At 45.6% G+C, this 56639-nt stretch carries 55 protein-coding genes and 2 pseudogenes; 29 read left to right on the top strand and 28 right to left on the bottom strand.

What is annotated here, in order from left to right; all coding sequences use genetic code 11:
- On the bottom strand, positions 1-299 hold a 299-nt coding region (locus tag QZW47_RS26900; RefSeq protein WP_293134315.1), incomplete at its 3' end, for a hypothetical protein.
- Between the two features lie 2 nt (positions 300-301).
- The gene (gene rbsK / locus QZW47_RS26895; protein ID WP_293134313.1) at positions 302-1222 is read right to left on the bottom strand and encodes a ribokinase; all 921 of its coding nucleotides are present in this window, start codon (positions 1220-1222) and stop codon (positions 302-304) included.
- A gap of 358 nt (positions 1223-1580) precedes the next feature.
- Here rbsK and nblR point away from each other — a divergent pair, with 358 nt between their 5' ends.
- On the top strand, positions 1581-2276 hold the full coding sequence (nblR, locus tag QZW47_RS26890) for a response regulator transcription factor NblR (protein WP_293134318.1): 696 nt from the start codon (positions 1581-1583) through the stop codon (positions 2274-2276).
- 286 nt (positions 2277-2562) lie between these two features.
- Positions 2563-3081 (top strand): DUF192 domain-containing protein, encoded by a 519-nt coding sequence (locus QZW47_RS26885; protein ID WP_293134311.1) that lies wholly within the window; start codon positions 2563-2565, stop codon positions 3079-3081.
- A 635-nt stretch (positions 3082-3716) separates the two neighbouring features.
- Here the strand turns inward: QZW47_RS26885 and QZW47_RS26880 are convergent.
- The gene (locus QZW47_RS26880; protein WP_293134308.1) at positions 3717-3839 is read right to left on the bottom strand and encodes a hypothetical protein; all 123 of its coding nucleotides are present in this window, start codon (positions 3837-3839) and stop codon (positions 3717-3719) included.
- A 122-nt stretch (positions 3840-3961) separates the two neighbouring features.
- On the opposite strand from QZW47_RS26880, the gene QZW47_RS26875 reads away from it, so the two are divergent.
- Positions 3962-4177 carry a DUF2949 domain-containing protein gene (locus QZW47_RS26875; protein WP_293134305.1) on the top strand — a complete coding sequence of 72 codons (216 nt, stop codon included), beginning with the start codon at positions 3962-3964 and terminating at the stop codon, positions 4175-4177.
- A 55-nt stretch (positions 4178-4232) separates the two neighbouring features.
- Here the strand turns inward: QZW47_RS26875 and QZW47_RS26870 are convergent, their stop codons facing one another.
- The 3 genes from QZW47_RS26870 to trpC all read right to left on the bottom strand — a co-directional run bounded on the left by QZW47_RS26870 (position 4233) and on the right by trpC (position 6960).
- Positions 4233-5390: an alanine--glyoxylate aminotransferase family protein gene (locus tag QZW47_RS26870; RefSeq protein ID WP_293134302.1), complete on the bottom strand. Its 1158-nt coding sequence runs from the start codon at positions 5388-5390 to the stop codon at positions 4233-4235.
- 73 nt (positions 5391-5463) lie between these two features.
- Positions 5464-5709, bottom strand: a complete 246-nt coding sequence (locus QZW47_RS26865; protein ID WP_194061760.1) for a DUF5340 domain-containing protein — start codon at positions 5707-5709, stop codon at positions 5464-5466.
- Between the two features lie 333 nt (positions 5710-6042).
- Complete coding sequence (gene trpC / locus QZW47_RS26860) at positions 6043-6960, bottom strand: indole-3-glycerol phosphate synthase TrpC (RefSeq protein ID WP_293134295.1); 918 nt, start codon at positions 6958-6960, stop codon at positions 6043-6045.
- Positions 6961-7046: 86 nt separating this feature from the next.
- Between trpC and QZW47_RS26855 the strand changes: the two genes are divergently transcribed.
- The gene (locus QZW47_RS26855; protein WP_293134292.1) at positions 7047-7466 is read left to right on the top strand and encodes an element excision factor XisH family protein; all 420 of its coding nucleotides are present in this window, start codon (positions 7047-7049) and stop codon (positions 7464-7466) included.
- Positions 7451-7855 carry a XisI protein gene (locus QZW47_RS26850; protein WP_293134289.1) on the top strand — a complete coding sequence of 135 codons (405 nt, stop codon included), beginning with the start codon at positions 7451-7453 and terminating at the stop codon, positions 7853-7855. Before QZW47_RS26855 ends, QZW47_RS26850 begins: the two co-directional genes overlap by 16 nt.
- Here the strand turns inward: QZW47_RS26850 and QZW47_RS26845 are convergent.
- Positions 7845-8129 (bottom strand): type II toxin-antitoxin system Phd/YefM family antitoxin, encoded by a 285-nt coding sequence (locus tag QZW47_RS26845; RefSeq protein WP_293134286.1) that lies wholly within the window; start codon positions 8127-8129, stop codon positions 7845-7847. The genes QZW47_RS26850 and QZW47_RS26845 overlap by 11 nt on opposite strands.
- A 345-nt stretch (positions 8130-8474) precedes the next feature.
- Here QZW47_RS26845 and QZW47_RS26840 point away from each other — a divergent pair, with 345 nt between their 5' ends.
- The 5 genes from QZW47_RS26840 to QZW47_RS26820 are packed head-to-tail and all read left to right on the top strand — an operon-like array spanning position 8475 to position 13425.
- Positions 8475-9353: a hypothetical protein gene (locus QZW47_RS26840; RefSeq protein ID WP_293134283.1), complete on the top strand. Its 879-nt coding sequence runs from the start codon at positions 8475-8477 to the stop codon at positions 9351-9353.
- Positions 9354-9362: 9 nt separating this feature from the next.
- Positions 9363-9992: a DUF1822 family protein gene (locus QZW47_RS26835; RefSeq protein WP_293134280.1), complete on the top strand. Its 630-nt coding sequence runs from the start codon at positions 9363-9365 to the stop codon at positions 9990-9992.
- Between the two features lie 20 nt (positions 9993-10012).
- Positions 10013-12679: a CHAT domain-containing protein gene (locus QZW47_RS26830; protein ID WP_293134277.1), complete on the top strand. Its 2667-nt coding sequence runs from the start codon at positions 10013-10015 to the stop codon at positions 12677-12679.
- A gap of 33 nt (positions 12680-12712) precedes the next feature.
- The gene (locus tag QZW47_RS26825) at positions 12713-13039 is read left to right on the top strand and encodes a nucleotidyltransferase domain-containing protein (RefSeq protein WP_293134274.1); all 327 of its coding nucleotides are present in this window, start codon (positions 12713-12715) and stop codon (positions 13037-13039) included.
- Positions 13036-13425, top strand: coding sequence for a HEPN domain-containing protein (locus tag QZW47_RS26820; RefSeq protein WP_293134271.1), 390 nt, complete (start codon positions 13036-13038; stop codon positions 13423-13425). The genes QZW47_RS26825 and QZW47_RS26820 overlap by 4 nt, the downstream gene beginning before the upstream one ends.
- A gap of 32 nt (positions 13426-13457) precedes the next feature.
- Here QZW47_RS26820 and QZW47_RS26815 read toward each other — a convergent pair whose 3' ends face one another.
- From QZW47_RS26815 to lpdA, 3 genes are all read right to left on the bottom strand, one after another.
- Positions 13458-14000, bottom strand: a complete 543-nt coding sequence (locus tag QZW47_RS26815; protein WP_293134268.1) for a hypothetical protein — start codon at positions 13998-14000, stop codon at positions 13458-13460.
- The gene (locus QZW47_RS26810) at positions 13997-14488 is read right to left on the bottom strand and encodes a DUF4365 domain-containing protein (RefSeq protein ID WP_293134265.1); all 492 of its coding nucleotides are present in this window, start codon (positions 14486-14488) and stop codon (positions 13997-13999) included. Before QZW47_RS26810 ends, QZW47_RS26815 begins: the two co-directional genes overlap by 4 nt.
- Before the next feature lie 471 nt (positions 14489-14959).
- Positions 14960-16399: a dihydrolipoyl dehydrogenase gene (gene lpdA / locus QZW47_RS26805; protein ID WP_293134262.1), complete on the bottom strand. Its 1440-nt coding sequence runs from the start codon at positions 16397-16399 to the stop codon at positions 14960-14962.
- A gap of 583 nt (positions 16400-16982) precedes the next feature.
- Here lpdA and QZW47_RS26800 point away from each other — a divergent pair.
- The gene (locus tag QZW47_RS26800) at positions 16983-17273 is read left to right on the top strand and encodes a hypothetical protein (protein ID WP_293134259.1); all 291 of its coding nucleotides are present in this window, start codon (positions 16983-16985) and stop codon (positions 17271-17273) included.
- A 32-nt stretch (positions 17274-17305) separates the two neighbouring features.
- Complete coding sequence (locus QZW47_RS26795) at positions 17306-17509, top strand: hypothetical protein (protein ID WP_293134257.1); 204 nt, start codon at positions 17306-17308, stop codon at positions 17507-17509.
- Between the two features lie 210 nt (positions 17510-17719).
- On the opposite strand, the gene QZW47_RS26790 is transcribed toward QZW47_RS26795, so the two are convergent.
- From QZW47_RS26790 to QZW47_RS26770, 5 genes are all read right to left on the bottom strand, one after another.
- Complete coding sequence (locus QZW47_RS26790; protein WP_293134254.1) at positions 17720-19957, bottom strand: polysaccharide biosynthesis tyrosine autokinase; 2238 nt, start codon at positions 19955-19957, stop codon at positions 17720-17722.
- A gap of 436 nt (positions 19958-20393) precedes the next feature.
- Positions 20394-21995, bottom strand: coding sequence for a polysaccharide biosynthesis/export family protein (locus QZW47_RS26785; protein WP_293134251.1), 1602 nt, complete (start codon positions 21993-21995; stop codon positions 20394-20396).
- A gap of 254 nt (positions 21996-22249) precedes the next feature.
- Entirely contained in the window at positions 22250-22966 is a 717-nt protein-coding gene (locus QZW47_RS26780) for a cyanoexosortase B system-associated protein (protein WP_293134248.1), read from the bottom strand.
- Entirely contained in the window at positions 22966-23841 is an 876-nt protein-coding gene (crtB, locus tag QZW47_RS26775; RefSeq protein WP_293134245.1) for a cyanoexosortase B, read from the bottom strand. Before crtB ends, QZW47_RS26780 begins: the two co-directional genes overlap by 1 nt.
- A gap of 155 nt (positions 23842-23996) precedes the next feature.
- The gene (locus QZW47_RS26770; RefSeq protein WP_293134242.1) at positions 23997-25136 is read right to left on the bottom strand and encodes a DegT/DnrJ/EryC1/StrS aminotransferase family protein; all 1140 of its coding nucleotides are present in this window, start codon (positions 25134-25136) and stop codon (positions 23997-23999) included.
- Positions 25137-25315: 179 nt separating this feature from the next.
- On the opposite strand from QZW47_RS26770, the gene QZW47_RS26765 reads away from it, so the two are divergent.
- The 3 genes from QZW47_RS26765 (at position 25316) to QZW47_RS26755 (ending at position 27404) form a co-directional block, all read left to right on the top strand.
- Positions 25316-26353, top strand: a complete 1038-nt coding sequence (locus tag QZW47_RS26765; RefSeq protein WP_293134239.1) for an NADP(H)-dependent aldo-keto reductase — start codon at positions 25316-25318, stop codon at positions 26351-26353.
- A 90-nt stretch (positions 26354-26443) separates the two neighbouring features.
- Positions 26444-26887: a hypothetical protein gene (locus QZW47_RS26760; RefSeq protein ID WP_293134236.1), complete on the top strand. Its 444-nt coding sequence runs from the start codon at positions 26444-26446 to the stop codon at positions 26885-26887.
- Positions 26880-27404 carry a hypothetical protein gene (locus tag QZW47_RS26755; protein ID WP_293134233.1) on the top strand — a complete coding sequence of 175 codons (525 nt, stop codon included), beginning with the start codon at positions 26880-26882 and terminating at the stop codon, positions 27402-27404. Before QZW47_RS26760 ends, QZW47_RS26755 begins: the two co-directional genes overlap by 8 nt.
- A gap of 197 nt (positions 27405-27601) precedes the next feature.
- Here the strand turns inward: QZW47_RS26755 and QZW47_RS26750 are convergent, their stop codons facing one another.
- On the bottom strand, positions 27602-28087 hold the full coding sequence (locus QZW47_RS26750; RefSeq protein ID WP_293134231.1) for a helix-turn-helix domain-containing protein: 486 nt from the start codon (positions 28085-28087) through the stop codon (positions 27602-27604).
- A gap of 364 nt (positions 28088-28451) precedes the next feature.
- Here QZW47_RS26750 and QZW47_RS26745 point away from each other — a divergent pair, with 364 nt between their 5' ends.
- From QZW47_RS26745 to QZW47_RS26730, 4 genes are all read left to right on the top strand, one after another.
- Entirely contained in the window at positions 28452-28706 is a 255-nt protein-coding gene (locus QZW47_RS26745) for a hypothetical protein (RefSeq protein WP_293134228.1), read from the top strand.
- Positions 28707-28819: 113 nt separating this feature from the next.
- The gene (locus QZW47_RS26740) at positions 28820-29146 is read left to right on the top strand and encodes a hypothetical protein (RefSeq protein WP_293134226.1); all 327 of its coding nucleotides are present in this window, start codon (positions 28820-28822) and stop codon (positions 29144-29146) included.
- 111 nt (positions 29147-29257) lie between these two features.
- Positions 29258-29653: a hypothetical protein gene (locus tag QZW47_RS26735; RefSeq protein ID WP_293134223.1), complete on the top strand. Its 396-nt coding sequence runs from the start codon at positions 29258-29260 to the stop codon at positions 29651-29653.
- A gap of 9 nt (positions 29654-29662) precedes the next feature.
- On the top strand, positions 29663-30046 hold the full coding sequence (locus tag QZW47_RS26730; protein ID WP_293134220.1) for a type II toxin-antitoxin system PemK/MazF family toxin: 384 nt from the start codon (positions 29663-29665) through the stop codon (positions 30044-30046).
- 58 nt (positions 30047-30104) lie between these two features.
- Here QZW47_RS26730 and QZW47_RS26725 read toward each other — a convergent pair whose 3' ends face one another.
- Positions 30105-30548, bottom strand: coding sequence for a DUF2281 domain-containing protein (locus tag QZW47_RS26725; protein WP_293134217.1), 444 nt, complete (start codon positions 30546-30548; stop codon positions 30105-30107).
- Positions 30549-30687: 139 nt separating this feature from the next.
- A complete protein-coding gene (gene uvrB / locus QZW47_RS26720) occupies positions 30688-32700 on the bottom strand; it encodes an excinuclease ABC subunit UvrB (protein WP_293134214.1) in 2013 nt (670 codons plus the stop codon).
- A gap of 171 nt (positions 32701-32871) precedes the next feature.
- On the opposite strand from uvrB, the gene QZW47_RS26715 reads away from it, so the two are divergent.
- On the top strand, positions 32872-33345 hold the full coding sequence (locus QZW47_RS26715; protein ID WP_293134211.1) for a hypothetical protein: 474 nt from the start codon (positions 32872-32874) through the stop codon (positions 33343-33345).
- A 339-nt stretch (positions 33346-33684) separates the two neighbouring features.
- On the opposite strand, the gene QZW47_RS26710 is transcribed toward QZW47_RS26715, so the two are convergent.
- From QZW47_RS26710 to urtA, 3 genes and pseudogenes are all read right to left on the bottom strand, one after another.
- Positions 33685-33972, bottom strand: a complete 288-nt coding sequence (locus QZW47_RS26710; RefSeq protein ID WP_293134208.1) for a DUF5615 family PIN-like protein — start codon at positions 33970-33972, stop codon at positions 33685-33687.
- Positions 33969-34203: pseudogene (locus tag QZW47_RS26705) on the bottom strand (DUF433 domain-containing protein). The gene QZW47_RS26710 and the pseudogene QZW47_RS26705 overlap by 4 nt, the downstream one beginning before the upstream one ends.
- Positions 34204-34451: 248 nt before the next feature.
- On the bottom strand, positions 34452-37373 hold the full coding sequence (gene urtA / locus QZW47_RS26700; protein WP_293134205.1) for an urea ABC transporter substrate-binding protein: 2922 nt from the start codon (positions 37371-37373) through the stop codon (positions 34452-34454).
- A 732-nt stretch (positions 37374-38105) separates the two neighbouring features.
- Between urtA and QZW47_RS26695 the strand changes: the two genes are divergently transcribed.
- The 4 genes from QZW47_RS26695 to QZW47_RS26680 all read left to right on the top strand — a co-directional run bounded on the left by QZW47_RS26695 (position 38106) and on the right by QZW47_RS26680 (position 40306).
- Positions 38106-38312: a hypothetical protein gene (locus QZW47_RS26695; protein ID WP_293134202.1), complete on the top strand. Its 207-nt coding sequence runs from the start codon at positions 38106-38108 to the stop codon at positions 38310-38312.
- A gap of 663 nt (positions 38313-38975) precedes the next feature.
- Positions 38976-39158, top strand: a complete 183-nt coding sequence (locus QZW47_RS26690; RefSeq protein WP_293134200.1) for a CsbD family protein — start codon at positions 38976-38978, stop codon at positions 39156-39158.
- A gap of 77 nt (positions 39159-39235) precedes the next feature.
- On the top strand, positions 39236-39679 hold the full coding sequence (locus QZW47_RS26685; RefSeq protein ID WP_293134197.1) for a hypothetical protein: 444 nt from the start codon (positions 39236-39238) through the stop codon (positions 39677-39679).
- A gap of 114 nt (positions 39680-39793) precedes the next feature.
- Positions 39794-40306, top strand: coding sequence for a hypothetical protein (locus QZW47_RS26680; protein ID WP_293134195.1), 513 nt, complete (start codon positions 39794-39796; stop codon positions 40304-40306).
- Here the strand turns inward: QZW47_RS26680 and QZW47_RS26675 are convergent.
- Positions 40290-40475, bottom strand: coding sequence for a hypothetical protein (locus QZW47_RS26675; protein WP_293134192.1), 186 nt, complete (start codon positions 40473-40475; stop codon positions 40290-40292). The two genes, QZW47_RS26680 and QZW47_RS26675, sit on opposite strands and share 17 nt — an antisense overlap.
- Positions 40476-40742: 267 nt before the next feature.
- Here QZW47_RS26675 and QZW47_RS26670 point away from each other — a divergent pair, with 267 nt between their 5' ends.
- Complete coding sequence (locus QZW47_RS26670; RefSeq protein ID WP_293134189.1) at positions 40743-41525, top strand: DsbA family protein; 783 nt, start codon at positions 40743-40745, stop codon at positions 41523-41525.
- Positions 41526-42018: 493 nt separating this feature from the next.
- On the opposite strand, the gene rpe is transcribed toward QZW47_RS26670, so the two are convergent.
- Entirely contained in the window at positions 42019-42720 is a 702-nt protein-coding gene (gene rpe / locus QZW47_RS26665; RefSeq protein WP_293134186.1) for a ribulose-phosphate 3-epimerase, read from the bottom strand.
- A 240-nt stretch (positions 42721-42960) separates the two neighbouring features.
- Here rpe and QZW47_RS26660 point away from each other — a divergent pair, with 240 nt between their 5' ends.
- Positions 42961-43335 carry a hypothetical protein gene (locus QZW47_RS26660; protein ID WP_293134183.1) on the top strand — a complete coding sequence of 125 codons (375 nt, stop codon included), beginning with the start codon at positions 42961-42963 and terminating at the stop codon, positions 43333-43335.
- A gap of 105 nt (positions 43336-43440) precedes the next feature.
- The gene (locus QZW47_RS26655; protein ID WP_293134180.1) at positions 43441-44856 is read left to right on the top strand and encodes an LCP family protein; all 1416 of its coding nucleotides are present in this window, start codon (positions 43441-43443) and stop codon (positions 44854-44856) included.
- 804 nt (positions 44857-45660) lie between these two features.
- On the opposite strand, the gene QZW47_RS26650 is transcribed toward QZW47_RS26655, so the two are convergent.
- The 4 genes and pseudogenes from QZW47_RS26650 to QZW47_RS26630 form a co-directional block, all read right to left on the bottom strand.
- Entirely contained in the window at positions 45661-47985 is a 2325-nt protein-coding gene (locus QZW47_RS26650) for an adenylate/guanylate cyclase domain-containing protein (protein ID WP_293134177.1), read from the bottom strand.
- 40 nt (positions 47986-48025) lie between these two features.
- Positions 48026-48916 (bottom strand): annotated as a pseudogene (locus tag QZW47_RS30240) (alpha/beta hydrolase).
- Between the two features lie 347 nt (positions 48917-49263).
- Entirely contained in the window at positions 49264-51948 is a 2685-nt protein-coding gene (locus tag QZW47_RS26635) for an ABC transporter substrate-binding protein (protein ID WP_293134168.1), read from the bottom strand.
- Positions 51949-52408: 460 nt separating this feature from the next.
- Entirely contained in the window at positions 52409-53308 is a 900-nt protein-coding gene (locus QZW47_RS26630) for an alpha/beta fold hydrolase (protein WP_293134165.1), read from the bottom strand.
- A 238-nt stretch (positions 53309-53546) separates the two neighbouring features.
- On the opposite strand from QZW47_RS26630, the gene speB reads away from it, so the two are divergent.
- Positions 53547-54476 (top strand): agmatinase, encoded by a 930-nt coding sequence (speB, locus tag QZW47_RS26625; protein WP_293134162.1) that lies wholly within the window; start codon positions 53547-53549, stop codon positions 54474-54476.
- A 151-nt stretch (positions 54477-54627) separates the two neighbouring features.
- Positions 54628-55164: a thioredoxin family protein gene (locus QZW47_RS26620; protein WP_293134159.1), complete on the top strand. Its 537-nt coding sequence runs from the start codon at positions 54628-54630 to the stop codon at positions 55162-55164.
- Positions 55165-55383: 219 nt separating this feature from the next.
- Here QZW47_RS26620 and QZW47_RS26615 read toward each other — a convergent pair whose 3' ends face one another.
- Entirely contained in the window at positions 55384-56550 is a 1167-nt protein-coding gene (locus QZW47_RS26615) for an RNA-guided endonuclease TnpB family protein (RefSeq protein WP_293134156.1), read from the bottom strand.
- Between the last annotated feature and the right edge of the window lie 89 nt (positions 56551-56639).

Raw genomic sequence — 56639 nt, 5'->3', positions numbered from 1 at the left:
CCCTTTGTAGTGAGGACTTTAGTCCTTCCTAAAATTAAAGGACTGAAGTCCTCACTACCAACCTGATAACCGTTTGTAGTGAGGACTTTAGTCCTTCCTAAAATTAAAGGACTGAAGTCCTCACTACAAACCTGATAACCGTTTGTAGTGAGGACTTTAGTCCTTCCTAAAATTAAAGGACTGAAGTCCTCACTACCAACCTGATAACCCTTTGTAGTGAGGACTTTAGTCCTTCCTAAAATTAAAGGACTGAAGTCCTCACTACAAACCTGATAACCGCACCCTACAATACCTGACAAATTCAAACTGAATTGTGCAAAAATTCATCAAAGGTTGCCCGATCGCACATAGTAACCTGAGCACCCACCTTAGTTGCACATAGAGCGCCCGCTGCACAGCCCCACACCACCGCCTCTGACAGTGTTAGACCGCCATCTAATGCCGCAGCCAACCCGCCGTTAAAAGCATCGCCAGCAGCCACAGTGTCGATCGCCCTCACAGCAAAAGCAGGCACAAAAAAGCTCTCATCTGGAGTCACAGCAACCGCCCCGCGATCGCCCAATTTGACAATAACATTCTTAACACCGCGTTCCTGCAACTGTTTGCCAGCCAGAATCGCCGTTTCAGTGTCATGCACCCCAAAACCGACTAAATGACCAGCTTCCACTTCGTTCGGCGTGATAATGTCAATTAAAGGGTAAAAGTCGATAGGGAAATCAGCCACAGCAGGTGCTGGATCGAGAATCACTCGCACCCCCGCTTCACGTGCAACTTTCGCCGCCCTCACGACAACTTCCAGCGGAATTTCTAACTGTAACAGCAACGATGTAGCTGACGGTAACAATTTTTTTAGACGTTCGATATCTGCTTCACCGACATTATTGTTCGCGCCCGGAATCACAATAATATTATTTTGACCTATCTCGTCTACGGCAATAATTGCTACGCCTGAATGAGTATTTTTATCTATTAAAACATTGTCTGTATTTAAACCATAAGATTGTAAACTTGTCAATAATTCCTCAGCAAATTTATCGTTACCTACACGGCCGATCAAGTGAGTGCAAGTGCCAAGACGCGCTGCTGCTACGGCTTGATTTGCTCCTTTGCCGCCGCCAGCCGTGAAAAAATTGCTCCCGATTATAGTTTCCCCTGGCTGCGGCAATCGGGGAGTTTTTGCTGCTAAGTCAATGTTGATACTGCCAAATACAATGATACTCATAAATTGTTCAACAGGGTAATTACAAATTAGGTTTGTAGTAAGGACTTCAGTCCTATAATTTTAATATTGAATTTGGTAATCGGTAATCGGTAATCGGTAATCGGTAATCGGTAATTGGTAATCTGTCATTCTCCGAACCTCCCAATCTCTCCCTCTCGCAATCTCCTCATTTCCCATGACAACAGTCAACAGTCAACAGTCACCAGTCAACAGTCACCAGTCAACAGTCAACAGTCAACAGTCAACAGTCAACAGTCAACAGTCAACAGTCAACAGTCAACAGTCAACAGTCAACAGTCAACAGTCAACAGTCCCTAGATACGTGCTAGAACAGTTATGGTCTTCATCGGTCAATTCAATGGCTGCAATTACTCTCGATCGCAATCCCTGTGTCCTGCTAGTAGAAACAGACGAAGTTCTCGCCGGACACTTAAGTCTAGACTTAAAATCCTCCGGCTACGAACCGGTAATAGCTTCTACTATCGCCACAGGCCAACATTTAGCCCATGAATTGCAGCCAGCTTTGATTGTAATCGATCGCATACTTGGCCCTGAATCGGGACTGACGCTGTGTTCTCATCTCCGAAGTAGCGGCAATCGGGCGCCGGTGTTATTATTGATCGGTCGCGATACAGTTGACGATCGCGTGGCTTGTCTGGAAGCTGGGGCTGATGATTATTTTCTCAAACCTTACCGCAGCGAAGATTTTTTGGAGTTAGTGCGCTTGTATTTACAGCCGGAGTGCACCAGCAGCGAACAATTGAGGTTTGGTGATTTAGTTTTGGATTTGGCGTCTAGGCGCGCCCTACGGAACGGACGGGCGATCGACCTGACGATGAAGGAATTTGAACTGCTAAAGTATTTAATGGAACATCCCCGCGATGTTTTGACTCGCGAACAAATTCTAGAAAATGTTTGGGGTTACGACTTTCTCGGCGAGTCGAATGTGATTGAGGTTTACATCCGTTATCTGCGCCTCAAAATAGAAGATGAAGGCGAAAAGCGCTTGATTCAGACTGTGCGCGGTGTTGGTTACGTGATGCGCGAAGCTTAAAGTCAGTTGACAGTTGACAGAAGAGCCCGCCCGCGGAGTCGAGGGGTTGACAGCTTGCGCGCTCGCGACTTGCCCGCCCGCGAAGTCGAGGGGAGTCGAAGAGTTGTCAGTTGACAGTTGTCAGTTGTCAGTTGACAGTTGTCAGTTGTCAGTTGTCAGTTGTCAGTTGACAGTTGACAGTTGACAGTTGACAGTTGTCAGTTGACTGTTGTCAGTTGTCATTAGTTAAAAATTCGCCATTACCAATTCGCGATTACCAATCTAAAATCTAAAATCTAAAATCATTATGAGTTATTTGCTTAATTTCCTGAGTATTGGGGTAATTATATTTTTGCTGGGATGCTCGCCGGCTTTACCTGTGGCGAATTCTTCTGGTGTTAGCGGTACTTTGGCCTCGCAGTCTCCGACTGCTACCACCTCCGGTCAAGTTTTGCAGGTTTCTGCTAGAGCTCGGATTGCCGATCGCCCTATCGAACTTGAAGTCGCTAAAACATCGGAACAACAGGCTATAGGTTTAATGTACAGAACTTCTTTAGCCGATGACAGAGGAATGCTGTTTGATTTTAAACCGGCGCGCTGGGTCAATTTTTGGATGAAAAATTGCAAGATTTCTCTGGATATGATTTTTCTGCGGGATGGAGTCGTGACAGCCATCGCAGCCGAAAGCCCTCCTTGTACCGCCGAACCTTGTCCCACTTACGGGCCAGATACTCCAGTCGATCGAGTAATCGAACTCCGGGGCGGGCGGGCTGCTGAACTTGGTGTCAAAGTGGGCGATCAGATTGAAATCGAGTTTTTCCAGTAACACTTGGGGCATTTTCAGGGCTTACACATGGGGCTAGAAACCCGGTTTCTTCCCAGATTTCTCGTCAATAAACACAAAATTTCGTAGAAACCGGGTTTCTCCAGGTCACTCCCCTCTTCTGAGCCGGCTGAGTTCGGCTTCGCTAAAACCTCAAAAAATTTATAAACTTTACAAAACTTGATAATATCTGTTAAATTATTAATGTAAGATGCAGCACAAAGACAAAAAGATTTGCTACGATGTCAATCTCGCTTAGGCTGGGCTTGAGCTTGTTTGCATAAGCTGTAAATTATTGGTCGCAGGTATGAGAGGAGTCAGCGACTCCTTACCAATCCTGAGAGACGATGCTCGACCTCAAGGGCCGCTGGTACGAAAAGAGATTCTCTGGAACTTCTGGCACTCAACCTAAATCTACTAAACCTATCTGAAGTAAGATGCGACAAGCAAAATTAGCTGGCAAACTTAGCTTTAGGTAGCAAGTCAGGGTTCGATCAAAATATCTGACCGAGATTGGGGAAGTAGATTTGCGGATTCTGCATTTTCGCAGATGAAGTTAAACTCTGAACACGGGTGCAATTAGTTGTAGGTCGCAGAATTTCTTCAGATTCGCGTTGCAAAATACCGAGGTATTCAGTTTAAGTTCGATCGCGATCGCAACTCGATCGCGCCGACATCGGCAAAAGTGCGAAGCCTTTCGCTTTTTGGGAAAGGTGGGCTTTAGAGTCTAGTTCTGCACTCGCCTTTGATATTTTCCACAACCGCTAATACTGTTTTCACAGCTATCCACGGTTAAAAGACAGATTTAAAACTGGCTTATTACTAATCACAAACATCAGGTTCGCATCAGAAAATGGTGTCCTATACATGGAGACAAAATCACATGGCACCCGCAACATACACTAGATTAATTCGATTTTTACAAGAAGATTTGGCGATTTCTCCCGCGTCAATTGCTGTAGCTGAACGTAGTGGCGGCGACAAAGAGCGGCAGCGCGATCGAGACCCTAATTCCTTGCCGATGGTTCTGTGGCAATACGGTTTAGTCACTCTGGAACAATTGGATAAAATCTTTGATTGGTTGTCCCAAGCATATTAAAAGGATTTTAGATTGGACTTAAAATCCCCAATCCAAAATCCTTTAATAACTCAGATTAAGCTCCCGCCAAGTGTTTCGCAGCAGCGGCGATGCCGGCACCAGGAATGCAGCCTTCATGGCCCAATTCTTGCAGCACGACTTCCAGGGCGGAAATTGCTGCTAGAATATCGCGATCGCACACAAAGCCCAAATGACCGATCCGGAAGATTTTACCTTTCAAATGGTCTTGTCCATCGGCCAGAGCAATGTCAAATTTCTTTCTCATCAAAGTCCGAATTTTTTGAGCATCTACCGATGCAGGTGGCATCACCGAAGTAATCGCAGGGCTGGCGGCACCGTCAGCAGCGAATAATGGTAAACCTAAAGCTTTCACGGCTGCGCGAGTAGTTGTCATCAACCGCTGGTGTCTGGCAAAAACATTTTCCAACCCTTCGGCTTTCATTATCTGCAACGATGCTTGCAGGGCAAAAAACATATTGACTGGTGGAGTAAAAGGAGTCGTATTTTTGGCAGCATCTTTGCTATATTTGCCCAAATCTAAATAATAGCGGGGCAGTGTTGCCGTTTTGTAAGCTTTCCAAGCTTTGGGACTGACGGCGACAAAACCCAAACCTGGGGGAATCATGTAAGCTTTCTGAGAACCAGAAGCAATCACATCCAGTCCCCAAGCTTCCATCGGTACGCTGACAGCGCCTAAACTGGTGACAGCATCGACCATAATCAAAGCTTCACCGTGGGCTTTTACGTGGCGGTTGATGGTTTCAAGGTCGTTGAGAACGCCTGTCGAAGTTTCCGAGTGAGTGATGATGACAGCTTTAATTTGCTTCTCGGTATCTGCTTCGAGTTTTTCGCGGAAGTCTTCGGGGTTTAAAGGTTGACCCCACTCAGCTTTGACAATTTCGGCATTTAAACCGTAAGCTTGTGCAACTTCAGCCCAACGTTCGCCAAATTTGCCATTGCATCCGACTAAAACTCGATCGCCCGCACTCAAGAAATTAATTATCCCAGCTTCCATCGCCCCGGTACCGGAAACAGTCAAACTCAGTACATCACCGCTGGTTTGGTGCAGCCATTTGAGATTTTCGGTACATTCAGCAAAAATCGCGTCAAATTCCTTGCTGCGGTGGCCCATCGGGTGTTTTGCCATCGCTAACAATGCCGCTTCGGGCACCGGCGTTGGGCCGGGAATCATCAGCATTAACTTGTTGTCCATGATATTGTCCTAACTTTTTCTGTGGGAGTTCTACAGAATAAATCAAATACGAGCGGTTGGTACTCTAAGTTTTTTAACTTTTAACTCCCGTAGGGTTAGTTTCATTTAAAGACCAGCGGTATTCTACTGCTAAGTTCGATCGCTCGCAGCTTTGTTCTAATTGCTTTTGAATGGCCAGGGCTTTACGCAGGGTAATAATAAGCTGGTGTACTTGTTGCTGTTGGGGCGATTGTGGACTGACAGCCAACATCGTTTTGCGTTCTAACAATTGAAGTAGCAATTCATAATGAATGTACGAAGGAAGGGGGATTGGTTCCATGAAAGCTAACATACCTCAGCGAACCGACACCCCATGATAATTGCATGGGGCATAACAGGTGAACATTAGATGCCCGACTTCTTATGTGTTTTCTAACCTTACAAAAACCCTGCTTTGCCGATCGAATGTTCGGGGCTGGGTGCGTTGGCAGCGCTAAATTTGGCGATCGACTGGCGAGAACGAATAGATTTAATTGCTTTCTGGCAAAATATTTCTACGCAATATAGCTTTGAGTGCTATTTTTTTTGCAGTTAAGCGCTGGAGTCGATGCAGGTTAGAAATTCTGATTATTTACCTACTCAATCAATTTTTATCAGAATTCGGGGGTGTTTGTCAAGCAGTCTCGCCTTTGATGATGCGCGGATGCGCCTTGGCAAGCGCGGCTAAAGCGGCGCCCGGATCGAGTTGTTTGACTAGGGATTCGCCGATGAGGACGGCTTGGACTCCGGCGCTGGCAACTTGGCTGAGGTCGTCGGGAGTGTGGATTCCTGACTCGCTGACGGTGAGGATGCTTTTTGCTTGAATTTCGGTTTGGCGCGAGGCTAATAGTTCGCTGGTGGTTGCTAGGCTGACGGAAAAGTCTTCTAGGTTGCGGTTGTTGATGCCGATTAGGTGAACGCCTTCTAGGGTTAATACTCGATCGAGTTCTTCTTGAGTGTGAACTTCGATTAAAGCTGTCATGCCCAAAGTCTTGACAATTTTCACAAAATATTGTAAGTCTTTGTCAGATAGAATGGCGGCGATTAACAATACAGCATCCGCGCCGCTAATCCGAGCGAGATAGATTTGGTAGGGATAGATAATAAACTCTTTGCAAAGTAGCGGTAAATCGACGGCGGCACGGATTTTAGAGAGATTGTCGAAACTGCCTTGAAAGAACTTTTCATCGGTGAGTACCGAGATACAAGTTGCGCCGTTTTCTTGGTATGCTTGGGCGATCGCCACGGGGTCGAAATCTTCGCGAATTACGCCTTTGCTGGGGGAAGCTTTTTTAACTTCGGCGATGATTGCTGGTGTGGTTTTACCGTTTTTGAGCGCGCCGAGGAAGTCGCGGATCGGGGGTGCAAAGGGGAGTCTTTTGTGAAGTTCGGCTAGGGGCGTGCGATCGCGCTTTTGGGCTACTTCAACCTCTTTTTCCCAGACGATTTCTTCGAGGATGTGCCGTGGTTCGGCGTCGGGTACGGCGATTTTGTAGCTGAGGTAGAGTACGGAGACTGATGTGCTGGGCGGACGGCGGCGGATTTGAAGCATAGTATTTAGTTTAAGGGGCGAGGGTCACAGATTTCAACGTATTATATAATGGTTGCAGTGAATCCTCCTAATCTGAGTGCTAATGCGTGTCAGCTAAAGATATTTATCACAATACAGTTAAGCGTGCCCTACAAAAGGATGGCTGGACGATTACTCACGATCCATTTCCCCTTCAAATTGGTCGCAAGCGCTTATCTGCCGACCTCGGTGCAGAACGTCTAATCAATGCTGAAAAAGGAACTGAAAAAATTATTGTTGAGGTTAAGAGTTTTGTAGGGCGATCGGATGTAAAGGATTTGGAGCAAGCTTTGGGACAGTATGTTCTTTACCGCCAAGTGCTTAATGAAATGCAGATCGATAGAAATCTCTATCTAGCAATTTCTCGGTCTGCTTTCAAAAGCGTATTTACCATAGAATTAGGGCAAGTTTTACTAAAAAATCAGATTGTTAAACTGATTGTTTTTGATAAAGAAAGTGAGGAAATACTTCAATGGATACCCAATTGAAATACCAAAAGATTATCAAAACCATACTTCGGGAACACGCTAACTTCCGCAATACTATACCTGACGGCTATCAGTCTCAACTGTTATTTGATGATGAACAAGGAGGTTACTTAGTCTTGGATATTGGCTGGAATGAGGACAATTATCTTCATGCTACACCAATTCACATCAATTTAATCGAGGGTAAAATCTGGATTCAATATGATGATACTGAAGAAGGAGTGGCTACCGATTTACTAGCAGCAGGTGTTCCGAAAGAAGATATTGTACTGGGTTTTCGCCATCCTCAAGTGCGGCAGTATACTGAGTTTGGAACAGGTTTTAGCTGTCAGGATGAGGGAATTGTTGCTGAATTGGCTGGTATGGAGTCAGTCTCAATTACGAGTTGACTTCCTGGCGTAATTCGCTGACAGTGTGAGGTTTGACAATTCTGGCTTGTGCGTCTTTCAGGGCGCTTAACAGGCGATCGGCATTTTTGGGCGATCGCAGCAGGTAGACTGTCTCTATTAAGCTTGCCAATTCGTCAGCGGCAATTAAGGCTACGTTTTCGCCGTCTTTGCGGGTGATGATGATGGCATCGCGATCGTTGATGACTTGTTCGCACAGTTCCTCAAGATTCGCTTGAGCTTCAGTATAGGTGACTTGGGTTTGTGTGAGTGACATGGTTTTGGGCTTACCAATACTAAGAATAGTATAGAACCCATTTGAGATATATTCCAGACCGATTACCACAACTAGGTTTCAGTAGAATCACTAGAATCCTAAATTTAGGCTAAAATGGTTCACCTGTAAGGATTTTACAAAAGATATCAAATGGGTTCTATAAGGGCGATCGTCTTGCTGGATTTTTTTAATTGAGTCCTAGACGCATCAAAACCTTCATAACCAGGTTTTCTCCCGGTTCCAAGGCTGTAACGAAATAAGATTTTTTTCTGAGATGTCTATCTCCGTTAAAATAGTTTATATTTAAAAGCAATACATATTCAACCATACAAACGGCAGAAAAGGATGGAAAGTTTAACTCTGGGGGCAATTGTCGGAGGGATTGTAACAAACATTTTAGGACATTATCCAAATCTGGCTGTTTGCCTAGGAGTCAATTCTTTTGTTAATCACCTAAGAAAAGATCGTAAACTTATAAATCATCACCTGCAAAAGGCGCTTAAGTTTTCCTTGCTATCAGCTCTGCAAAAGATTGCCTTAGAATGTCAGTATCAATTGATGGGGGAGTTTGAACCCAAACAAATATTCATGGTGATGGGGGAATATCCCCCATCACCGTCTTATCCACCAGAACATGAGCCGGACATTAAAATCCTGAATGACAAGTTTATTCGACTTGGAAAAGAACTAGGAAAAGTCAAAAAATTAAAAGAAATCGATCCACTAATTGACTCTATTGATGAAATTGCATTTTTGCTGACACCAGAAGGGGAGTTAGCTAAGGAACGAATTCAAAAAATTAAAGTTCGCCTAATAGATGAGGCTCTAAGCAGGTATGGTGATTTGCCAGAATGCTATAGAGCTAAAGTCAGGGAAGTTTTATTTCAACGGGTGTCCGAACAATTCGCTGCTCAAATGAAATACGTGCCAGAGGTTCGCAGAATTTTTCAGGCGCAGTTATTAGCTCAAGTTCATGCTAATTTGGCAGAACAGCAACAAAAAACTCAAAAAAGCATAGAGGATTCTATGTCGCTCCTGTTATTAGAAATGGGAGACATTAAAAATACTATGCAGCAAGGATTAAATCGCAGTGAAGAGCGACTACCACTTAAAAATATGGAGTTAGAAAGGTGTGCTGAGGGTACATTTGTATTGAAACTATCAATATATAATATGTCTCCGGAAAAAATAACAGAGATAGTCCAGTATTTACAACGGGTTTAGGAAAAATCTATGGATATACGTAGAATAGAAGCAAACGATAAAGATTCAGTAAATCTGGTTTTGGAAGGTTCACTAGAACAGTTGCAGCGGATTGAGCAACTGTTTAGATCGGGACAATTGAATAAAATATTAGGAATTACTGTTGAGGATATCCAGATAACTTTACCAGTTAAAGAAAAAGATATTGTACCTAGTGAGGTGCTGGTAAACTTGAGTCAGTGGCTTAATAATGTGGTTGACGAGCTTTGGAAAACTGTAAAAGAAGTTTTGGATGAAGAAAGGGTTGAACTGATTTTTAGTCACAGATATTCTAGTTCTCCGGCAGTGCTAAAAGCACAGCATATTGTCTTAGGAATGCCACCGAATAGTCATTCTTTAGCTCTGGTAGTTGCTATTATGGAACAATCAGGTCAAGAAAGGGATATTTGTCTGCAAGTGCATCCCATTGGCAGCAAAAATCTCCCAGATAATCTAAATCTTGTGGCGTTCGATACAACATCTGGTCAAACTATCGTGCAAGACCAAGCAAGAAATGATAGGGAATGGATTCAATTAAATATTAATGGCCAACCAGGAGAAGAATTTAGTATAAAAATTGAACTAGGTGATGTAAATGTTACGCAAAATTTTATAATTTGAATAATTTCCTAGGAGGGGCAATGGGTAAAATAGTTCTTCTCGATTTAGTAGAAGGTAATTTTGATAGAGGTTTTACGGTCACGCTGCGTATTGAAACTGAAGAAGAGCATCGTTGTATTGGTTATACCACAGGTAAGCTGCCTCAAAGTCCAGAACTCCGCGAGTGTTATGAGCTTTGGCAGTCACGTTATCTCTCACGTGTAAGCCCGATGAGGTCTACTACTCGAATAAGCGGTCGCACGAATCCTGACGCTGGTATCAGGCAAATAGAAGAAGACACGCGCAAGTTGCAGTCTAGTATTAATGTATGGCTCAATTCTTATGAGATGTCTCCTATCAAAGAAGAGCTATTACATAAACTTACTGATAAAAATGAAGAAATTAGATTTATATTTAAGACGGATGACCCAAAGTTACAGCGCTTGCCTTTGCATAGCTGGGATATTTTTCATCCAAAATACTATGCTAAAGCTTCTGCTGGTTTATTTTTGCCAGTGGGAAAACAGCCACCGATTCCTAGAGCAAAAGTCAAAGTATTAGCAGTTTTTGGTAAGAAAGAAGCGGTCGGCAATACTACGAAAATTAAGACAGATAAAGACTGGGAATTGCTTCAAAAATTTTTGTCTGGAGACTATAAAGGTGATATTATTCGGTTAGATGAGCCGACTTGTGAAGAGTTAGGTGAGGAGATTGAAAAGCAAAGTCCGCAGATATTTTTCTTTGCTGGTCATAGCAAAAGTGAAGATGATGCTGCTAGAGGAGTAATTGAACTAAATCAGCATGAGAGCATCACCATCGATCATTTGAAACATGATATGACAAGTGCGGTAGAGCATGGTTTGCAGTTAGCCATTTTCAATTCCTGCGATGGGTTGGGAATAGCGCAGCAACTGAGAAATTCAGGAGTTCCCAATGTCATAGTTATGCGAGAAATCGTACCTGATGAGGTAGCACAGAAATTTTTGCAGCGTTTTTTGGAAGCATTTGTGGCTGGATATTCTGTCAGCCTTGCGGTGCGGAAGGCACGGGAAAAACTCAACCGCCTGGAAAGTAGATTTCCCGGTGTAACTTTCTTACCAGTGAGTTTTCATAATCCAGCAGAAGCACCTTTGACTTGGCGATCGCTTGGGGGTGTAGAAAGTAAGACTGTTCAATCGGCTAAAAACTCTCAAACAGGGAATCAAAATTCAATATTGTGGTTGCCAACTGAGCTATATCCTTCATCTCAAGAACAGCAAAATTACCCATCAATTACGAGCGTTATTCCATCCCCTTATGAGGAACATGAGCTACCACAACCAGGCAACAATTCATCTCAGCTAGAGCAACAGCAAGCACCAACTACTAACACACAATCATCTCACCCAATACAACAACTTCCATGCAGTAAGGGGCATGAAAATCCAGCAGAAAATTATTTTTGTAGACATTGCGGTGAATCTCTAAAACGGCTACCAGTAAATGGTGTTAGCTCCTCTTCGTCTCAACCACAGCAATCGAAGCTAAACTTGCCAGAAAATCAAGTAGCAAATGTTAATTCTTCGTTGTCGCAGCCACAGCAGCCAAAGCTAAAAGTAATCGCTAATCAACCTGCACCACTAGCACATTGGGGTGGTCTCCACTGTATCAATCCTCAGTGCCAACATCCAGAAAATCCTGAATATCCCAAATTTTGCCAAAGCTGCGGCTCAAAGTTGTTGATTGACGAACGCTATCGGGTAATTAGTGTTTTGGGACAAGGAGGCTTTGGCAAAACTTTTGATGTCAGAGATAGAGACGGGACTCGGAAAGTTTTAAAAGTTCTGATTAATAACGATCCTTTGGCGGTGGAACTGTTTCAGAGAGAAGCTCATGTTTTGCAGCGGCTGAAGCATCCAGGACTCCCGAAAGTAGAAGCCGACGCCTATTTTACTTTCAAACCTAACGATACGAGCAATTTGTTGCACTGTCAGGTGATGGAGAAGATTGAAGGTAAGAATTTGCTGCAATGGTTGGCGGAGCGGAACCACCAACCTATTTCCTCGGAACTAGCTATAGACTGGTTGACACAACTGACGGAAATCTTGAATCTGGTTCACAATCAAAATTATTTTCACCGAGATATCAAGCCGCCGAATATCATGTGTCGGCCGAATGGGAAATTAGTATTGATTGATTTTGGGGCGGTGCGGGAATTTACAGAAACTGTTCAAAGAACCAGTGGAGAGGTGACAAGAATTGCTTCGATGGGTTACACTCCGCCGGAACAAAAAAATGGCAAAGCCGAGCCGCGATCGGATTTTTTTGCTTTGGGCCGGACTTTTGTGTATTTGCTGACGGCTCAAGAACCGAGAAATTTGCAGGAAGATCCGCGATCGGGTAAATTGATTTGGCGGACTTTTGCAACTCAAGTATCGAAGCCACTGGCAGATTTGATTGATGATTTGATGGCTCATTTTCCGAACGGGCGGCCGAAAGATACGCAAGTTATTTTGCAGCGACTAGCCAAACTGAATAAACAACTACCATCATCTCAAACAACTCCTATCGCTACCATAGCTACTGGTAGGATGGCTATAGTTGTAGCATTCATCGCTGGGATAATGAGTTTACTGGTATTCTTAACTTTTGCTCATAAACTACCTATTTCCGATCGTCCATCACAGACACCCGGACATAAAACAGGTGAGCCTCCTTTACCCCCCTAAAGTGTGATCGCCCTCAAAGCATCCATAACAAATATGAACATCAACGATCAACTCAAGACCATCCTAACTCACTTGCGATCGCACTTCGAGCAACTCTACGGCGATCGCCTTACCAACATGGTACTCTACGGTTCCCAAGCGCGGGGCGACGCACATCCCGACTCAGATATTGATGTTTTGGTGGTTCTCAAAGCACCAGTCCAAGCGGGTGAAGAAATTGATAGAACTCTCCCAATTGTAGCAGATTTATCCCTTCAAAATGACGTAGTAATTAGCTGCCACTTTATGAATGAAGAACGGTTTACTAATTATCAAGGCCCTTTGCTCAGAAATATCCGTAGAGAGGGAATTTTAATATGACACCCGCTCAATTAAACCTACTCCTCAAAGCACGTCAAAGCCTTGGGGCCGCCAGATTGATACTGGATGGCCAATACCCAGATTATGCAGCCTCTCGCGCTTACTACACAATGTTTTATATTGCTGAAGCATTTCTAGAAGGGGAAGGGCTATCTTTTTCTAAACATTCCGCAGTTATTAGTGCCTTTGGCCGAGAATTTGCTCGTACAGGGAGAGTACCTGTGAAATTTCACCAATTCCTAATTAGAGCACAGGAATTACGAAATGCTGGAGACTATGGGGAAATTAATGCTGTAACGGCTAATCAAGCCGCAGAATCGATCGCCCAAGCTGAAGAATTTCTCGAATTAGCTGAAAAAATGATTGGAATTCTACCGCCACCCTAAATAAACGCGATCGCACTTTTAGCTCATTTCCCCTATTCCTGATCCATCAAAGCAAACTCCCGCAGAGTTTTCCCAACAAAATATCCACCCTCTTTGACAAAATCGCCGCCGCAAGTCACCGGAATCCTTTCCTGATAAGCTTTCTGTGCCAAAATCAAATCATTTTCTGGCAATTCGAGATAGATTTTCTGCAACTTACCCACCACAAAACCCATCATCACAACTTTACCAATTTCCTCCCCTACTTCGCGATCGCATTTCACAACAAATCCTTGAATCTCAGTATTTTCCAAACAAGTAATTAAATCGCTTAAAATATCTAATTGGGAACGCTTTTCTGTCAGTTCCAGCTTTTTGACAGCATCTCCCATCCTAGCTGGATAATCTGCAAACTCCCGCGTCAGAGGCAATCCGATATCAAATGCCTCTCCCGCATCATTTTTTTTAACCCAAATCGCTCCTTTATTGTCATAAATTCTGCTGTGTTCTTGCCAGCCATTTTTTTGTAAATATGCTAGGATGACATTCACATCTAAATTCTTAAAGATTTCAAAATCCCGTACAGTTACTTTCATGGGATATCTCCTTGGCTAATGCGCTGCATAATGGACTGTAGAGCCTCTGCTGTAAACTGATTGCTGCGGGGTAACTCAACAGTCACGCGACTGGTATTTTGAGTTTCCGGTAATCCCCGCAGAGATAACCAGTAGGCACAATGTCTGAGCAACATTTCCTGTTCAGACTGTTGTATCCATTCCCCGATATTTTCCGGCACTAAAACTACAACCAGCAGGCGGGGAATAAAAGCAGTCACTCTCAAGTCGTTGTAATTTTTGACATTGAGCGGATATCGAATAGATTCGGCATTGAGTACATCTCTTGACGTACATTTTAACTGCAATTCAAGGCGGTGCGGCTGTACTGGATCGCGATCGACAGCCTTGAGACAAAGGTCAACGCTATCATAATCATTTTCGGGTTGATCTACCGAACAGCCAGCCACTGCTGCTACAGTGCGGACGTAAGCTTTGCTAAATTGTTCTTTTCGCTGGTTTAGTTCCATTTAAACACAATTCTCAAAAAGGGGCGATCGCGATCGCTAGCGAGTATTATACAGTTCGCGAGCGGGGACGCTCGCACTGTAAAAAAAATGGTTTTCGCCAAAATGAGATGCTCCCAACAAATACATCAAACTAGCACTTTCCCGTTGCTCCAATAAACTCCTTTAGGGTGTATCTCACTTTTGAAGAGGGCGAAGCATGACCGCATATAAGTTATTAGTTATAATCCCATATTGACTGCGGTCATGCTTCGCCCCTACAAACATATTTGCCTTCATTGAGATGCACGCCTCCTTTATCCCCCCGAATTCGGGCAACCACGGGGGATTGCCCCTACAAATACGGGGAGAGACGAGACATTCAAAGTCCCCCTTCTTAAGGGGGATTTAGGGGGATCTAGACTCGACTACAAACGAAATTTGTCAGAGGTTGAGACTTGAATTGACACGCTGGATCAACACCGCCCCTACAAATTAATGACCGCCCGCCGCCCCGGCCGCCCGTTTGAAAGCCTCATCCAACACTTCCGAAAGCGTCGGGTGCGTGTGAACTCGGAATGCTAAAGAGTTCACAGAATCGCGCTGGGCGATCGCATTTGCCGCCTCTTGAATCAAATCAGAAGCGTGCAAACCGAAAATATGAACTCCCAACAATTCCCCATTATCTTTGCGGTAAATCACCTTAGCCATACCGTCGGTTTCACCCTCCGCAATAGCCTTAGAATTCCCCTTAAAATAACTCTTGACAGTAGCGACCTCAAACCCTTCGGTTTTTCCTAACTCCTTCGCCGCAGGTTCACTCATTCCCACATAGCTAATTTCCGGGTGAGTAAAAGCTGCCGCCGGGATACTCAAGTAGTCAACTTCGCGACTGCGGCCACAAATATTTTCTACAGCAGCAATTCCCTGAGCAGATGCAGTATGCGCTAACATCATCTTGCCATTAACATCGCCGATCGCCCACAAATTCTGCACAGGTTCTCCCGCCACCAAAACCTGCATCTTGTCGTTCACGGGGATATAACCGCGCATCGTTTCTACGCCCAGAACTTCTAAACCCAAATTCTTGCTGACGGGAACTCTGCCAGTTGCTACCAAACAAGCATCAACTTCCAAAACTTCGACAACTTCCTTAGTTTTGAAATCAGCTAATTCAATAATTACAGGCGAACCGGGAATAATTTTCTTAGCCAACAAACCCACTTTTGTTTCAATATCGCGGGGTGCAATTAACACTCGTTCTGCTAATTTAGCAATATCTGGATCGAAAGTTGGCATCAATTGATCTAGAGCTTCAATCATCGTAATTTCGCAGCCGAGGGCTGTGTAAATATCCGAAAACTCCAAACCAATATAACCGCTGCCAATAATTGCAATCCACTTCGGTAGCGATTCCAATCTGACAGCATCGTCGCTAGTAAATACAGTTTTGCCGTCAATTTCTATCCCAGGGGGGACGAAGGGAACCGAACCGGGAGCGAGAATAATATCCTTGGCGGTAATAGTTTTCTCGCCTTTATCGGTTTCGATGGTGATTTTTTGAGCGGCGGCAATCTTGCCCCAACCTTGGATAACATCGACGTTTAAACGTTTGAGGCTGTTTGTCAAGTCGCCGCGCAGTTTGCTAACAATAGTATTAGCGTGATTTGCGATCGCCCCGCGATCGAAATCCACACTTCCCAACTGAATACCCAAAGTCTTGAGGTGATGGGCATTCCGCATATCCCGCACCCGCCCGGAAGCCGCCAGCAGCGCCTTCGAGGGAATACAACCGCGGTTGACGCAAGTCCCGCCCATATCGCCCGCTTCGATAATTGCCACTTTCAGCCCGCAGCTAACGGCGTGTATGGCCGCCCCATGTCCGCCCACGCCAGCGCCGATAATTGCTAAATCGTAATCAAATCCTTGAGTCACCTTAAAATCTCCTAATGCCTTTGAAATCTTAGGAATCAAGCAAAAAACACCGTATGTCCGTCCTTTCGAGGTGGCGCATTGCGATCGCAACCCTTGAACAGCGGCAATAGTTGCATAAGTCCTGTGTCCTTATTCTCGACTAGACTAGGGTTAATTAGACAGTAACTGAGATTTTTTCAGGGTGGATGATTTTGAGCTGGGTGTGGCCCAAGTCTCAAATCACTGACTCGGCGGGTGTAAAGTTAGATACAGATTGATGGCTGACAATGCCCATTCGTGTCAACAACCAAGTCAAATGCAGTGCAGGTGTAGTGTTTGATCCTATAGGCCCCGAGCCCCCCTAGCCCCCCTTAAGAAGGGGGGAACCGGAAGTGATCAAAGTTCCCCAACAATTAGGTAGGGGGATTTAAGACGATCGAGACTCGGCAAAATTATTCTCAAAGTCCCCCTTCTTAAGGGGGATTTAGGGGGATCTGGCCTCGGATAAAAGCGAAATTTCTCAAGGGTTGTAGCTGATTGGGGTTTTGATGTCTAATATCTGCACGCGCGGGCGGACAGAGTTTCTTGGCAAGTTTTGAAGTCTATGGAGTGGCTTATGATGGAAGACGATGATTTGAAAGATTCACGCCGGGCCTCGGCTCAATCTTTTTTTCAGTCCCTGGATGAATTGTTTGATTATATAGAAGCTTCCAACCCTGATGCAGCACAGCCTCAGTCTCAGTCACCTCAAGCTAAGCCTGCGAGTCAGCCTTCGAGTCCGCCGAAGAAGGCTAAACCTGCGAAAATTAATTTGTCTGATTTTGAGGATGCGATCGCCGATTTAGAACAGTTTATCCAGAAAAAGCGGCAGAATCGATCGGAATCTAATCAGTAGTGCGACACATTTTAATCAATCATGTCCGGCAAATGACGGATGATATAAGCTGGCGGGCGATCGCCCGGGCTGGATTTTGCCGGATTTGGCGATCGGGCCCGGGAGTGTCAAATATTTCATCTAGCAGTTCTCAAAAACATGAGGTATTGACCAAAGTATTCTGCGGACTTTCGTACTTCCGGCTCAAGGTTTGTAGTGCCCACGAAAGTCCGCAGCCAGAGCTCGAACTTTCGTAGAAACTACGAACAAATCTGAGTGTACTTAATCGCTCCAACAGGACATGAATCGTTTTAGTGCGATCGTCCTCACCACGCACTTCGCGAGTTCTCGACAGCACTACATAATTCCGATACTATCAGATTTGAGATGATCAGAATTCACAGCCTCGCGCCGGACAAGATAGTGCCGTTTTTCTCAAAATATTTTACTATAATTAACAGCCTAAATTAGTTGTTAAATTTACTGTTTACAGCTTTATTTTTGGGCTTAGACTGCTGCGGTAATTGCCTCGATCGCACTTCTATGGCCCCATCGCCGAGCGCACTCATAGGCGGCAACTCTAGCTCATCAATATCGTGGCGGAACTTCACCGCAATATCAGCGCCATTAATAATCGCTCCCAACAGCCGCGGCCCGGATTTGTGCGAATCCTCATCCTCCGATTGCAGCAATTGATCCGCAGCCTCAGACAACATACTAGACAGAGTATAACCAGGCCGCGCCACCAAAATCATACCATCCGTATACGGTTCCAAAGTCAGGGCGTCGTTGCACTCGCTCAAAGCCGGAGAATCCACAACTACAAAGTCAAAGCGGTTGCGAACATCATCGAACAATCTCCGCATTTCGCTCGATTCGAGTACCGCCGAGGCCTGTCGCAAAAATCCCGGACTCGGTACCACGTATAGGTTCTCTACCTCCGGCACCAAATGGACGCACTCGCTGATATTGCCGTAATAGTGCAAAGGTTCCACCGCCGCCAGAGGATCTGCTGCGATTTTCAAAGATTCCACATTGGAAGCCGATCGCAAATCTGCTTCAATTAATAAAGTCCGTTTGCCCGATCGAGCTGAGGCAATAGCCAAATTGTAAGCGCTAAAACTCTTCCCCTCCAAATCAGTCGCGGAAGTCAGCAGCACCACCTTCACCGGTTTGTCCCCGATCCGGCGTAAATTAGTCCGCAACCGCTCGTAAAATTCCAAATAGGGAGAATTGGGCTCCAAAGCCAGAGGCATCCGATCGTCGCCGTAGGAATCAAACGCCGTTACTTCAGGCAAAACTCCCAGTACCGCCACCTCTTTTTCCACCAAAGCCGCCCGCACTTCTTCCCAACTGTAAAACTTGCCGTTGAGCATCCCCAACAAAAATATCAGCCCCCCGCCCAGCAGCAATCCCACAAATCCACCCACCGCCAGCATCACCGGCAAACCTCTCCTGCTTGACTCAACATCATCGGTTTTGGGAAGTTGGGCGATTGTCAAACTCCCCGTTGTCTCTGCTACCGCCGCCTCAGCATCTACCAAAGCCGACTGCATCTTGTCGTAGAGAGCTTTTTTCAGGGCCACTTGCTGGGCCAGGCGCCCTTGTTCTAGCTGCTTGTTGGGGATTTTTGCGTGTTCCTCGCGCAATAGCTGTTCGGTTTTTTCGACTCCTTTGAGTTGCTGCGATACCATATCCTGCTGCGTTTGTAAAGCAATCAAATTTTGAGCTAACTGCTGTCTCGCCGGGTCTAAAGAAGAGTCTACCCGAATTCGATCGGCACTTCGGAGCGGAGCCGCCACTCCGTTACCCCCAAGCACTTCAGATTGTCGCTGCTGCAACTGCTGCTCAAAAGCTTGTTTTTGTTTGAGCAATTCTACAATTTTCGGGTGTTCCTCCTGCAAGTCAGCGCGCAGAATTTTGAGCTGAGATTCGATCGAAAAAAGTTGCACTCGCAGTTGTGCAATAATTGGATCGGCAGACAATGCTTGAGCTACGTAAGCTTGCTCTACATTCAATCCCAAGCGATCCTGCAAGCTTTTCATTTGAGCTTCAATTCCTCCTAACTGCAAGCGGAGTTGGCGCTGCTGCTGTTCGTTGCCGGTAATCGCTTGTGGCAGCGCACCGTTCAGAGCTGCTAAAATTGAAGTTCCTTCTCGTTTTTCGTAGGCTTCTAGTTTTTCTTCCGTCTGTCTGAGTTCCTGAGTTACTTTCGGCAAGCGCTTGTTAATTTGGTAGATCGTTTCTCGGAGTCTAGAAGTATTAATAGTTTGGCTGCGGGCCACCATTTCCTTCATCAGCGCTTCTGCTACCGCTTCTGCTTTTTTGCGATCGGCATTTTTGTACAATACTTGAATCAAAGCACTGGGGTCATTATTCTTAGTCGGCATTTTTACCTGCACGTCGTCCGTCAGCTTTTTCGGAGAAACATTAACTTTTTTAGCTGCTGCTTCAACCACCCTTCTATCGAGCAGCATATCTTTAGTTATTTCTTGTCCTTCCTGTTGAATTTTCGTCGTAGTCGATGAAAAAATCACGCTCGGCCTGCGGTAAGCCAGCGTACCCGCAGCAACGTAAACCGGCGCCTGACTTGGCTGCAAGGCCACTACTCCCGACACGCCCACAGTCGCCGCCAGAGTGGCCAGTCCTACCCACTTGTATTGGTCAAAAGCAATTAAATAACGTTTAACAACGGATAAAGTCATAACGATTTTAGATTTTAGATTTTAGATTTTAGATTTCCAATTGTTAACAACCCATTTTCACCAATGAAACCATTTCAAATTGCCAACTATTAACAACAAATCATCACTAATTATCAGATAATTTGTCTTGGGCTGTTTGAGGAACGAGAGCGGGAATGCTGGATATCTAAACAACACTTTTTAATCTCATTTAGACGCTTTGCCAAACACTAAATAAGTTAGATAATGCTCGCGAGCAATTGCACATTCGTAGTTCTGAATACTGCCAACTGCCAACTAACAACTGCTTTCGGAGTCAACTGTCAACTGTCAACTGCCAACTGTCAACTGTCAACTGCCAACTGCCAACTGCCAACTGCCAACTGCCAACTGCCAACTGTCAAATGCCAAATGCCAACTGCCAACTGTCAACTGTCAACTGTCAACTGTCAACTGACTACCTATTATTATTATTCGGTGTCGGCCCGAAGAGATTTGTTACGCCATTCCTTAACTGCTCAAAGAACAGAATAAATCCTAAAGTATCGCGAAAAGGTCTAGTAACAGTATTGATTGCATAACTAACGCGCTCTACCAGATTCCTACCGATTACAATCACATCATTATCTTCCAGCATTGGGTTTTGAGAAATATTGCCCTCCAAAGCAGCTTTAGCATCTATCTTGCGGTTGATAGCTGTACCTTGTTTTTGGTCGAACCGAATCAAAGCCATTTTCCGCAAGTCAGCCAGATTGACAGGCAAGTTGTTGATAGCATCCAAAAACTTGCTGCCGTTTTCTAGGTAAAACGAGGTCAAACCACCACTAGCGTAACTCAAAACTCGAACGTAGATCCGGGGCTTAATCAGGGTAGACCGCGCCACCAGAGCTTTGTCGTAGTCTAGGTTTTTGGTACTTGCGTCCAATTGTGGGATGACAATCACATCTCCCGAAGCCAAAGGAAAATCGAACAAATCGTTAGCCTTCGCTAGGGGAGTGTAGAGGTCGATGGGTTCCTCCACCGAGGAGCCGTCCACTAGCGTCCGCCGCACTCGTACCGCCCGCAAATCGGCTTTTGCGGTGACTCCACCGGCAACCACCAAAGCAGCCGAAATTCGACCAGAACCAGCCGGAAGCGTGTAAAAACCCGGTTTGGTGACTTCTCCAGTGACAGTGATTTGAACGGGGACAGCCGCAGCAGCGAGGCTGTACCTGGATGCTAAATCTTGATCGGACTTGCGATCGGGCGTCACTTGTTTGTAAGGTACAACGATCGCATCTCCATCTTCCAAACGCAAATCCGGCGGAGCAATACCAGTTTGCAGCGGTGTCAAAATATCCACAACTTGCTCCGCAACCACACCCCCCGGCAAAGTCCGCCGCACCCGCACCGCCCGGAGTTCGGCCGTCGGAGTCGTCCCAGAAGCAGCAGCCAGAGCCGCCGGAAGCTGCGGCGTTACCAGCGGATAAAAACCAGGTCTCGCCACTTCCCCAGTCACCGTCACCACTACCGAGCGCTGAACCACCAAAGCAGCCGAGACTTGAGGATTTTTGATAAATTGACCAAAGCGCTCGCGCAGGCGCTGCTGCGATTCTTCTACGGTGAGGCCGCGCAGGTTTACTGTGCCAATCAGCGGCAGTACAATTATTCCTTCAGGGCTGATGGCACCCGTAAAACTGAGCTCTGGGAACCGCTGAACTTGAATAGCAATCTGGTCTCCCGGGCCCAGGCGATAGGGTCGGTTCCGAAAAGCTGGGTTAATGTCCCGGTTAAAGTTGGAGCGCGGCGAGGGCGCAGGTACTGGGAGTCTCGGCGGCGGTGGCGGTGGTGGCGGTACCAACCGCTGGGAAGTAAGAACAGCAGATTGGGCTACAGCCGTTTGCACAAAAACTTGATCGTTCAAGCCGGAGAATACCGCAGCAAAAGATAGAGTCCAAGCAGTTGAGTGCACACCTGCTAAGGCAAAAGCAACGCGATTTTTAATTCGGGATGTTACCCCGATTTTGAGGGGATCAAAAAGGGTAAAATTTTGAGCGATGCACTGATTTTTAAGTTTCATCTGGGCCAGTCTCAACAGAAAATCTTTACTCTCGATATTAAATAATTTTTATCTAGATACCGAATGGTGTAACGCGATAAATGCTCGATAATTGGCGGTTAAAAGCTCGCCCGCGTACTTTACTAAAATTGATAACCGCTAGATATTAGCGCTTTCTAACTTTCGCACTATAGCACTTATAAAAAACATTTTTAACTTTTTCGTCAAATGCTCAAAACATTTAACTGTATTCGCAGTTAACTCTCGTAAAAAATCTACTCCACCCGAAAAATTTCTGCGCTTAATTGAGTCTGAACAGTCTGAGCGAGAGATTCCAGCAGCGGTTCAACTAGCTTAATATCGCTGCCTGGTTGAATGGGAACGATGATACTTACAGCAACCCAAGAGGCGCGGCGGTTCGACAGCCTCGCAATACTGTCTTCCCAAAACCAGCGGCTGGTGGCTGGAGAACCCCCGTTAGGCCAAGCGTACCACTGCATGACGGCAAAAGTTTGTTGGGGAGTCCAGCTTCGGAAAAACCGGGCCTCGACGGTAGGCTGCTGCTGCTGCGGTATTGACGCTAATTTAACTGTAAATCTCAAACTGCGGTGAGAATCTGTTTGCCATCGGTGAAATCCATCGATGTCGAGCCATTCTATCTGGGGCTGGTTTTTGGCGCCATTTTGAGGTAACAGCAATAAAATGGCGATTGTTTGATGATTTTTAATTTCTTCAACTAACCACCTGTGCCCGCCAATTTGGACGCTATTCTGGAGGCGAATGAGCTGCCAGCCGGGAAGTGCTATCCCGTTTTGGCGCAAACTTTTCAATTGGCGCAGGTTGGCAATTGTTGGCGGGTTTGTCCAAGGCCACCTTCCCGTCGCGTAGCCGGGAATTGCTACTGCTGCAACCAGTACCAGCAAAAACACCAGTACCACAATTTTAGATTGGTACTGCCGCAGTAGTTTCTGTGCCCAAATCATTTGTTTCATTAATTCGCAGACTGGCTTGGCAAATACTTTTCTATCCCGTTGATCAGAAGTACCAACAAGCCTAGTATACAAGCAGAGTACAAGTCTCCGCCCCATCCGGCGTGCAGCCAATTAAACAGCGTCTCTCTCTCGGTTCCGTGAAAGTAAGTTAGCAAAGTGTTGCGGAAAATGTTAGAACTGATGCTAATAATAGATGTAGCGGCTAAAAACAAAGTGCTTCTTTTGCGGGACATCCAAACTCCCGTCCAATCTAGCAAAATTAAGCTGACGTAAACACTTGTAAATAGCATTTTTAAGCCTGCACAGTGGGGAGCAACTTCTACAATGCGATCGTTTACGTAGAGATAAATTTCTTCCACTCTGACGTTGAGACCAATCTTAATTAATATCAAGCCTGATGTTTCAGCAATGAAGTGCTGCAAAGGCAAGGCATAGGGTTCTATCAGGTAAGGAATGTGGTTTGGCGAAGCCAAAAATACGAATAAAAGTGGCATTACCTGCAATTTTAAGCCGCTGATTCCTTTTAAAGACAAGCAAATGCCAGCTAGCATTACTACTAGGGAGAAATTTACTAAATCGCTCAAGCGACTCAGATAAAAAAGCGTCGCTAGTACCAGCAAAAAGGTTCCTAAAAAATGCTGGGAGTTCGGCAAGCGCAGCCAGCTATTTCGGTTCGTCCGTGCAATATAAGCTGCGTAGGGCAAACCAATTATTCCGTGGCTGAAATATTCGTGTTCGATGCTGATGTTTTTGTTGAACCAGCCGTCGTACCAGTGTACTACCAGGGGGGCGTACAGCAGCACTAGGAGTACCGCGATACCTTCACCCAAGAGGTATCGCTTGAGAACAATGCGAATTCTGCGCTGGATGTGCATGGTTTGAAAAGTTTTGAGATGGCCGCGCTGGATTCGCAACGCGAAAGCGATTTTGAACTGTGAGTTAAAGATTTGTTAATTCCCTACGCTAGTCCCAGGTTTTGAGTAATGCACCCTACTGCTCGAAACACCCTCAGCATAACTTTTATGAACAATTAGCAATTCAACGATCGCTCGATCGCCCCTACAACCTGCTCGATCTGAGTATTGCTCAATCCGGGATACATTGGCAATGATAAAATCTGTTCGCACAGGGTTTCTGTGTGGGGGAAGTCGCCCGGATTGCCTAAGTTTTGGTAGGCTGGTTGCAGGTGGCAAGGTACGGGATAGTGGATGCCTGTTTGAATTCCCTGTTGGGCGAGTTTTTCTTGAAGCTGGTTGCGGGCGATCGCACTTTTCTCAGTAATCTGGATGACGTAGAGGTGATAAATGTGACCGCTGCCGCTGTGGTTGGCGATCGGTACAATGCCTTGGTGCTTCAGCGGTTCTAGTAGGGTATTGTAGTGTAGGGCGGCCTCGGTGCGATCGCGATTCCATTTTTCTAAGTAAGGCAATTTCACATTCAGCACAGCGGCTTGCAAATTGTCGAGGCGGCTGTTAGTACCCATTTCTGTGTGCAAATATTTGCTGGGTGCTCCGTAATTGCGGAGAGTTCGCATTTTTTCTGCGAGTTTTGCATCGTTAGTAATTAACATCCCGCCGTCGCCAAAACAGCCGAGGTTTTTGCTGGGATAAAAGCTGAATGCTGCTGCTTTCCCAAAGGAACCCGCGCGGTATCCTTCTCTTTCGGCTAAGTGCGCTTGGGCGGCGTCTTCAAATACGATTAAATCATGGCGGTTCGCCAAATCTAAAACTCGCCTAGGCGATACCATTTGACCGTAGAGATGTACGGGGATAATTGCTTTAGTTTTCGAGGTTATTGCTGTTTCGGCTGCTGTGAGGTCAATCAGGGCGGTTTCCGGGTCGCAATCTACCAGAATAGGTACTGCTTTGGCTTGGAGGACGGCGATGATCGTCGCGATAAATGTGTTTGCTGGTAGAATAATTTCGTCGCCCCGATTGATGCCGCAAGCTTGGAGCCCGAGGGCGATCGCATCTGTTCCGCAAGCCACTCCTACGCCGTATTTTACTCCTGAAGCTGCTGCAAATGCTGTTTCAAATTCTCTGAGTGCTTGACCTAAAATAAAGTCTCCATCTTGGATGATTTTGCCAAGTGTTTCTGCTATTTCAGATTCGATTGGTTGATGTTGCAGGGAAAGGTTTACAAACGGAACTTTTGGCGGGCAACTACTCATACATCGGAGGGAGAGGAATTATTTATTTTAACACTTAAATCTGCATATATTTGAAGATGTTTTAACCGCAGAGGGCGCAGAGGGCGCAGAGGAAAAGAGGGAGGTTTTTTGGCGCTCCTTTAAATTAATGAAAGTTTTTCGGTAAAATAGAATCTGATATTTATCCGGCCATTGAAATCATGGAATACAGAAAACTCGGTGACAGCGACTTATTAGTATCGGAAATCTGTTTGGGTACTATGACTTACGGCCAGCAGAATACTGTTGCAGAAGCGGCTCAACAGCTCGATTTGGCTATTGATAGAGGAATCAACTTTATTGATACCGCAGAGATGTATCCGGTGCCGGGAAAACCGGAAACTCAGGGCAAAACCGAGGAATATATCGGCGAATGGTTGGTGAAACAGCAGCGGGCTAAAGTCATTATAGCGACTAAAGTGGCGGGGAGAAGCACTCGATTAAAGTGGATTCGGGAAGGGAAAAATCAGATCGATCGCCCAAATGTCGAAAAAGCCCTCAACGACAGCCTGAAGCGCCTGCAAACTGACTACATCGACTTATATCAGATCCACTGGCCGGATCGCTATGTACCGCTATTTGGGGCGCCGGACTACGACATCGCCCAAGAACACGAAACTGTACCAATTTTAGAACAATTAGAGGTATTTGCTGACTTGATTAAATCTGGTAAAATCCGCTATTTGGGTTTGAGCAATGAGACGCCGTGGGGAGTTTGCGAGTTTTGCGAATTAGCCGAAAAACACGGTTTGCCGAAAGTTATTTCGATTCAGAATGCTTTCAGTTTAAGTAATCGGACTTTTCAGATGAATTTGGCAGAAACTTGCCGCTTTAAAAATGTGGGATTGATGGCTTACAGTCCTTTGGGCTTCGGAATTTTAACGGGCAAATACTTGCAGGAAATTCCCGAAAATTCGCGACTGGCTTTATTCGCAGGATTTGGTCAACGTTATGACAAAACTAATTTGAATGATGCGGTGAAAGCCTATGTTGAGATTGCTCAAAAACACGGGTTGAGTCCGGCGCAGATGGCTTTGGCTTATGTGCGATCGCGCTGGTTTGTAACTAGCACAATTATCGGTGCAACATCGATCGCCCAACTGGAGGAAAATCTCAGCAGTTTGGAGGTGACGCTGGATCGAGAGCTCGTAGCAGAAATCAATTCGGTGCACGCTAAGTATCCAAATCCCACGCCGTAATCCTGATTAGTAGGTTGGGTTGAGGAAGCGAAACCCAGCTTACCACTTGTTTGATATCATATCTGTTGTACAAATCAAAAATATAGAGAAGTGGCAGAAATTGTCCAACAGTATATAATAGATTCAAGTAGAGAAGTTGGCAGCGGTTGTGCATGGACAGGTAGCGGAACCGAACCGCAGTGGAACAATCCTAAATCAATGAAAGCTTACGATCATATAGAGAGTTATCACGGGCCTAAACGTAAAGCCAACAGATTTATCGGCAGAGCAGCAAGCACTAACGATGACCAAGGACAATGGCTAAATGCAGAGGACTGGATCGTGGCTGAGCAATTAGTACCAAAATATTCAGGTAAGTACATCATTGATTTTCAGCGTCCTATTGGTAGAGTTTATCATCCAGACGGAACGATTACTGAAAACGTCTCTCGCGCTTTTGTTCAAAGGGATGTTGACGGAACGCTTAATTCCGGTTATCCGGTAGTAAATAGTCGCACTTTATCGCGATTGCAGGGGAGTAATGGCAATGAATAATACTTATAAACTTGAGATCGGATTAGAAAAATTCAATTTTGATATCTACGCTGAACCTCCCGAAGATCCATTGGGGGAATTTTCCGACTTTGAAATGGGATTAAGGCGTTTCTTTTTTGAATACAATCATCTGGTTTTATGGAAAATAGGAGAAGAAAAAATCCAAGTTTGTTTGGAGCCGGACATCTGTTTGATTTGGGATAAACTACCATTACAAATTGCCGAGCTATCGGAAGGTAAAAAAATCGAAATTACGTTTGCTGAAAGTTGCTGCATAACTATCAAATTAGTACCCGCTGGCAATAAAATTAACTGCACTTTGATCAAGTTTGGATCTTCATACTGGGAAAAGCAGTTTGAGTGCGCTCGCGCTCAAGTATTAGATGCGCTGAGAGGATTTTTGAGTGAAGTCATGCAGCTAGCAGTAGGCAAGGGTTTCATCACAGCCCAGGAGAAGGAGGAGTTTATTAGTCCGGCTTTTTCTGGCAATATCGATGCTGTGATATTGAGCAATTAGTTGGTTTTTTGGGTTTTTTGGGCGATCGCACCTAACTCTTAATTTATCTTTTAGCCATTTATATATAAATTTTATATTTAACTTAGTAAAGTGTTTTGGGCGATCGCACCTAACTCTTAATATTTATCTTACGAATATTTTAACCGCAGATGATGTACGGGCGGGACGCCCGTACCACGGTTTAGCTTGTTTGCATTTTACTCTTCTTCTGAGTCCTCAACTTTAGACTCTTTGGCTTTCTGTCGAATCTGCTTGAGTTCTTCTTTTGGCTTCCAGTTGCTTTTGGGAGTTAGTCTGTACACGTCAGTACGTCCCCTACGCTGTTCCTTCAGTATTAAACCCGCATCACATAGAGTTTTGAGGGCATATTGGGCTTTTCTGACGCTCATATGACAGATTTCTGCTGTTTTCTTCAGTTTAGCAAAACACTCACCGTGGAGTTTTCCTCCTGTCCTGCGAACCACATGGGCATAGAGCCGGAACTCGTAGGGGTCTAGACCGTACTCGTCCAGGTCTGAATGGACAAGCGGCAGGGGTGAGTCATTTTTGGGATTCTTATCCGTGGGCTGGGGGGGCTGTTTAGGCAAGTCATCCCCCAAAAAAATCTTCTCTGTTAGCAACTCATCCCAGTCTTCCCCGTCATCTTGGGGATTTTTTTCGCTCGACATATGTTTTATGTGCATGAGTCAAATGTGCATCAAGTGCATATGTTAACATATGCACTTGATGTCTATCTAATATGCACTTGATGCGTAAGTTAGGTTATGTATTTATAGTTATTTTTTTAAGTATCTAAAAGGTATTTCCTTGATAAGGTATTACACTTGCGGTCATGCATTTATTTTTGCTATAGACTCCTGCACGTAATCTTGCCAATTCAGATCAAAGGTGTTACAGTTTTAAAATAGAAAACAAAACGCCCCCAGACTTGCAGGTCGTGAGGACGCTCTAATTTTCTATTTTTCGTAAAATCGAATCTTACAGTGGCTGCGCTGGTGTGCATCAGGTCACTTTAAAGATTCTCTTGTTCTTTAGACATTTACAAACATGGTAACACAAAATCCGCTTTCGCTACTAGACAAGCTGTCCAAGCATCCTCGTGGTTTGGAGCTAGCTTATCTGGTTTATCAGCTTCATCAAGATAGTCAAAGGCAGACACAGCAAGATATTCGGCTGGTTGCTATCGCCTTGAGCCTAGCCAAGCGTCAAGGTATAAAAGACAGACCGTACTTCAAAGGTATGGCTAATGACGAGATTCGTAAGTGGATAGATCGGCACTCTCCCAAGCAGGAAACTACCTAAGAACCAAATAGCCCAGACAGCAGTCAGTCAGTTTACTGGCTGGCTTAGCTGTATCTCATCTACTTGTTGTAATTCCTGGTATCAATCCACCCAACAATTAGTCAAAGAAGCTAATGGCTAACATCCAAATTTCTGAAAACAGACAACTCATTGAGCAACTTGAAATAGCACTCTCTACTCAAGCAAACTTGTACCGCATTTTGCTTGAAAAGATGGAAGCCAAAGACACGCTTATCGAATTGCTTCAAATTGAGAAGCAACAAATTAGCTATGAAAAACTAGAACTGCAACAAGAGCGAGATAACTTACAAGATGAAAACCTTGAATTACGACAAGAGGTAGATTTATTGAAAGATGAGAACCTTGAATTGCGACAATTAGCAAATCCCTATTCGCAAGATGGTCTTTCAATTGAAGACTCTTTTGACGAGGAATATTAAACAGGGATGTAGGTAAATTCATCAAAAGGGCGATCGCCCTTCCATCCCAAAAATAGGACAATGGTAAAGGGCGATCGCACTTTAGCCTAAAATTTTTTACTCACCAAACCTATGAGTACAATTCGTTTAGAACTAGCTGAATATCTAAAGAGTCGAGGTTTCACGCCTGACAGCTTGGTAGAAGTCATCCCCGAAACAGTAAATCCTCAAACCATCTACCAACTCATAGAAAAACCCGAAAATCTGCGCCAGATAGACTTATCCCTCCTAGCTACCGTAATCGATGGTTTGAGCCAACTAAATGGTTTTCCTGTCGGTATCTCAGAAGTGCTGATACTTTTCCCTGATATTTCTGACGAAGAGTTGGAAAACTCAGCTTGGCGCGAACTTTACCTAGAAAGTGAAATTCCCCCCTACGATTGGGGAGATGTAAACCCCATGACACTCGGCAAACCCGTGCGCTATGTGTCTGGGGTAGGTTGCGTTATTACCGAAGAAGAAGGGTAGAAAAATCCAGTGACTGATATATTATTAACCCTCCGGGATATTGTACTGGTTGATTTCGCCCCTCAAATACCTCCATTTCACGAACAGCAAGGAAAACGTCCTGCTTTAGTCGTCGGAATGCCAAGTCAAACAGGTACAATACGGTTTCCGCTGGTAATTGTTGTGCCAATCACCAGACAATCAGGAAATTGGACTGCACAAAATCCCATTTTATACCCAAGTCTTCCGGCAGGAGTGGGAAATCTAATTTCCGACTCGACATTGTTGCTGGATCAAATACGCGCTGTAGATATGCGACGAGTATCGCGCTATCTTGGCAGTTTAACCCCCGAAGAGTATCAGCCGATCGCCAATGGACTAAAAGCTCTATTCAATTTTTCAATTATTCCTTAACTACTTAACAGCTTATCGCGCAGATGCTGAATGCGATCGTACAATCTCCGCCCATTCTTCAACCCGCGGAGGCGGGTTTTGCTTGTGTAGACGCGGTTTCAACCGCCGAGTTTAATGATTTTGCTTGTTTTTGCTCCAAAAACTCAGCAAAGTCCCGGACTTCTGCCACTAATTCATCAGATAAATTATCTAACACAGACATTAACTGTTCTCGAACTCCCGTAATTTTGCGGGCAGATTTCACTAATTGCAACTGATGCGGATAAACCGTCTCAACGCCGATAGTTTCCATAAATGATTCTGGTTCATCCTGAGTTGCAGTCACAAAATCTCCGCCAACTTCCGCTTTCACCCATCCGCCAAATAACTCGACTAAATATGCTTCACCGTTTTTGAATATCTCAACAATTGCGCCGGCTGTTTCTGGCGGCGCAATTCCCCCATCCGTGAGGGTGATAGGTTCGGTTAAACTCACTGCATCGAATAACTGAAATTTACTCATTGCTGTCTCCCAAATCGTCATAGAGTATTCAAACCGCAGATGCACGCCGATGAACAAATTCCCAAACTTCTGCAATTCATCAGCGTTTATCTGCGTGCATCTGCGGTTAAAAACTCCCCTCAATTCTGTGACAACAAGCTTAATGACCTAACAGCTTATCGCGCAGATGCTTAATTCGATCGCGCAACTTACCAGCCTCCTCAAACTCCAACTTCTTCGCCGCCGCCTTCATCTGCGTCTCCAAGCGCCCGATTAACTGAGGAATCTCGTCTAAAGATAACTCGTTTACCTGTTCGTAAACCTCCTCCAACTGCTGCGAGTTCAGCTTGCGCGACACATCCAGAAACGCCAGAATCGCGTTAGTCGATCGCTTTTTCGCGATCGGCTGCGGCGTAATCCCGTGCATCTTATTGTACGCTAGCTGAATCCCCCGGCGGCGATCGGTTTCGTCGATCGCCTTAACCATACTGTCAGTCAAATTATCGGCGTACAAAATAGCCTGTCCCTGCACGTGACGCGCCGCCCGCCCAATCGTTTGAATCAAAGAACGTTCCGATCGCAAAAACCCCTCTTTATCCGCATCCAAAATCACCACCAGCGAAACTTCCGGCAAATCTAAACCTTCCCGCAGCAAGTTAACGCCAATCAACACATCAAACTTACCATCCTGCAAATCTTGGATAATTTCAATCCGTTGAATTGACTGAATTTCCGAGTGCAAATACCGGACTCTAATCGCCCTTTCCTGCAAATATTCAGTTAAATCTTCCGCCATTCGCTTCGTCAAAGTCGTCACCAAAACTCGCTCGTCCCGAGTGACTCTCTGCTTGATTTCCCCCAACAAATCGTCAATTTGTCCTTCCGTCGGGCGAACAAAGATTGTCGGATCGACTACTCCCGTAGGGCGAATTACTTGCTCGGCAACTCTCCCTTCCGAAATTTCCATTTCCCAATTCCCAGGAGTCGCAGAAACAAAGATGCACTGATTCTCTCTTCCCCAGAATTCCTCTGCTTTTAACGGACGGTTATCGGCAGCACTTGGCAAGCGAAAACCATGCTCGATCAATACTTTTTTCCGCGCTTGGTCGCCGTTGTACATTCCCCGAATTTGCGGCACTGTGACGTGGGATTCATCTATTACCAACATCCAATCTTTCGGGAAATAATCAATCAAACATTCCGGCGGTTCTCCCGCATTTCTGCCTGCTAAATGCCGCGAATAATTCTCAACTCCGTTGCAGTATCCCACCTCGCGCAGCATTTCCAAATCGTAGCGAGTGCGCTGTTCTATTCGCTGCGCTTCTAATAGTTTGCCTTCTTTTTCAAATTCTACCAGTCGGTCTTCTAATTCAAGTTCTATGCCTTGGCAAGCTGCCTCTAGTTTATCATCGGCGGTTACAAAGTGGCGCGCTGGATAAATATTTAAAGCCGTTGTACTTGCCAGGATTTTACCTGTTACGGGGTCAACGTAGCGAATGGCATCGATTTCGTCGCCGAAGAATTCGACGCGAATAATTCGATCTTCGTAGGCGGGGCCAATTTCTACAACGTCGCCTTTGACGCGAAATTTGCCTCTGCCTAAATCTATGTCGTTGCGGCTGTATTGGACGTTGACTAAATCTCGCAAAACTTGCCGCTGGTTGACTTGCATTCCTACTTGCAAAGGAATCGCAGCTTTCAGGTATTCTGCGGGCATTCCCAAACCGTAGATGCAGCTAATTGATGCTACGACAATTACGTCGCGGCGTTCAAAGAGCGATCGCGTGGCGGAGTGTCGCAGCATATCAATCTCGTCGTTAATTGCTGCGGTTTTTTCAATGAAAGTATCGCTGACGGCGATGTATGCTTCCGGCTGGTAGTAGTCGTAATAACTGACAAAGTATTCGACTGCATTGTTGGGGAAAAAATTACGCAGTTCGTTGCACAGTTGAGCAGCCAAGGTTTTGTTGTGTGCTAAGACTAAGGTTGGTCTACCAATTTTTTCGATCGCCGAGGCAATGGTGAAGGTTTTGCCCGTGCCTGTGGCGCCGAGTAACGTTTGAAATCGATCGCCCGCTGCGATGCCTTTGACGAGTTGGGCGATCGCTAGCGGTTGGTCGCCCGTGGCCTGGAAGGGCGCTTGCAATTGAAAAGATGCTGCCGCAGTTACCATAGGAAAATGTCGCTATTACCGATAAATTTTAACAAAAATGTAGAGATTCTGCAATCTTGTTAACAAAAAAGTTAAACTTTATAATATTATTTTAATTATCGACCGCAATAGAAAGCAGAAAGCCCAGAAAAGCAGTTGTCCGAACCCAGCAATCAGCAAGGAATAAAAAATATGGCTCTCACACCCAAAGATAAAGTCAAAGCGAGCGCCCGCGGCAGCAAAGGCACTACCAAGGCCCTACCACCCGCCAGCGAAGCCAAATCAGCGGGAATCCAACTCTACAAGCCGCAACTGCTCCATGACAACCGCCCCGTCGGCCCAAACGATTTTACCATTAGCGAGACAGTCTCGATCTCGGGGAATCGCCCGATCGGCGCTAGCACCCTGCACCTCAGCGAAACCTACGGCACTGTAGGCAATCGCCCCATCGAAGCCAGCGACTTTGAAGTGGTGGCTACACTCGGCAGACGCCCGATCGGCTCCAGCGCCATGCAAGTCAGCGAAATGTTCAGTATGTCCGGTGCGCGCCCTATTGCCATGAGCACTCTGCATATCGATGAAGTTTACTCCACAATGGGAGGCAACCGACCAATTGCTTCCAACGAGATTGACGATAGCTCAACCTTAATGGGATTTTTAGATTAATTAGTCATTGGTCAAACAGGTCATTAGTCATTGGTCATTAGTCATTAGTTTTTCACTGTTAGCCAATGACTAATAACACATTTCTAAAGAAGTTAATGAAGAACAAATTTACAATTTTGAATACTCGAAATAAATTTATTTAATATTCCCAATTTCAACAATATTTTCGCCATTTTTAAATAACTCAAGTGCGTCAGGAAAAGCACGATTCATTCAGTTGACAGTTGACAGTTGACAGTTGACAGTTGACAGATGAGTGCGATCTCTACCTAAAAGGAAGAGGATTGGAGTAATGAATAGTTTTCTTTTAATTTCTCCCGATCAGGAAGAGGCTTTAAACTAATTCTTTCTGGTAAAAATGCGCTGCAAATCTTGATTTGTAATGTTGCCACAGGTTAACCAAAGAATTTGAGGCGGGTTGCCAAGGCGAATTACTAAATCAACAAAATCCCTATCCTTAGTTATGATAACTGTGTCCGATCCGTTGGCACGAGCTGCATTAAATATCTCAAGATCCTGAGCATCCCGTAACCCAAGCTCTTGCAATGTAACAGCACTGACACCGAATGTTTCGGTTAACCATGTCGCCAAACTAGGAGGCAATTGAGCATTTAACCAGAAAATCATACTGCTATCCTGGGAAAATCAATGCTGAGAGATGCAAAAAGCAGACACGCTTGAATGTCTTCGGGTTCCAAATCAGGAAAGTCAGCCAGAATCTCGCTAGGGGTTATATTGTCTGCTAGAGTTTCTAAAATGTCGAAGAAAGCGAATTCTCATGCCACGAATACAGGGGCGTCCACCACATTTACCAGGTGTTTGAGTAATTCTAGCGAGCAAAGCAGTTCTATCCATCATATCTTGAATCCCTATTTTTCACATATTATTATAGTGATCCTAATTGACTAATGACTAATGACTAATGACTAATGACTAATGATTACTGTCCCAGGTCAACTGTCAACTGTCCCAGGTCAACTGTCAACTGTCCCAGGTCAACTGTCAACTGTCCCAGGTCAACTGTCAACTGTTGTCAACTGTCCCAGGTCAACTATCAACTGTCCCAGGTCAACTGTTGTCAACTGTCCCAGGTCAACTATCAACTGTCACGGACGCTGATATTTACTTAGTAAATCAGCAAAGTGCTTGTAATCCAAAGGCTTTCTCAAATACTCCGCCGCCCCCAATTCCAAACCCTGATTTTTGTCGTCCAAAAAAGTCAACATAATGACCGGAATATTAGCTAAATCCGGATCGGCTTTCAAAGCAGAAAGCACCGCCCAGCCGTCCATGCTTGGCATCATCACGTCCAGAGTAATTGCATCCGGGAGCATCTCTTTAGCCAACTCCAATCCCGCTTCACCGCTAGCCGAGGAGATCACCCGAAATCCTTCTTTCGACAAACAGCGGCCGATCAAATCCCGCGAGTCCGGATCGTCGTCAATCACCAGCACAGTAGCAGCATCGGGAAGTTCCAGCGGTTTCGACGATCGCACTTCCACGAGATTCTTTGCTGTTGCCGGGACTATACTGGTATCTAAGCTCGAGGAAGAATTGACTGATTCTTCCGCTACTCGATCGCCCTTGGCTCCTTTTTCCCTTTTCATCATCATCGGTAAGCGGATCGTAAAAGTAGAACCGCATTCAAACTCGCTCTCAACCTTAATATCCCCGGCCATCATCTGGCAAAACTTCCGGCTAATTGTCAGCCCCAAACCCGTGCCCCCGTACTTGCGGGTGGTGGAATCGTCCGCTTGCGCGAAAGCTCCGAACAGTCTCGACACCTGATCGTCTGTCATTCCGATACCCGTATCGGTGACTTGGAAAACGATCGCAGCATTTTCGCGCCCAGGGGGAGTTGCCGCAATTTCCTCGGCATTTCCCACCAGCAAAACTTCCCCTTCTTCCTTCCAAACATTAATCGTAATTTTGCCTCTATCGGTAAACTTAGCAGCATTGCTCACTAAATTCAACAGCCCTTGCCGCAGCTTCGAGGAATCAGCGTAAATAGTGCCGATATCGCGATCGCAATTGACACTCAAAGTGTTGCCATTTTTTCCGAGCAGCGGTTGAACTGTAGTCACAACCTGAGCGACCAAATTCAACACATCGACAGTCTCCAGGAAAAGAGTCATCTTTCCTGCTTCAATTTTAGAAATATCCAGGATGTCACTAATAATGTTCAGCAACTGCTTGCCGGCCATATTAATGCTTGCCAAATCCATCACAAACTCTTCTTCGCCGAGTTCGATCGCCTCTTCTTGCAGCAGCTCGCTGTAGCCGATAATCGCATTTAGGGGCGTCCGCAACTCGTGAGTCATATTTGCCAAAAAAGTGCTTTTCGCCCGGTTGGCAGCTTCCGCAGCGTTCTTAGCAACTTCCAATTCGCGCGATCGCTCTTCTAGCTGTCGTTGTCGCACTTCCAAACCTTTGAGCAAACTGCTAATTTGCTGAGCCATTGTATTGAGAGTAGAAGATAGCACCCCGATCGCGTCATTTGACATCACAGGCGATCGAGCCGTCAAATCACCGCTCGCCATCTGTTGGGCAGTTTTCCGGAGCAAGCCGAGATTGCGAATAATTGCCGATACCGACACACAAGCTACTATTCCCGCGATCGAACTCAAAACAAAAGCCCCGATCAGCCAATTTTGAGTGCGGCTCGCCACCAATAGAGTTCGATCTACCAGAGCCGCGATTGCCGCCTCCGGAGTCCCCCCCGCGGCTGAGGCTGCCTGTATTGCCAGCACATAGTTTTTCATCTCCCCAGCAGCCATCCACCCGACGCCTGCTGCCATCCAAGCAATCAGTACCAAGATGACAAACAGTCCCATCAAAGAAGCCCCACTTCCCAGAGAAATCTGCTTCGGAGTCAGTGCCGCCGCCCAAGGGTAGCTTTTGAGAAAAGGATCTGGCTGCACGGGCGCGCCGGAATTCCAAATCTCATCAATTTGACCGTCCGATCGCACCTTACCAATCCGCACTGTTTTCCAGGTATGCTGCGTTTGGGCATCTATTTTTACGATGCCCGAAGGCGCTGCAAACTCAATATTTTTAGCAGCCGCCCTAACTTTAACCGCATCTATCGAACCAGCTTTTTCTACAGCTTGCTTCCACAGATAAACGCCCAAATAAGCCGCTTCGATCGGGTCATCCGTGACTCGATTTTCCCCGTATTTAGCTTGATAAGCCTTGACAAATTTCCGATTTTCTGGTGTATCCACCGTTTGAAAATAGTTCCAAACCACCAGATGTCCGGCAATGTTGGACGGCCCGATCGCGCGCACTTCCTCTTCTGCTACGCTAACCGACATCACCGGCAAATCCTCTGGTTTCAAGCCAGCTTCCCGCAGGTGAAGGAAAAAAGCCACATTGCTGTCGCCGTTAAGAGTGTTGAGAATCGCATCCGGTTTCACTGCTAAAATATGTGCGATCGCCTCGTCCACGTCCATCGAACCCAGCGGCAGATACACTTCCCCCGCCAACTCTCCACCGAGTGCCGCCAGTTGAGCTTTCACAATCCTATTTGCCGTGCGGGGAAAGATATAATCCGAACCCAAAAGGAAAATTTTGCGCTTCCCCTGAGCCAGCAAGTAATTCACCCCAGGTACAATCTGTTGGTTCGGGGCGGCACCAGTATAAAAAATATTGGGACACTGTTCTAGCCCTTCATACTGCACCGGATAAAACAGCAACCCGTTGCTGATCTCAAAAGCCGGCAGTACAGCCTTGCGGCTCGCCGAAGTCCAACAGCCAAATACCACTGCCACTTGAGATTCTAGGAGCAATTGCTTAGCTTTTTGAGCAAAAGTCTGCAAATCGCTGGCTCCATCTTCTATCACCGCTTTTAGTGGGCGTCCGAGTACCCCTCCCGCAGCATTAATTTCCTCTACAGCCAACAGCGTCGCATCTTTAACAGAAATTTCGCTGATGGACATCGTGCCCGTCAGCGAATGCAACACGCCTATTTTGATCGGCTCACGAGTTGGGCCGGCTGCTTCGAGGGGGTGACTGATCTTTGCTCCCATACGGTTTTAGATACTTTTTACTAATAACTGAAATTTTAGTTCAATCCTGCGGGAGTCTAGCCCGGAGGTTAACTCTGGTTTAGCAGATTATTTAAGCCGATCGCCACAAAACTTGAGAATTGCTGCCTCCTGTTGATTTTTACCGTCAAACCTCCCTGCATTGACTTAATTCTCCACTAACCTGTCGCCCATTTCTCTGTTGAGCTTTTACCGATGTCTAAACAGCCTCACTCAACAAACCGCAGCACCCACTTATACCCTTTCTCACTCATATGAGGTACAGGTTTAGATTTTAGATTTTAGATTTTAGATTTTAGATTGGGGGATTGAGGGATTGAGAGAGCGAGCAGGCCAATACCTCATATGAGTGAGAACTGCTATATGCGATCGTACCCTATAAAAAATTCTCCCCGTCGAGCGCTCTGTGACGCTCTCCTCGCTCCCTCTCATTTCCCCAACTCATTTACCAGATAGCAGCGTGCCAGTCACCAAGTAATTTCACCCACTCACCTACTATTCCCCTGTGCCGATCTCGCTTCAGGCAGATTCAACTCTCCGTAATTTCTCTTAGTATAGTGCCCTCAATCACAAAGTCATACACTTTTACCACCCCCCTCTATCCCTTCAGGCAGAGGAAACACTCTGTGATTTCCCTTACGATTGATTTAAGGTTAATCAATTTTTAGTAACCTCGTTGAAAATAAATTTTGCAAACAAATAGGGTGAAGACTAATGAATATTGAAGAAAACGCGACCCCGACAGTCAGCGACTCTCAGGTCACGCTACCAAAATCCAGGGAAAAATTGCTCGGTGAGGTAACGGAAAAAGCCCTGAGCCAGCACAAACAAGAAAATGCTCAAACTCTGCGTGCAGTCGAGCAGTTGAAGGAAGAACTTCAGCACAAAATAGACGAAGAATGTCATCAAAAGCTAGATTAAAACTAATACCGTTTGGTTCTGGGTGTGGGTAAGATACAGTCTTGTTCGCACCATTATTTTTAATCAATAAATTAGACATATTTTGATTTATAATATGAAAAAAAATACTTACTTCATTCATTTATCCATAAAATCAGGCTAAAAACTTTAGCTTAATAAAAATAATAATTAAATATAGCCTAGTCTCAGAAAGATTCGCGGACGTTTGGGGTAATCGCTAATCAAAGAAAAAGGCAATCAATAAAAAGCTTGGCTCGTTTAAAAGTTGGTGTCGTTCCAATTACCCATTACCATACATACCTCATCTTTGTGAGAACTGCTATCAAACATTTTAAATTATTTTGAGCTTCATAAAAACAATTCTTTGCCCGTGGGTGTCTGTAGGCGGAGTTTTTGGAGGCAAAACATGAGAGCAGTTAGCTGTTTAGGTGAAAAACGCTCAACCGAAAACTAGCAGTCCATCCCCAACTCAACAATAACTTTTGCAGATATATTATTCCCTATTCCCTATTCCTTATTGCTGATATCCGTTAAATCCTTTAAATAGCCTACACCGAGCTTTGCCCTAGTTTCTTCCTACAGGTAGAGTGCAAGGCGATGCCTTGTTACCTATGATGAATTCAAGTAAGAAATGTCAAATTAGATACAGATAAGGAGAAACCCATGAGCATTGAAGATAGAGCTAAGGCAACTGCTAAAAACATCGAAGGCGCTGCTCAAGAAGCCCTAGGCAACGTCACTGGCGACCCCAAGGATAAAGCTGAAGGCAAAATCAAGCAAAAACAAGCTGAAGCCAGCCACACAGTCGAAGATGTCAAAGACGAGATCAAAAAGAAAATAGACTGAGCCTAATACTCATTGAGAGGGTCGAAAAAACTGACTCTCTCAACTCTTAAAAAACTTTTGAAAATGGAGGAAAAAAGGTGAGCTTATTGCAGCAGAGTCGCAAAATAATTGCGGGCATAATCTTAGTTTTGATCCTGGCTGTTAATACTGCGTGCACGCCCGGGGTTTCAGCCCAAAAACCGACTAATGCACCTGTAGCCATTGGTGGCAGCCAAGGTTATTACGCCCAATTAGAACGCGGTAATACGGCCGCAGGTCAAGATTTTGGTCAATGGGTGACAAAGACTGCTAAAGGTCTGGTTCAGGATGCTTACGTGCGAGACAACAACAAGTTGGGAGTTGTCATCACCCCTGAAGTCCGTCCTACAGAAGTCAAAGATTTGGCTAAATCTTTAGCTCAAGGTTTCCACCGCAACTTCCCCAACCAAGATGTAAGTGTTTTGGTTTACGCTCCTGACAAAAAACTGATTTTAACTGCCAAGTACGACCAGCAATCAAATCAAATTGAATACAATTCTTGAGTTGGTTGGAAAGCTTAAATCCTAGCCGCGTGGCGGCTTAATATTCCGCAGTTTTTGGCAGGAAATAATTTTCTGTGCGATACGAAAAACTTTTGTAGATGGGAAAAAAACATCATGAGTAGCAGCGATAATTACAAGCGTCAAATTATGAGCGATTTGGCCCAAGGCGATCGAGAAATGATGCCGGAAACAACCGGGGAAGAGTACGAAAATTTTGACGATTTTGCTCAGAGAACTTCGCCGGATCAGCGTAAAGCATTATTCGGGCGTTCTTTGAATCACGACTCTCTACCGCCGGGACAGTTAGAACCGGAATTGCAAAAGGCGATCGCCCAAATTAAGCCGAACGAACGCGATGACGTAGCTCGGGAATTCTTTAAGCAGTTGGATAAGAGAGGATTGAAGGATCGCCAGTTGGAAAAGCAGCTAGGACTTTCTACACACCACGCCAGCCGCATGACTGCTGATGATGTTACCAAGCTCGCCTCGTTTACCTATCACAATCACCCTGATATTTTCCGAGAAGTGCTGGCAGAACAGCCGAGTTTGATGAAGTTTTTGGGCAATCCAGTAGTTGCAGGTATTTTGGGAATAGTTGCTGCTAAATGGCTCAACAGCCGTAAATAATCTCGGAAGGACTAAAGTCCTCACTACAAACCTTTTTGATGGCGCCAATAATTTCGGAAGGACTAAAGTCCTCACTACAAACCTTTTTGATAGCGCCAATAATTTCGGAAGGACTAAAGTCCTCACTACAAACCTTTTGGATGGCGTTTGTAGTGAGGGCTTGAGTCATGAATTTTTTATGATAATTCAAGTTCTTGCTACAAACTACTCGCTGCAATATCATACTAAATTCCGAGAGTTTCAATTTTAATTACGCCGCTGGTTGCTGTTGGCGTGAGGAAAATCTGCTGCCAATTATCCGCTCCGAATTGGCGATCGCCAATTACTAATTATTGCTCGTACATAAAAATATCTGCACAGCAGTCAACTGCCCTACACCTGACACTCCGCAAAATTAAATGTAGGATTAAGTGTTGCCGTGAATCAGAAAAAAAAGATGAACGTATCCACTATTTGGCGAAAATTCCGCAGCCAGCAAGCTTTCTGCTTGGCTGCACTCCTGGCAGGTTGCCTTGTATTTATCGGTTGTTCCCCCGCCCAGTCAGCGGGTGGTAATTCCGTCGATCCCAAGTTTAAAGAGCAAGTCTTGCAGGTGATCCGCGAAAACCCGCAAGCCATCGTAGATTCGGTACAAGCGTACCAGCAACAGCAGCAGCAGTCTCTCAAAGCAGCGCAGGAGTCTTTTTTGCAGACGATGAAAACTAATCCCAAATCGGCGATCGGGGATGCTCCTACCACGGGTTCGGCTTCGCAGCAAATTGTACTTTTAGAATTTTCTGACTTTCAATGTCCGTTTTGCGCGCGCGCTCACGATAATGTCAAGCAGTTTATGGCAAAACATCAGGACAAAGTTACTTTAGCTTACAAGCATTTTCCCTTGACTTCGATTCACCCTCAAGCGCTGCCAGCAGCTAAAGCAGCTTGGGCTGCTCAACAGCAGGGAAAATTCTGGGAATATTACAGCGCTTTGTTTGAAGGGCAGAAACAGTTAGGGGAGCCATTTTACGGGGCGATCGCCCAAAAGCTGAATCTCAAATTAGATAAATTCAACAGCGATCGCAACAGCCCCGCTGCCGAAGCCGCCATTCAGAAAGATGTGCAACTCGCCCAACAACTGGGCATCGAAGGCACTCCTTTCTTTATTATGAACGGCAAAACTTTCTCCGGCGCAGTCGAGCTTTCTGAGATGGAAAATATTCTCGCCAGTCTCTCCAAATAACAGGGACAAAAACAGGAGAAAGTAAGTTGTTCTGTGTTTTAAAGTTTTTGTTGCCATCTAAATCCTGCGTCAGTTAAGATTGGTTCCCAGGCTGGTGTCTGGGAACACTAAAAAAGCGAATAAGTATCAGGAAGTTCGGCAGCAAATTGTTAAACGGATGTAATGGATGTAAGGTAGGTCGCCAAACAGGCTTTAGTTATGCTTATTGACAATAGACTTTTGGCAAAAATAGCTAGGAACAGGCAGGAGAGCCTGTTCCTAGCTATTTTTTTATGTGGAACAGGCAAACTCAGATAAGTGTTCAACTAAGTAACATCATCTCCCACTGCGATCGGAGATACAGTCTGATAGGTTTGTAGTGGATCGGACATAATGTCCGATCCATTACAAAAAAATGGAAGAATTTGCTCTTCCATTTTTTAATAAAAACTATTCGTCCTAAGTGCAAACACTTTTCTGATTAGTAATTCACCAGACGCGATCGAATTTTTGATTAGACAGCAGCCAACTCAGGAGTCGGGCGCTTGCTGTGGCGGATACCTTCGATCGCACCTGCGTAATCCTTCGCCTTAAACACAGCAGAACCCGCGACGATCGCATTTGCGCCCGCTTCCAGAACCTGCCAAGTATTGTTTCCCTTCAAACCGCCATCAACTTCAATCCAAGGATCGAGGCCTCTCTCGTCGCACATTTGGCGCAGCTTGCGAATTTTCGGCACCATAGTCGGGATAAAACTTTGACCACCAAAGCCCGGATTGACGCTCATAATCAGCACCAAATCGCAAAGTTCCAGCACGTGATCGATCAACTCCAGCGGCGTCGAAGGATTCAGCACCACACCAGCCATTTTGCCCAATTCCCGAATTTGACCCAGGGTGCGGTGCAAGTGAGGCGAAGCATTGTGCTCGGCGTGCACCGAAATAATGTCAGCACCAGCCTTAGCGAAGTCCTCGACGTACTTCTCCGGCTCCACAATCATCAGGTGGACATCCAGCGGCTTGGTAGTTACGGGGCGAATTGCTTCGACAATCAGCGGCCCGATAGTAATATTAGGAACAAAGCGACCGTCCATCACATCTACGTGAATCCAGTCAGCCCCAGCTCGATCGACAGCCTGAATCTCTTCTCCGAGACGGCTAAAATCGGCGGATAATATTGATGGAGAAATAACGATCTGTTTTTGGGATTGGGTCATGGCTAAGTCTGTTCTCCTGTCTCCTGTGGTGTATCCAGTTTATCAAAATACGGCGATCGGGGCTCAAAGTTGTAAATAATCGGTGGGGACAGGTTTAGCGGAAAAACTCGGCCTTGAACCCACAATTTTTGTGCAAAACCCGCTCCGCTCTCCGAATTTGGGTTTAGGATAGAATTTTTACCTCTAACAAATAAAGTTTTGTCCAAAACTAGACCTGCTGCAAATTTTCAGTAGCGAATTATGAAAAATACAGATCCCTTAGACAATCCCGAACTCGATCGGGCAAGCCTGTTTGTACTAATGATCCCAGTCATCGGGTTTTTCCCCGCCCTGTGGAATCTTTACCGCCGTCAGGGCAGCCCCGAACGCAAAGCCGTCAGCCGCTTGGCAATTGCTCTTGCTTTTAGTTGGCTCTTAGGACATATTCTTTTAGAAGCGGTGGCGATTTCTGCGGAATCTCCGGCACTTCCCATGTTATTAATGAGTAGCCTGCTGACAACCAGCTATTTCATCGTTGCTGTGGGACTGATGGTTCGCCTCTGGAAGCGTCAACCGCTATGGTTGCCCGGAATTAGCCGCGTAGCCGAGCAAGTGGTGGGCAAACATTTATCATAATTTAGGGTTCTTTTAAGCCCCTACCGTATTGATTAGAGTGCGTCTTCAGCTTGATACTACATATTGCCATTATGTTTTTTATTTTTGTTGTGTGTGAGGAAGCCAGTGCCAGTTCAAAAAACTCCTAATCAAGACCCTATCAAACAATCAACTGCTCAACCTTCAACCAAAAAATCGCACCCGGCGCATCGGGGCCGTTGGCTGGGTTTTGGTTTTGGTTTGGCTGGAGTAGCCATGCTCTCAGCCACAGCCGGAGCGCTGCTAGCCGTCTCCCTTTCCACAACGCCACTCCAGCAACAAAAGTTGACTCCTGAAGAAGCGGCAGTATTTTCTCAAGGAGACATGGCAAAACTCAGCATGAAAATGCCGGAGCTGACTCGCCCAGTTAATATTTTAGTTTTAGGACTTAAGGTTCTGAGTTCAGACCTCGACGGCCATCCCGATAAGCATCAGGGATACGATGTCTGGCAAAACTCTTTCAAGGGGTTAACTGATACCATGCTATTGGTGAGGTTTGACCCTCAAAATAAAAAGTTAAGCGTGCTTTCGATTCCGCGAGACACCCGCACCTATGTTGAAGGTAGGGGTGTGGTGAAAATCAACGAAGCTAATTACTACGGCGGGCCGGCTTCGTCAGCGAAGTCAGTCAGCGGGCTTCTCGGCGGGGTGGGAATTGACCGTTATGTCACAGTTAATGTTCAAGGTATCAAAAGTTTGGTAGATGCCCTTGGCGGCATTACTCTCAATGTCCCTAAAGACATGAAGTATACCGATGAAAGCCAGCATTTATATATTGATTTAAAGGCCGGCAAGCAGCATCTCAACGGCGAACAAATCGTGCAATATTTGCTTTACCGGCACGACGATTTGGGCGATATCGGGCGGGTGCAGCGCCAGCAATTGTTGATGCGGGCTTTTGTGGAAGACCAAGTTAATGTTGGTTTGCTGTCTCGCTTGCCGAAAATTTTGTCGGTGATTCAGTCTCACATTGACACGAATTTGAGTATAGAAGAATTGGTGGCTTTGGCTGGTTTTGCTACTCAAACCGATCGCGCTGGCGTACAGATGTTGATGGTTCCCGGGAAATTCAGCGATCCTAAGGACTACAAGGCAAGTTTTTGGCTGCCAGACCAAAATGGCATCGAAACTCTGGTAGCAGAGCATTTTGACTTCGGCCAAAATACTTGGAAAATTGATAATGTTGATTCGACTTTCCTGAAGGTGGCGATTCAAGACAGTACGGGCGATCGATCGGCGGTTGAAGATTTTGTGAAGACTTTAACTCGCGCAGGCTATCGGAATGTTCAGGTTTCTAGAACTTGGTCTGAACCCCTAGACGTAACTACGATTGTAGCTCAAGACGGCGACATTAAAGGTGCTCAAGCGATTCGCCAGTCTTTGGGTTTTGGAGAGGTGCTGGTTGAGAGTACCGGTGCTTTGCAGTCGGATGTGACAATCAGATTGGGTAAGGATTGGTTGAGTAAAAAAACTCAGTCAGGCGGAGACTTTAAGTCTTTTTAAACTGGGTTTTCAACGCGGTATGTGTAGGGACACAGCACTGCTGTGTCCTCTTTTTTTGTATGTGTAGGGACACAGCACTGCTGTGTCCTCTTTTTTTGTATGTGTAGGGACACAGCACTGCTGTGTCCTCTTTTTTTGTATGTGTAGGGACACAGCACTGCTGTGTCCTCTTTTTCAATATTACAATTGGCTATTTGTAGGGACACAGCAGTGCTGTGTCCTGTTTTTCAATATTACAATTGGCTATTTGTAGCGACACAACACTGCTGTGTCCTATTTTTTTATGAGTTCAAATGAGGGCCGCGCATGAAACTCATTGCAAAACGGCGGCAAAATACCACAACCACAACCATGTCATTAGCAGCGGCACCAAGTGAAATGCAGCCATCGCAGCCACAACCAACCTAAAAAAATCCCAACAAAATAACAAGGAAAATCAGACAAACTAAATAAAAAAACGGTCATAAAAAGTCATGCAATTTCAAATTTTAGATGGGATAATTTAGTTGTTGAATTGAACAATTAAACGATTGAATAATTTTGCGTGTAGATTTAACGCGCTCGGGCTTGACGACCTTTTTTGATAATAAATATGGTTGAATACCAATTTAAAAAAATGTTGCTAAAATCCTCAATCTCATACCAATCATTAAAATATTTCTGTGGTGACTTCTGCTGGGCCCTGTCTTTAATCCGTGCGGCGGACACGGCCCAGCAGAAGCCTTTACTGTATCAATAGTTTTCATAATTGGTATAAAAGTCTGGTTCATCAGATTCATTGCGCGCAATCTATAATTTTTAGAGTTAATTATTGTGAATTAATAAATAAGTCCTCATTTTTCCCTTACCCTTGATTGAAATTACTCCTCTATCCTGAAAAATATATTTATCTCCCAACAGTTTGCGAGTGGCTTCGGTGACGTGAATGCAGCCGGGAATGCCGTGAGATTCCATCCGCGAAGCCGTATTTACCGCGTCGCCCCACAAATCGTAAATAAACTTTTTCGTGCCAATCACGCCAGCTACTACAGCCCCGGTATTGATGCCGATGCGAATGCTTAAAGAGTGACCGTGGGTAATGTTAAATAAACCGATCGCCTGTTGCATACCGATCGCCATTTCGGCCACAGCTTCCGCGCCATCGCTGCGAGGGAGCGGAATGCCGCCAGCTACCATATAAGCGTCGCCAATTGTCTTGATTTTTTCCAAATGGTACAAATCTGTCATGCGATCGAATTCGCTGAAAATTTCGTTAAGCAAATACACCAATTCTTTGGGACTGATTTGAGACGAAAGCTGAGTAAAGCCAACGATGTCGGCAAACAAAATCGTCACATTGGCAAATCCTTCAGCAATGTTTGTTTCTCTTTGTTTCAAACGTTTAGCAATTGATTGCGGTAAAATATTTAAGAGCAATTTTTCGGATTTTTCCTGCTCCGCCCGGATGGCTGCCTCGACTTGCTTGCGATCGCTAATATCCCGGACAAAGGCGCAGTGGTACTCGCTACCGTTGAATTCTAAATAATTGACTTTTACCTCGACCGGAAAAAGTTTGCCGTGTTTGGTGCAATGCTCAGATTCCAGGGTAATAGAGTCGCATTCCCTGATAGTTTCCCAGTGCAGTGGCCAGACTGTAAGGGTAAAGTTGGCATCAATTTTGCTGACATTCATTGACAACAACTCGCTGCGGGAATAGCCGAGGGAAAAACAAGCAGCATCGTTGACATACAATATTTGAGCGTCCGATCCGATCCAAAAAATAGCATCGCCGGCTCGATCGACTGAAAACTGAGTTAGTTGCAGAGCGTTGTTGGCAGCTTCCAGTTGTGCGGTACGATCGACCAATGCTAAACGGTTTAAATATCGATCGGTAATGTCGTCTAGGAGCCACAGACGGCCCGGTACATCGCGCACGAGAGTAGGGGTGCTCGACAGATTCAAGACTTGGCACTCGGGCTCTGGGAAAACCCACTCCCAATCGCGAATCTTAGCGTCTGGTTTGCTGAAAAAAGCTGCTGCTTTGGCTGCGATTTCCTGTGGATTTTGGGCCTTGGAGCGCAGTTTTGCCATCGCATCAGCAATCGCTGTCGCTTCTTGAGCGCCTTCTGTTAAACTTAGCTGCTGGGCGGCGACACTATTGATCCAACCTTGTTCGCCACTGGCGTCCACAAATACCACGCCCTGCGGTATCGTCTGCAAAATGGCGCTGTAGCGAGTTTGCAGCTTTTCTAGGCGAAAAGTGGTGTAGTGAAACCTGAGTATGGTGCTCAATCCCCCCAGCACTGATACGGCGAAGTTTTGAAAATAGGCGGAGACTCGATAGCGGTGATACCACACTAGGACGATCGCCCCTGGTTTGGGCCCCCGAACCACTTCATCTCCCGCAGGTGCAGACAGCGGTAGCACTGCGAGGGATTTTGCTCCTGTGCTGAGCAAGGTACGGTTAGCGCCGGGAGTTGCAGGGTAGTCCCAATAGTAGATGCAGCGGTTGCTGCCTAGGGCTTCAGCAAAGATTTTGGGACTGGTGAATTGAGTCGGTAAAGCTTTGGCGGGTACGCAGGCGAGCGCCTCGGCAGTTACGTCATCAAGTTGGCGCAGGGCGATCGCCGCATCTGCATTTGCATATTTACGCAACATTGTCAATGTTGTAGCAATAACTGTGTCAGCACCTTCTGTATCACCGCTACGGGTGAGGGCTGCAAGTACGTTTTGCGAAGCCAATTGCCACTCAACTCGCAACAGAAACCTCCGCGCCAGAATGCTCAAGGCCACAGCGATACTTTGAGTCATCCACGAGTCGAGCAGCAAGTCACGGGCGGCGGGGAACCAAACTGTAACACCGGTCAAAAATCCCAGCATACCCAGCGAGGCGCCAGAGGGGGGCAGCAGCACGCACAGCATAAATACGATCGTTTCGTCGATCGCATAAATTACGGCTGTTTCTTGCCAACAGTCGAGGGCCAGCGAGCCAACAAACAGCAACAGCAAAGGCAGCCTGAACGTTGGCAAACTTTCGGGATGGCGCAGCCCTGAAGATTTAAAAATCAGAAATAGACTTTTTTTTGGCAGTTTTAGACTGAATTTAGGAATTTCATTGAAATAGTTAAAGCACTTTTCCAGCCAGTCCATTATTAATTTTTAATTTTTCAATTTTGATTGATTTTTAGTGCTACGAAATAAACGAGGCGATCGCCCGCGTGATTGTCCCTGGTGCGCTGATGTGGGGAAAATGACCCCGCGCATCTATTTCTATCAGTTGACTGTTGAGTATTTTTTGATTCATATATCGGCCTACATCCACAGGTACGGCGGGGTCGTGCTTCGATTGGATAATCAGTGTCGGTACTTTTAGCTGCGGTAATTGCGATCGATAATCCGACTCAAAAATCACCTTAATCACAGCTTGGGCTATATCTGGGCGGATAGCTATCAGAGTCTTGGCCAAGTGGGCGGCTAATTCCGGCTGCTCTGGGTGACTCATCATTAATGGGGCAAAACCGCTAGCCCATGCGTAGAAGTTAGACGACATTGCCGCGTACAAGCTATCAAGGTCTGCCCGATCGAAACCTCCTACGTATGGTGTGTCATTTAAATAACGCGGAGATGCACCAATAAATACGAGCTTGTTAAAGAGTTTTGGCTCTGCTACGGCTGCTAAGGCGCTTGCAGCTTAATACTATACCAATCCTTTGGTTGCTCCTTCGACAAGACAATTGCATGGCTGGGATTTTATTTATACGCAAGTCCCTAACAAACCAATCATAGCGCTAACCGAGTGACCGATATAATTACAATGTGTTAAATTTAACTCACTGCACAGCTCTAGCAAATCTTCTGCATAGCTGTGGAGGCTGCTGTAGCGGTGGGGGCTGTAGGCAGAAAAATCGGAATCTCCAGCCCCAACGTGGTCAAATAGTACGATGCGGTAGTTGGGTGTCAAGGCTGCTACCTGATTTCGCCAAGCTGTTTGATCCGTCCCGAAGCCTTGAGCAAAAATCAGGGTTTGAGATCCTTTACCCTGGATGTTGACGTTGTTGCGCCTCGCGATCGAACTATTCATTTTTTTATTTAATTACCAATTATAATACATTATAGAGGTAATCTGGGATGCCGAGCACAAGATTTTCCAGCAAATTATATCCATTAAACTCCTCACAGTAAAATTGGTTTGTAGTGCGGACTTTAGTCCGCAAATACCCTAGGACTCGCATTCCGAACGATCGAACCTAACAATCCTAGGAATCGCATTCCGAACGATCGAACCTAACAATCATAGGACTCGCATTCCGAACCCTCGAACCAATCTGATAGTGGTGGTTCGAGTTCGAGCCGACATGATATCAATCTAAAATCGTTCGACTGAGCGAAGTCGAAGTCTAAAATCGTTCGACTGAGCGAAGTCGAAGTCTAAAATCGACTGATTGGTGCAAAATCGTAACCTGCACCTGATTTAGAATCGGGTACAATTTGTAAAAGAACTACATTGCTGTTGCGATCGCCACTCGACAAAAATCTAATTTCCCCAGTCGCACCGCTAACCTTAAAATCCTCACGCGCCAAGGTTTTCGCCAACATCACCCGCCCAGCTTGACCGTTAGAAGGAGCAATTTTGCCGATCGACCTTCCCATCCGCAACACCTGCACCGCATCGTAACTCATCGCCGTCCGCCAGTTAACATCAATTCCCCACAAATTTTTAGCCAACAGTGCAAAATTTTGACTTTTACTATCAGCAAAATGCCAAGGAACCGAAATTACCGCCCCCCTCAAAACTTCTCCACTTTGTTTTAATAAATCCGTATTGTAGAGAGCATCGCCGCCAATCATTGGTAAACCTTTTTGATTGTTACGAGCTATTTCTAAGGATGAATTTACAGTATCAGAATCCGGGAACAAGACCAGCACATCTGCTTCAATCCCAGCCAGGTGTGCTGTAGAATTTGGTTCGGACAAATCTACTTGCTTAACAACTTGACCGCCTTCCAAAATCAAAGTAGTAGAAAAAGCTGTTTGTAGCGACTTGCTGTAGGAACTTTTGGCATTGTAAAAAACCGCAGCCGTGCTTTTTTTCATGCTACTTAACATATAGCGAGCTAAAGCAGTACCTGTAAATTGGTCGCTGGGTATCGTCCGAAAGAAATAGTTCACACCGTCGGTGCGCTTCGGAACCGTTGCTAACTCAATGCTGGTGCTCGTAGGTGCGATCGCCACCATTTGATTTTGAGTGTAAATTGGAGCAACTGCGATCGAAGTTTTGCTGGTGCCGTGACCGACTACTGCTAAAATACTGCTATCTGCAATCAGACTGCGCGCAATAGCCTGCGCCCGATTTTCATCATTACCATCATCAGCAATTACCACCTTGAAAGGCACTCCCGCCTTAATTGCTTCATCTTGAGCTTGAGCTATCCCGCGCAAGATTTCCGCCGCCGCGCTGAGATTGTCGCCAATCGGAACTACTGCGGCAATTTTCAGGGCTTGTGCTGTACCGAGTCGAGCGTTGTTGAGATAAATCAAAGTTTCCGCGTCAGTGCGATCGACTTGGAAAGCCGCTTCTAGCTTATTTATCGCCGTTTTGAAGTCAGCCGCGGCGATCGCGCGAACTCCTGCTTGCTTGTCAGTAGTAGCCGTGCTAGCGAACAAAATGCGATCGCCCGCACTGATGTAACTACTGACATCTACAGGCGAGGAAGTCCGGGAATTTTCCCCGGGTAAATTAGGTATTTTAGAAACGCTAGGATTCAGGTTCCTCTCAGCCAAATGTACAGCATTTTTTAAGATATTAATCAATTCTATTTTGAATAAAAAAGCCCCTGTACCTAAAGCCATTAAAAATATCAATATTAAACAAACAATCCAGTTTTTTTTAGGAGTTTTTTTTGAACTTTCCTGATCGTTAATCTGTGCCAAAGTAGCCGATGTAGGCTCCTGCAAAGCCGCCAACATTTCCTTAGCATTAGCGAACCGAGCTCGCGGGTGAAACCTAATTGATTTATCCAGAACTGCGGCAAATCTGATACTCACCTTAGATGCGTGATTCTGCCAAAGCATCTCCCGAGTTTGAGGGTCAGTTTCCAAATCCTGCGGCCACTTTCCTGTCAGCAAATAAATTGCAGTCAATCCCAAACTGTACAAATCGCTAGAAAATTCTGGTCTACCGGCGGCTTGTTCCGGAGACATAAATTGCGGCGTTCCAATAGAGATAGTTACATCATTTCCTCCAGTAGTTACCGCAGGATCTATTGTTTCCTTAACCACGCCAAAATCTATTAAGACTGGTTCATCGTCCGACTTTCGCAAAATAATATTTTGCGGTTTGACATCTCGGTGAATAATCTGGTTTTCGTGTATATAATCCAAAACTAGCAGCAAACTAGCGATAATTTCTTTAACTTGCTCCTCGCTCATTTTACCAGCAACTTTTACCCGGTTGTTGAGCGTTTCCCCGTCTATCCATTCTAAGGCCAAGAAAAACAAATTATTTTCCTCAAAGTGCCCGTAGAGTTTGGGTATTTGAGAATGTCCTTCACCCAACTTTTCCAAGACAGCAGCTTCTTGAGAAAAACGCTCTCGAACCCTTTGGTCAATCTGAGGATTATCAGTCTGGCTTTTTAGCTGCTTAATGACGCAACACCGATGCGAAGGCATTTGCGTATCTTCGGCGAGCAATGTTAAGCCAAAACCTCCTTCTCCGAGTTTCTCAATCACCCGGTAGCGACCGTTTAAAAGTTGTTCATATTCAGGGTTAGGTTCCGGCGGCTGCAAAATTTCGCCGTTGATTTGCACGGGGCTTTCGACTGCAAGAATGCCGTATTTGCCGCTCCCGTTTGGTTCGGTATGAATTAGAATCGGTGTGTCGCCGTTGTCTTTTAATTTTCTCCTGAGTTCAAAAATGCGATCGACTATAATTTGCTCTTCGTCACCTGTTGGAGGACGCTTGTACAGCACGTTAAAAATCGCTCCCGGTGCGACATATTTGCCGTAGTGCTTGCTCAACAGCAGCAGCACGATATATTCTTCTTTGTTTAAGTCTATACACTCTGAACCCAGCTTGACGGCGCGGGTTTTAGTGTCGATGCTCAAGTTATCCATATCGACCAAAGTTATTGTTCACAACAGAAGGATGTTCGGCAACAGATTTGCTAACAAATGTAACAGATGAAGCTTCCAGAAAAAATAGTATCAATTTACCTCTGATATTTCATAAATAACCAAAAAGCCTGTCAGCGACAAATTACAATCAGACGATTCATGACTGCAATCCTCTTGGTTCCAGGTAGAGGTTGCCCGGATTGGCGTCAAGCGTCAACCCCTCGACGAGAGCTCTTCTTGCTAACTGTCAACAGTCAACTGAAGAATCTCCTAACTTTCTTGGCGGTTCCCCAAACATAAAATCAATCAAAGGGCAAGTAATTGGTAATATAGCTTTGAGTTATGAATTTTAAGTCCACAGTTGTGGATTGGGGACTGTTTAACTCATAACTCAAAACTCAAAAGTTTTCTTCAGGTTAGCTTTCGGCGGTGCTAATTGCCAAGCTGACGCAGACTGATTTTATGCCAAGGCCGATCGCCCCAAAATCCAATCAAGTAAAATAGGATTGACCAATTCCGGCGCTTCATCCTGCGGACAGTGGCCCACTCCTTCGAGGGAAATAAACTTTTCCACAGCCGGAAAATTGGCTAATTCCCGCCCCAAGGCGATCGGCTCCCAAGGGTCATTTGCACCCCACACAATCAAAGCAGGACAGTTCAAACGCGGTAACAAATCCTCCGGTAAAGGGCCTTGAGAATAGCTGATAAATGCCACAAATACATCAACTGCGCCACTGTCTTTAGCAGGTTCCAGCAGCATATTTACCAGCTCGTCAGTGACAGCTTCCGGGCGGTGATAAGCTTCCAAAAGCACTTTTTTTACTGTATTCGGCGTCGCTAATTGTTTAAAAAATAGTTGACTAATCCACTTGACATTTAAAACTTTTTGTGCAATTGGAGCGCCAAAACTGCGATACCAAGGCATTTCGGCGCGTTTGCGATCGTGCAACAAGCGCAGGGAACAATTGAGTAAAATTACACCAGAAGCAATGTCGGGAAAATCAACAGCGGCTTGCATAATTGCCACACAGCCGATCGAATTTCCCACCAAAAAAGCAGGCCCGCCAGCAACCTCCCGACAAAAATCAGCAATCAACTCTCCCCAAGTTTCAAAAGTGTAGTCAATCTCCAGCTTAGGCGCAGGCTTAGCAGAACCGCCAAAACCGATAAGATCGATCGCAAAACAGCGACAATCAGCAGCCAACGCCGGCAAATTCTTGCGCCAGTGGCCCCAAGACGCACCAAAACCGTGGACAAACACCACCGCAGGGCCCTGAGTTCCCGCAGTCTGGTAGCAAATCGGAAAGCCTCTCCACATCCAGGTTTGAGGCGCAACAGCAGTTAACGTAGAAGAAGTCATAGAAGTAAAAAAGTGAAAATTCAAGAAAGAGAAGGACTCTTAGTCCTTACTACAAACCGTATCGCAATTCGAGGCAACCACTAAAACATAAATCGCAAACCTTCCCTCTTCCCTTCACACTCTCTGCGCCCTCTGCGCTCTCTGCGGTTAAATCCTCTTTCTTCTTCCTTTGCAGTTAGAGCCGCTATTATGCCACCATTAAAGATGCTGAATTTTTTGCCTTATAGAAATTTCCCCTATGCCAACGATCATCTCAACAGTTGTCGTACCATTTCTCGGTTCCGAAATTGTACCCGACTACGACACAGCCAAAGTAGTAATCTTGCCAATTCCCTACGAAGCAACCACCACCTACCGCCGAGGCTGCGAAAACGGGCCGGCAAAACTGCTAGAAGCTTCACACCAACTCGAATGCTACGACGAAGAACTAGATTCGGAAGTTTGCTATGATGTGGGCATTTATACAGCATTGCCGATCGCCGATACCCGCAACAGCCAACCAGTTTCATCCTCAGAAATGCTGCGAGTCACGCAACAAACCGTACACCAGCTAATTACCGAAAATAAATTTGTGATCTCCCTCGGAGGCGAGCACAGCATCACCGCCGGCGTTGTCGAAGGCTACCGCCAAGCATACCCGGATGAACCCTTCACAGTCGTGCAAATCGACGCCCACGGCGACTTGCGCCACGAATACGAAGGCTCGATCCACAACCACGCCTGTGTGATGCGGCGGGTTGTAGATATGGGCTTACCGACACTGCAAATCGGGATTCGGGCTATCTGCAAGGAAGAAGCCGACTTGATTAAAGCCAAACAGCTAAACGTGTTTCGAGCTAGGGAAATTGCGACTCAACCGGATTGGGCCGATCGCGCAATTGCTAGTATAAAAACAAAACGAGTATTTTTGACGATCGACCTAGACGGCATCGATCCGACATTAATTCCAGGAGTTGGCACACCTGAACCGGGCGGGTTAAATTGGTATTCGCTCACCGGATTTTTGCGCCGCGTCTTCGAGTCTTACCAAGTAATTGGCTGTGACATTATGGAACTAGCACCTCTAGTAGATTCTGTAGTTTCAGAATTTACCGCTGCCAAATTAGCATACAAAATGATTGGATACCAAGCCGTAGCCCAAGGTTGGCTCAAGCAAAACGAGGAATAAATCGCCAACCACGAATCAAAACAGGCTGTTAGCAAGGCGAGAATGAAGCTCGCCCCAAAAACAGCCAATTTTAATCGTGTGTCTTGTCATTTTTAAGGGTAGCAAATACTGCTGTTCACCTGCTGCAAACATAAACTTATAAATAGAAACAATGGGTACTCCGATTAACAGCTACGCTCCCGATTTTGAACTGCCGGGAGTTGACGAAGAAGTTCACCATTTAGCTCGCTACTTAGAAAAATTTCGAGCGATCGGGGTAGTATTTATGTGCAATCATTGCCCTTACGTGCAGTTGTATCTCGATCGCCTCAAAGCACTGCAAGCAGATTTTCAAGATCGAGGTGTTACTTTAATTGGGATTAATGCTAACGACGCCAACCAGTACCCAGATGACAGCTTTGAAAACATGAAAATTTTTGCGACAGAAAATCAGCTCAACTTCCCGTATATCAGAGATGTTGCTCAAGATGTCGCAGAAAGTTTTGGAGCTTCTCAAACGCCAGAGGTTTTTTTGTTAGACCGAGATGGCAGATTGCGCTATAAAGGTTCAATAGACGACAACGCCGACGATGCGGGGGCGGTGCAGGTTTCGTATTTGCGGAGCGCGATCGAGCAACTGCTGAATGACAAATCGATAGAGCCTTCTAGTACAGAGGCGATCGGTTGTTCTGTCAAATGGCGAGAATAGACGGCGGTTGAAACCGCGTCTACACAAACCATGTCCGCCTCCGCGGACTGAAGATAGATAACATATTTTAACGGCTTGCTCTTCAACCCGCGGAGGTGTTCGGCGAGCGAAGTCGAGTCGCGGGTTTTGTCTGTATCGACGCGGTTTCAACCGCCCGGTCTTATCTTTCTGTTGACATACTCCCCGCTCTGAAGAGACGGGGATTCTAAGAATCACTTCTTAGGTTTTCTGCTTCGTAGCACCCGCCTTCACAGATTTACTCTGTTCTGGTCTTACGGTCGCTCCACAGACTGAAACGGCTAGCCCAGCCGCCAAAATGTTATTTGCTGCATTTACATCGCGGTCGTGGTTTGTCCCACATTTAGGGCAAGACCATTCCCGGATATTCAGAGGCAACTTTTCAACAACGTGACCACAATGTCCACATCGTTTAGAACTCGGAAACCATCGGTCAATCTCGATCAAGGTGCGACCATACCAGTCGCACTTGTATTCAAGCTGTCTCACCAACTCACCCCAACTCGCATCGCTGATGCTCAGGGCAAGTTTCCGATTCTTCACCATATTCTTCACAGCCAAATCTTCAACGGCGATGGTTTGGTTTTCACGCACCAACCGAGTCGTCAACTTGTGAAGGAAATCTTGCCTAGCGTCATTAATCGACCCATGGACTTTAGCCACTTTCAATCGGGCTTTGTACCGATTGTTCGAGCCTTTTGTCTTGCGAGAAAGTGCTTTTTGAGCTTTGCGGAGTTTAGCCCGCTTTGCTTTGAACGCTTTGGGGTTAGCAACTTTTTCGCCCGTACTCAAAGCAATCAAACTGGTAATGCCAAGGTCAATCCCAATTTGATTGGGCGACTTTGGCAATGGTTGAATGTCTACCTCAACCACCATCGAAACAGTCCAGCGACCCGAAGGGGACAATTTGACCGTGATAGTAGAAGGTTCACACCCCTCTGGTATAGAGCGACTCCATCGAATCGGCAAAGCAACCGGAGATTTAGCCAAGAAAACTTGACCATCTTTCCACTTAAAAGCCGATTTCGTAAATTCAGCACTTCCGCCGCTACTTTTCTTCTTGAAGTTTGGGTATTTAGTCCGACCCGCAAAGAAGTTGGTAAAGGCAGTCTGAAGGTGTCTCAAGCCTTGTTGGAGTGGAACACAGCTAACCTCATTCAGAAAAGAGAGGTCTTCCTCTTTCTTCCATTGAGTCAGCATGGTAGAAGATTCATTATACCCAATGCGTTTTTTGTCTTTGTACCAAGCATCTGTCCTTACAGACAAGGCTTTGTTGTAGACAAGACGCGCACAGCCCATCGTTCGCCGCAACAAGGTTTCTTGCTCTGGCGTTGGATAAAATCGGTACTTGAATGCCTTGAGTTTCATTTTTACAGCTTAACAGTTAAAGCGTGAAAGCACAAGTCAATTGTAAAGCCGTCCTAGAAGGACGGGGTTTCCACCCACATTTTTTGATG

This window comes from Microcoleus sp. bin38.metabat.b11b12b14.051 (genome assembly GCF_013299165.1).
Taxonomy (GTDB): Bacteria; Cyanobacteriota; Cyanobacteriia; order Cyanobacteriales; family Microcoleaceae; genus Microcoleus.
Note: the sequence above shows the minus strand (reverse complement) of the source record. Positions and strands in the feature narration are given on the sequence as shown.

Excerpts from the sequence above, each read along its gene's own strand:
- rbsK (WP_293134313.1), bottom strand. The coding sequence starts at position 1,222 with ATGAGTATCATTGTATTTGGCAGTATCAACATTGACTTAGCAGCAAAA.
- nblR (WP_293134318.1), top strand. The coding sequence starts at position 1,581 with ATGGCTGCAATTACTCTCGATCGCAATCCCTGTGTCCTGCTAGTAGAA.
- QZW47_RS26885 (WP_293134311.1), top strand. The coding sequence starts at position 2,563 with ATGAGTTATTTGCTTAATTTCCTGAGTATTGGGGTAATTATATTTTTG.
- QZW47_RS26875 (WP_293134305.1), top strand. The coding sequence starts at position 3,962 with ATGGCACCCGCAACATACACTAGATTAATTCGATTTTTACAAGAAGAT.
- QZW47_RS26870 (WP_293134302.1), bottom strand. The coding sequence starts at position 5,390 with ATGGACAACAAGTTAATGCTGATGATTCCCGGCCCAACGCCGGTGCCC.
- QZW47_RS26865 (WP_194061760.1), bottom strand. The coding sequence starts at position 5,709 with ATGGAACCAATCCCCCTTCCTTCGTACATTCATTATGAATTGCTACTT.
- trpC (WP_293134295.1), bottom strand. The coding sequence starts at position 6,960 with ATGCTTCAAATCCGCCGCCGTCCGCCCAGCACATCAGTCTCCGTACTC.
- QZW47_RS26850 (WP_293134289.1), top strand. The coding sequence starts at position 7,451 with ATGGATACCCAATTGAAATACCAAAAGATTATCAAAACCATACTTCGG.
- QZW47_RS26845 (WP_293134286.1), bottom strand. The coding sequence starts at position 8,129 with ATGTCACTCACACAAACCCAAGTCACCTATACTGAAGCTCAAGCGAAT.
- QZW47_RS26840 (WP_293134283.1), top strand. The coding sequence starts at position 8,475 with ATGGAAAGTTTAACTCTGGGGGCAATTGTCGGAGGGATTGTAACAAAC.
- QZW47_RS26835 (WP_293134280.1), top strand. The coding sequence starts at position 9,363 with ATGGATATACGTAGAATAGAAGCAAACGATAAAGATTCAGTAAATCTG.
- QZW47_RS26830 (WP_293134277.1), top strand. The coding sequence starts at position 10,013 with ATGGGTAAAATAGTTCTTCTCGATTTAGTAGAAGGTAATTTTGATAGA.
- QZW47_RS26825 (WP_293134274.1), top strand. The coding sequence starts at position 12,713 with ATGAACATCAACGATCAACTCAAGACCATCCTAACTCACTTGCGATCG.
- QZW47_RS26820 (WP_293134271.1), top strand. The coding sequence starts at position 13,036 with ATGACACCCGCTCAATTAAACCTACTCCTCAAAGCACGTCAAAGCCTT.
- QZW47_RS26815 (WP_293134268.1), bottom strand. The coding sequence starts at position 14,000 with ATGAAAGTAACTGTACGGGATTTTGAAATCTTTAAGAATTTAGATGTG.
- QZW47_RS26810 (WP_293134265.1), bottom strand. The coding sequence starts at position 14,488 with ATGGAACTAAACCAGCGAAAAGAACAATTTAGCAAAGCTTACGTCCGC.
- QZW47_RS26800 (WP_293134259.1), top strand. The coding sequence starts at position 16,983 with ATGGAGTGGCTTATGATGGAAGACGATGATTTGAAAGATTCACGCCGG.
- QZW47_RS26795 (WP_293134257.1), top strand. The coding sequence starts at position 17,306 with ATGACGGATGATATAAGCTGGCGGGCGATCGCCCGGGCTGGATTTTGC.
- QZW47_RS26790 (WP_293134254.1), bottom strand. The coding sequence starts at position 19,957 with ATGACTTTATCCGTTGTTAAACGTTATTTAATTGCTTTTGACCAATAC.
- QZW47_RS26785 (WP_293134251.1), bottom strand. The coding sequence starts at position 21,995 with ATGAAACTTAAAAATCAGTGCATCGCTCAAAATTTTACCCTTTTTGAT.
- QZW47_RS26780 (WP_293134248.1), bottom strand. The coding sequence starts at position 22,966 with ATGAAACAAATGATTTGGGCACAGAAACTACTGCGGCAGTACCAATCT.
- crtB (WP_293134245.1), bottom strand. The coding sequence starts at position 23,841 with ATGCACATCCAGCGCAGAATTCGCATTGTTCTCAAGCGATACCTCTTG.
- QZW47_RS26770 (WP_293134242.1), bottom strand. The coding sequence starts at position 25,136 with ATGAGTAGTTGCCCGCCAAAAGTTCCGTTTGTAAACCTTTCCCTGCAA.
- QZW47_RS26765 (WP_293134239.1), top strand. The coding sequence starts at position 25,316 with ATGGAATACAGAAAACTCGGTGACAGCGACTTATTAGTATCGGAAATC.
- QZW47_RS26755 (WP_293134233.1), top strand. The coding sequence starts at position 26,880 with ATGAATAATACTTATAAACTTGAGATCGGATTAGAAAAATTCAATTTT.
- QZW47_RS26750 (WP_293134231.1), bottom strand. The coding sequence starts at position 28,087 with ATGCACATAAAACATATGTCGAGCGAAAAAAATCCCCAAGATGACGGG.
- QZW47_RS26745 (WP_293134228.1), top strand. The coding sequence starts at position 28,452 with ATGGTAACACAAAATCCGCTTTCGCTACTAGACAAGCTGTCCAAGCAT.
- QZW47_RS26740 (WP_293134226.1), top strand. The coding sequence starts at position 28,820 with ATGGCTAACATCCAAATTTCTGAAAACAGACAACTCATTGAGCAACTT.
- QZW47_RS26735 (WP_293134223.1), top strand. The coding sequence starts at position 29,258 with ATGAGTACAATTCGTTTAGAACTAGCTGAATATCTAAAGAGTCGAGGT.
- QZW47_RS26725 (WP_293134217.1), bottom strand. The coding sequence starts at position 30,548 with ATGAGTAAATTTCAGTTATTCGATGCAGTGAGTTTAACCGAACCTATC.
- uvrB (WP_293134214.1), bottom strand. The coding sequence starts at position 32,700 with ATGGTAACTGCGGCAGCATCTTTTCAATTGCAAGCGCCCTTCCAGGCC.
- QZW47_RS26715 (WP_293134211.1), top strand. The coding sequence starts at position 32,872 with ATGGCTCTCACACCCAAAGATAAAGTCAAAGCGAGCGCCCGCGGCAGC.
- QZW47_RS26710 (WP_293134208.1), bottom strand. The coding sequence starts at position 33,972 with ATGATTTTCTGGTTAAATGCTCAATTGCCTCCTAGTTTGGCGACATGG.
- urtA (WP_293134205.1), bottom strand. The coding sequence starts at position 37,373 with ATGGGAGCAAAGATCAGTCACCCCCTCGAAGCAGCCGGCCCAACTCGT.
- QZW47_RS26695 (WP_293134202.1), top strand. The coding sequence starts at position 38,106 with ATGAATATTGAAGAAAACGCGACCCCGACAGTCAGCGACTCTCAGGTC.
- QZW47_RS26690 (WP_293134200.1), top strand. The coding sequence starts at position 38,976 with ATGAGCATTGAAGATAGAGCTAAGGCAACTGCTAAAAACATCGAAGGC.
- QZW47_RS26680 (WP_293134195.1), top strand. The coding sequence starts at position 39,794 with ATGAGTAGCAGCGATAATTACAAGCGTCAAATTATGAGCGATTTGGCC.
- QZW47_RS26675 (WP_293134192.1), bottom strand. The coding sequence starts at position 40,475 with ATGACTCAAGCCCTCACTACAAACGCCATCCAAAAGGTTTGTAGTGAG.
- QZW47_RS26670 (WP_293134189.1), top strand. The coding sequence starts at position 40,743 with ATGAACGTATCCACTATTTGGCGAAAATTCCGCAGCCAGCAAGCTTTC.
- rpe (WP_293134186.1), bottom strand. The coding sequence starts at position 42,720 with ATGACCCAATCCCAAAAACAGATCGTTATTTCTCCATCAATATTATCC.
- QZW47_RS26660 (WP_293134183.1), top strand. The coding sequence starts at position 42,961 with ATGAAAAATACAGATCCCTTAGACAATCCCGAACTCGATCGGGCAAGC.
- QZW47_RS26650 (WP_293134177.1), bottom strand. The coding sequence starts at position 47,985 with ATGGACTGGCTGGAAAAGTGCTTTAACTATTTCAATGAAATTCCTAAA.
- QZW47_RS26635 (WP_293134168.1), bottom strand. The coding sequence starts at position 51,948 with ATGGATAACTTGAGCATCGACACTAAAACCCGCGCCGTCAAGCTGGGT.
- QZW47_RS26630 (WP_293134165.1), bottom strand. The coding sequence starts at position 53,308 with ATGACTTCTTCTACGTTAACTGCTGTTGCGCCTCAAACCTGGATGTGG.
- speB (WP_293134162.1), top strand. The coding sequence starts at position 53,547 with ATGCCAACGATCATCTCAACAGTTGTCGTACCATTTCTCGGTTCCGAA.
- QZW47_RS26620 (WP_293134159.1), top strand. The coding sequence starts at position 54,628 with ATGGGTACTCCGATTAACAGCTACGCTCCCGATTTTGAACTGCCGGGA.
- QZW47_RS26615 (WP_293134156.1), bottom strand. The coding sequence starts at position 56,550 with ATGAAACTCAAGGCATTCAAGTACCGATTTTATCCAACGCCAGAGCAA.